The organism is Draconibacterium halophilum (assembly GCF_010448835.1).
Taxonomy (GTDB): domain Bacteria; phylum Bacteroidota; class Bacteroidia; order Bacteroidales; family Prolixibacteraceae; genus Draconibacterium; species Draconibacterium halophilum.
Window position 1 is genome coordinate 1,153,429 of record NZ_CP048409.1, and the last position, 57,671, is coordinate 1,211,099.

General features: G+C 41.6%; 49 protein-coding genes and 1 pseudogene (2 of these 50 only partly in view). 22 read left to right on the forward strand and 28 right to left on the reverse strand.

Features of this window, described 5'->3' with window-relative positions:
- The 4 genes from G0Q07_RS04665 to G0Q07_RS04680 form a co-directional block, all read right to left on the reverse strand.
- Positions 1-544, reverse strand: the 5' portion of a protein-coding gene (locus G0Q07_RS04665) for a hypothetical protein (RefSeq protein WP_163344996.1). The gene continues 203 nt to the left of window position 1, outside the view; only the first 544 of its 747 coding nucleotides appear in the window; its start codon is at positions 542-544; the stop codon falls past the left edge of the window.
- Positions 541-1,050, reverse strand: coding sequence for an RNA polymerase sigma factor (locus G0Q07_RS04670; RefSeq protein WP_203532673.1), 510 nt, complete (start codon positions 1,048-1,050; stop codon positions 541-543). The genes G0Q07_RS04665 and G0Q07_RS04670 overlap by 4 nt, the downstream gene beginning before the upstream one ends.
- Positions 1,051-1,146: 96 nt before the next feature.
- A complete protein-coding gene (locus G0Q07_RS04675) occupies positions 1,147-1,746 on the reverse strand; it encodes an HVO_A0114 family putative DNA-binding protein (protein WP_163344997.1) in 600 nt (199 codons plus the stop codon).
- Between the two features lies 1 nt (position 1,747).
- Positions 1,748-2,569 carry a hypothetical protein gene (locus tag G0Q07_RS04680; protein WP_163344998.1) on the reverse strand — a complete coding sequence of 274 codons (822 nt, stop codon included), beginning with the start codon at positions 2,567-2,569 and terminating at the stop codon, positions 1,748-1,750.
- 205 nt (positions 2,570-2,774) lie between these two features.
- Between G0Q07_RS04680 and G0Q07_RS04685 the strand changes: the two genes are divergently transcribed.
- The 8 genes from G0Q07_RS04685 to G0Q07_RS04715 all read left to right on the forward strand — a co-directional run bounded on the left by G0Q07_RS04685 (position 2,775) and on the right by G0Q07_RS04715 (position 10,245).
- Positions 2,775-3,368: a bifunctional nuclease family protein gene (locus G0Q07_RS04685; RefSeq protein ID WP_163344999.1), complete on the forward strand. Its 594-nt coding sequence runs from the start codon at positions 2,775-2,777 to the stop codon at positions 3,366-3,368.
- 112 nt (positions 3,369-3,480) lie between these two features.
- Positions 3,481-4,932 (forward strand): NupC/NupG family nucleoside CNT transporter, encoded by a 1,452-nt coding sequence (locus G0Q07_RS04690; protein WP_246222982.1) that lies wholly within the window; start codon positions 3,481-3,483, stop codon positions 4,930-4,932.
- 292 nt (positions 4,933-5,224) lie between these two features.
- The gene (locus tag G0Q07_RS04695; RefSeq protein WP_246222983.1) at positions 5,225-5,893 is read left to right on the forward strand and encodes a class I tRNA ligase family protein; all 669 of its coding nucleotides are present in this window, start codon (positions 5,225-5,227) and stop codon (positions 5,891-5,893) included.
- 28 nt (positions 5,894-5,921) lie between these two features.
- Entirely contained in the window at positions 5,922-6,338 is a 417-nt protein-coding gene (locus G0Q07_RS04700) for an endonuclease domain-containing protein (RefSeq protein ID WP_246222984.1), read from the forward strand.
- On the forward strand, positions 6,314-6,949 hold the full coding sequence (locus G0Q07_RS21000; protein ID WP_262887991.1) for a class I tRNA ligase family protein: 636 nt from the start codon (positions 6,314-6,316) through the stop codon (positions 6,947-6,949). The genes G0Q07_RS04700 and G0Q07_RS21000 overlap by 25 nt, the downstream gene beginning before the upstream one ends.
- Complete coding sequence (locus tag G0Q07_RS20605) at positions 6,939-8,309, forward strand: class I tRNA ligase family protein (protein ID WP_262887992.1); 1,371 nt, start codon at positions 6,939-6,941, stop codon at positions 8,307-8,309. The genes G0Q07_RS21000 and G0Q07_RS20605 overlap by 11 nt, the downstream gene beginning before the upstream one ends.
- Positions 8,310-8,454: 145 nt before the next feature.
- Positions 8,455-9,204 carry a carboxypeptidase-like regulatory domain-containing protein gene (locus G0Q07_RS04710; protein WP_163345000.1) on the forward strand — a complete coding sequence of 250 codons (750 nt, stop codon included), beginning with the start codon at positions 8,455-8,457 and terminating at the stop codon, positions 9,202-9,204.
- 285 nt (positions 9,205-9,489) lie between these two features.
- The gene (locus G0Q07_RS04715) at positions 9,490-10,245 is read left to right on the forward strand and encodes a redoxin domain-containing protein (protein WP_163345001.1); all 756 of its coding nucleotides are present in this window, start codon (positions 9,490-9,492) and stop codon (positions 10,243-10,245) included.
- 290 nt (positions 10,246-10,535) lie between these two features.
- Here G0Q07_RS04715 and G0Q07_RS04720 read toward each other — a convergent pair whose 3' ends face one another.
- Positions 10,536-11,192, reverse strand: coding sequence for a hypothetical protein (locus G0Q07_RS04720; RefSeq protein WP_163345002.1), 657 nt, complete (start codon positions 11,190-11,192; stop codon positions 10,536-10,538).
- A 375-nt stretch (positions 11,193-11,567) separates the two neighbouring features.
- Here G0Q07_RS04720 and G0Q07_RS04725 point away from each other — a divergent pair, with 375 nt between their 5' ends.
- Entirely contained in the window at positions 11,568-12,689 is a 1,122-nt protein-coding gene (locus tag G0Q07_RS04725) for a carboxypeptidase-like regulatory domain-containing protein (protein WP_163345003.1), read from the forward strand.
- A gap of 74 nt (positions 12,690-12,763) precedes the next feature.
- On the opposite strand, the gene G0Q07_RS04730 is transcribed toward G0Q07_RS04725, so the two are convergent.
- Positions 12,764-14,077: an efflux RND transporter periplasmic adaptor subunit gene (locus G0Q07_RS04730; protein WP_163345004.1), complete on the reverse strand. Its 1,314-nt coding sequence runs from the start codon at positions 14,075-14,077 to the stop codon at positions 12,764-12,766.
- A 165-nt stretch (positions 14,078-14,242) separates the two neighbouring features.
- Complete coding sequence (locus tag G0Q07_RS04735) at positions 14,243-15,493, reverse strand: aspartate kinase (RefSeq protein ID WP_163345005.1); 1,251 nt, start codon at positions 15,491-15,493, stop codon at positions 14,243-14,245.
- Positions 15,494-15,654: 161 nt separating this feature from the next.
- On the opposite strand from G0Q07_RS04735, the gene G0Q07_RS04740 reads away from it, so the two are divergent.
- The 9 genes and pseudogenes from G0Q07_RS04740 (at position 15,655) to G0Q07_RS04775 (ending at position 25,382) form a co-directional block, all read left to right on the forward strand.
- Complete coding sequence (locus G0Q07_RS04740; RefSeq protein ID WP_163345006.1) at positions 15,655-18,036, forward strand: S9 family peptidase; 2,382 nt, start codon at positions 15,655-15,657, stop codon at positions 18,034-18,036.
- Positions 18,037-18,163: 127 nt separating this feature from the next.
- Complete coding sequence (locus G0Q07_RS04745) at positions 18,164-19,171, forward strand: fatty acid desaturase (protein WP_163345007.1); 1,008 nt, start codon at positions 18,164-18,166, stop codon at positions 19,169-19,171.
- A gap of 59 nt (positions 19,172-19,230) precedes the next feature.
- Positions 19,231-19,605: a hypothetical protein gene (locus G0Q07_RS04750; RefSeq protein ID WP_163345008.1), complete on the forward strand. Its 375-nt coding sequence runs from the start codon at positions 19,231-19,233 to the stop codon at positions 19,603-19,605.
- A 59-nt stretch (positions 19,606-19,664) separates the two neighbouring features.
- A pseudogene (locus G0Q07_RS20610) lies at positions 19,665-20,140 on the forward strand (TQO small subunit DoxD); the annotation flags it as partial.
- Between the two features lie 78 nt (positions 20,141-20,218).
- Positions 20,219-20,680 carry a TQO small subunit DoxA domain-containing protein gene (locus G0Q07_RS20615; protein ID WP_246223021.1) on the forward strand — a complete coding sequence of 154 codons (462 nt, stop codon included), beginning with the start codon at positions 20,219-20,221 and terminating at the stop codon, positions 20,678-20,680.
- A gap of 94 nt (positions 20,681-20,774) precedes the next feature.
- A complete protein-coding gene (locus G0Q07_RS04760; RefSeq protein ID WP_163345009.1) occupies positions 20,775-21,956 on the forward strand; it encodes an MFS transporter in 1,182 nt (393 codons plus the stop codon).
- Positions 21,957-22,816: 860 nt separating this feature from the next.
- On the forward strand, positions 22,817-23,275 hold the full coding sequence (locus G0Q07_RS04765) for a hypothetical protein (protein WP_163345010.1): 459 nt from the start codon (positions 22,817-22,819) through the stop codon (positions 23,273-23,275).
- A 68-nt stretch (positions 23,276-23,343) separates the two neighbouring features.
- Positions 23,344-24,360, forward strand: a complete 1,017-nt coding sequence (locus tag G0Q07_RS04770; RefSeq protein ID WP_163345011.1) for a metallophosphoesterase family protein — start codon at positions 23,344-23,346, stop codon at positions 24,358-24,360.
- 569 nt (positions 24,361-24,929) lie between these two features.
- Positions 24,930-25,382: a transposase gene (locus G0Q07_RS04775; RefSeq protein WP_163345012.1), complete on the forward strand. Its 453-nt coding sequence runs from the start codon at positions 24,930-24,932 to the stop codon at positions 25,380-25,382.
- Between the two features lie 273 nt (positions 25,383-25,655).
- Here G0Q07_RS04775 and G0Q07_RS04780 read toward each other — a convergent pair whose 3' ends face one another.
- From G0Q07_RS04780 to G0Q07_RS04820, 9 genes are all read right to left on the reverse strand, one after another.
- Entirely contained in the window at positions 25,656-26,360 is a 705-nt protein-coding gene (locus tag G0Q07_RS04780; protein ID WP_163345013.1) for a queuosine precursor transporter, read from the reverse strand.
- A gap of 566 nt (positions 26,361-26,926) precedes the next feature.
- Complete coding sequence (locus G0Q07_RS04785; RefSeq protein ID WP_163345014.1) at positions 26,927-28,000, reverse strand: family 10 glycosylhydrolase; 1,074 nt, start codon at positions 27,998-28,000, stop codon at positions 26,927-26,929.
- A gap of 11 nt (positions 28,001-28,011) precedes the next feature.
- Entirely contained in the window at positions 28,012-29,121 is a 1,110-nt protein-coding gene (locus G0Q07_RS04790; protein ID WP_163345015.1) for a carbohydrate-binding family 9-like protein, read from the reverse strand.
- Between the two features lie 95 nt (positions 29,122-29,216).
- A complete protein-coding gene (locus G0Q07_RS04795) occupies positions 29,217-29,690 on the reverse strand; it encodes a methylglyoxal synthase (RefSeq protein WP_163345016.1) in 474 nt (157 codons plus the stop codon).
- A gap of 321 nt (positions 29,691-30,011) precedes the next feature.
- On the reverse strand, positions 30,012-31,394 hold the full coding sequence (gene glmM / locus G0Q07_RS04800; protein ID WP_163345017.1) for a phosphoglucosamine mutase: 1,383 nt from the start codon (positions 31,392-31,394) through the stop codon (positions 30,012-30,014).
- 80 nt (positions 31,395-31,474) lie between these two features.
- Entirely contained in the window at positions 31,475-32,152 is a 678-nt protein-coding gene (locus G0Q07_RS04805; protein WP_163345018.1) for a hypothetical protein, read from the reverse strand.
- Between the two features lie 5 nt (positions 32,153-32,157).
- Positions 32,158-32,646, reverse strand: a complete 489-nt coding sequence (locus G0Q07_RS04810; protein ID WP_163345019.1) for an RNA polymerase sigma factor — start codon at positions 32,644-32,646, stop codon at positions 32,158-32,160.
- 98 nt (positions 32,647-32,744) lie between these two features.
- Positions 32,745-33,443, reverse strand: coding sequence for a pseudouridine synthase (locus G0Q07_RS04815; RefSeq protein ID WP_163345020.1), 699 nt, complete (start codon positions 33,441-33,443; stop codon positions 32,745-32,747).
- Between the two features lie 20 nt (positions 33,444-33,463).
- Positions 33,464-33,676, reverse strand: a complete 213-nt coding sequence (locus tag G0Q07_RS04820; RefSeq protein ID WP_163345021.1) for a hypothetical protein — start codon at positions 33,674-33,676, stop codon at positions 33,464-33,466.
- Positions 33,677-33,775: 99 nt separating this feature from the next.
- Between G0Q07_RS04820 and G0Q07_RS04825 the strand changes: the two genes are divergently transcribed.
- Positions 33,776-34,546 carry a TIGR00266 family protein gene (locus G0Q07_RS04825; RefSeq protein WP_163345022.1) on the forward strand — a complete coding sequence of 257 codons (771 nt, stop codon included), beginning with the start codon at positions 33,776-33,778 and terminating at the stop codon, positions 34,544-34,546.
- Between the two features lie 79 nt (positions 34,547-34,625).
- Here the strand turns inward: G0Q07_RS04825 and G0Q07_RS04830 are convergent, their stop codons facing one another.
- The 4 genes from G0Q07_RS04830 to G0Q07_RS04845 form a co-directional block, all read right to left on the reverse strand.
- Positions 34,626-35,948, reverse strand: a complete 1,323-nt coding sequence (locus G0Q07_RS04830; RefSeq protein ID WP_163345023.1) for a deoxyguanosinetriphosphate triphosphohydrolase — start codon at positions 35,946-35,948, stop codon at positions 34,626-34,628.
- Positions 35,949-35,996: 48 nt separating this feature from the next.
- Complete coding sequence (locus G0Q07_RS04835) at positions 35,997-37,292, reverse strand: TrkH family potassium uptake protein (RefSeq protein WP_317165140.1); 1,296 nt, start codon at positions 37,290-37,292, stop codon at positions 35,997-35,999.
- A gap of 343 nt (positions 37,293-37,635) precedes the next feature.
- Complete coding sequence (locus G0Q07_RS04840) at positions 37,636-38,001, reverse strand: hypothetical protein (RefSeq protein WP_163345025.1); 366 nt, start codon at positions 37,999-38,001, stop codon at positions 37,636-37,638.
- Positions 38,002-38,122: 121 nt separating this feature from the next.
- A complete protein-coding gene (locus G0Q07_RS04845) occupies positions 38,123-38,821 on the reverse strand; it encodes a M48 family metallopeptidase (RefSeq protein ID WP_163345026.1) in 699 nt (232 codons plus the stop codon).
- Between the two features lie 37 nt (positions 38,822-38,858).
- Between G0Q07_RS04845 and G0Q07_RS04850 the strand changes: the two genes are divergently transcribed.
- Together G0Q07_RS04850 and G0Q07_RS04855 are read left to right on the forward strand one after the other, a co-directional pair.
- Positions 38,859-39,560: a hypothetical protein gene (locus G0Q07_RS04850; RefSeq protein WP_163345027.1), complete on the forward strand. Its 702-nt coding sequence runs from the start codon at positions 38,859-38,861 to the stop codon at positions 39,558-39,560.
- 127 nt (positions 39,561-39,687) lie between these two features.
- On the forward strand, positions 39,688-40,866 hold the full coding sequence (locus G0Q07_RS04855; protein WP_163345028.1) for an efflux RND transporter periplasmic adaptor subunit: 1,179 nt from the start codon (positions 39,688-39,690) through the stop codon (positions 40,864-40,866).
- 53 nt (positions 40,867-40,919) lie between these two features.
- Here the strand turns inward: G0Q07_RS04855 and G0Q07_RS04860 are convergent, their stop codons facing one another.
- The 8 genes from G0Q07_RS04860 to G0Q07_RS04895 form a co-directional block, all read right to left on the reverse strand.
- A complete protein-coding gene (locus G0Q07_RS04860; protein ID WP_163345029.1) occupies positions 40,920-42,533 on the reverse strand; it encodes a sulfatase family protein in 1,614 nt (537 codons plus the stop codon).
- 18 nt (positions 42,534-42,551) lie between these two features.
- Positions 42,552-44,837: a beta-glucosidase BglX gene (gene bglX, locus G0Q07_RS04865; RefSeq protein WP_163345030.1), complete on the reverse strand. Its 2,286-nt coding sequence runs from the start codon at positions 44,835-44,837 to the stop codon at positions 42,552-42,554.
- Positions 44,838-44,858: 21 nt separating this feature from the next.
- Entirely contained in the window at positions 44,859-46,670 is a 1,812-nt protein-coding gene (locus tag G0Q07_RS04870; RefSeq protein ID WP_163345031.1) for a family 43 glycosylhydrolase, read from the reverse strand.
- Positions 46,671-46,697: 27 nt separating this feature from the next.
- Complete coding sequence (locus G0Q07_RS04875; protein ID WP_163345032.1) at positions 46,698-48,056, reverse strand: glucoamylase family protein; 1,359 nt, start codon at positions 48,054-48,056, stop codon at positions 46,698-46,700.
- Between the two features lie 3 nt (positions 48,057-48,059).
- Positions 48,060-50,015 carry a glucoamylase family protein gene (locus G0Q07_RS04880; protein WP_246222985.1) on the reverse strand — a complete coding sequence of 652 codons (1,956 nt, stop codon included), beginning with the start codon at positions 50,013-50,015 and terminating at the stop codon, positions 48,060-48,062.
- Between the two features lie 131 nt (positions 50,016-50,146).
- Positions 50,147-51,889, reverse strand: a complete 1,743-nt coding sequence (locus G0Q07_RS04885; RefSeq protein ID WP_163345033.1) for a LamG domain-containing protein — start codon at positions 51,887-51,889, stop codon at positions 50,147-50,149.
- A gap of 12 nt (positions 51,890-51,901) precedes the next feature.
- Positions 51,902-53,431 carry a RagB/SusD family nutrient uptake outer membrane protein gene (locus tag G0Q07_RS04890; RefSeq protein ID WP_163345034.1) on the reverse strand — a complete coding sequence of 510 codons (1,530 nt, stop codon included), beginning with the start codon at positions 53,429-53,431 and terminating at the stop codon, positions 51,902-51,904.
- A 12-nt stretch (positions 53,432-53,443) separates the two neighbouring features.
- On the reverse strand, positions 53,444-56,476 hold the full coding sequence (locus G0Q07_RS04895; protein ID WP_163345035.1) for a SusC/RagA family TonB-linked outer membrane protein: 3,033 nt from the start codon (positions 56,474-56,476) through the stop codon (positions 53,444-53,446).
- Positions 56,477-56,783: 307 nt separating this feature from the next.
- Here G0Q07_RS04895 and G0Q07_RS04900 point away from each other — a divergent pair, with 307 nt between their 5' ends.
- Positions 56,784-57,671, forward strand: the 5' portion of a protein-coding gene (locus G0Q07_RS04900) for a helix-turn-helix and ligand-binding sensor domain-containing protein (RefSeq protein ID WP_163345036.1). The gene runs 1,947 nt beyond the window's last position; 888 of the gene's 2,835 nt are visible here — the first part of the coding sequence; it begins with the start codon at positions 56,784-56,786; its stop codon lies beyond the right edge, outside the window.

The window sequence follows — 57,671 nt, forward strand, 5'->3', positions numbered from 1 at the left end:
GGTTAACAAAGAAGTTAAGAGCAATACCTATAAGGATAAAAGTTAGAAATACCACAAAATCTACACCGTTGAGCGGTCGCACATAACCGTAGGCAGTGTAAAAATAAACCAACGATCCGGCGATAAAGCCAAAGAGGTAAGTGCCCGATACGGAAAGTAGAGTAGTAAAGAACTTTGTTTTTAGGTAAGTGAGCATGTAAGCCAGCTTGTCGCGAGTGTTTTGTCCGTTGTCAGCAGCCTCGGAAAAGCGGTTCAACATTTTGTATTGCATGAAAATTAAAGGAATAAGTAATACCATTCCTGCAACCGTAACTGACATTACGTTGGTAGTACCAAAATAAAGAACAAAGTCTATGGCCAGCACGCATAGTGCGAGTGCTTTCAAAACCAGATCTAAAATAATTATATTCTTTATTTTTTGTGTCGTATCGTTCGAGCGTCCCGAAATAAATTGTTCGATGGACGAGCTTTTGTAATCCGAAGCTTCCATCAGGGTTTCTGCTTTGTTCCACATAGCTTTTAATTTTTCGTCGTTTTTGTTCATGACTCTTGCTTTTCTGTTTCTGAAACCAGTTCTTCCAGCTTCCGCTTTATGCGCACCAGTTTCACGCTTACATTGCCTTTAGTTGTCCCCATAATCGCTGCTATCTCGTCGTAACTTTTTTCTTCGAGCCAAAGCAGAATTAGCGCTTTGTCAATCCGGTTGAGTTTTGAAATAGCCCGGTAAAGTAGTTTCATTTGTTCCTTCTCGTCAGAAGGTTCCGTTTCCATACGATCGTTGTCGCGCAGCTGTTCAAAATGAAGATCCTTATTCTTTTTCCGCACATCGCTGATTGCTGTATTCAGCGCTACCCGGTACATCCAGGTACTGAATTTTGCTTCTTCCCTGAAATTTGGATACGATCTCCATAGCTGCAGGCAGATTTCCTGAAAAAGGTCTTCGCGGTCGGCCGGCCCATTGGTATAAACCATTGTGACTTTATGAATGATCGCCTGGTATTTTTCGATCAATTCACTGAATTCCTTTTTCTTTGATCTCAGCACTTTCATTTTTTTTGTTTCACTTTGTTGGTCGCAACGAAACGAGAAAAACTACATTTTTTTTAGAAAAAGTTTTGGACGCCGGGAATTTCTTCAACTACTTCCTCAGCCAATAACTTCAATAACTTTGTATTGAATGAGATCTTCAACCAGATCTTTGATTTCGGGCATATGCTCCGGTTCAACACCGGCTTTTACCCGAATCTCTTCAAGAGACAGATGTTCACCATCGGGGAATGGTAAATTATAGAGGAACTTCCCCTGTGCGGTAGTAAGATTGATTTTCTTTTCAGACCGTTCGCGCCCTTTGCCAACCCAAATAGCAAGATTGCTAAAGTACTGCCCATTACGGGCGAGCGAGAAACGTACACCGGCATTTCTTTTTTCGCGAATTTTTGATTGCTCCAAACTTCTGTCGCCGAAATTTCTCAACTCTTCCAGTAAATCAATTTCAAAGGCAATTTTTTGTTTCTCCAATGTGTAGCGGAAATAAGGGCGTTTGCGTTCAATGGTTTCTTTTTTTGAGACGATTCCCAAACTGGCCATGGCTTCCAGGAAATCCTGAACGGTTTGTATGTGCATGCCCAGTCGCGATGCAGCTTCCGACGCCGAAATGTCGCGGTAATTGTTCAAAAGCCTGAAAATATCTTTCGAATAATTTTTTGATATGTATGTGCCAAATCTGGCAGCGTCTTCAAAGTTCATGTTATGAAAATATTCCAAGTTTAACCGAATTCAACCGGTCTAAAATTCTCACTTTATCGCCCCGCATATAAAAATCGGCAAAGGTGATAAACAACTTTCCCATCGATTCGCAAAGGTGATCGAATGCGAGATCTTCTTTGTAATCGAGGTAATCTTTTCGCGAAATATGCACCGATACCTGTCCGTCGAAATTGAAAGCGATCCAGGTTTTTTCGAGGTAATTAAAATTAGGGTTGTACAAAGCAGCCCACTCATGTCCGTACTTTATGGGAACAATCAACACCCTGTTTTCTTCCTGGTAGGTCATTCCAACCATAATGCGTTTCAGGTAATTGGTGAAATCAATAATATCGTATTTTGAGTATTCGACTACTCCTGCAGGTCGTGGCCGCTCTGTATATGATTCAGGGCCTTCGTCTACATCCCATGCTGCCAATTCCAGCACTTCACGCCCCCGGTAATTAAATCGTTTGGTAATCATTCCATAGATTAACCAAAACAACAAAAGATAAAAAAACACCAGGACCGCTTTGAATTCATTGGGGAGTTGGGGGACCGGTGCATTTAGACTTTCAGGTACTTTCATCAATAACATTACCCCACCTAACGATAGCAGGTAAAAAGCGCTCACCAGCATATAATAATTGCCTGTTTTATAAAACGACCAGAATCCGAATGCCAGTGAATAACATAGAATCAGGATCCCCAGCGCTGTAAAAGCTACTCTGAGATCGAAAAAAATGAAACATAAGAAGAAGATTACAAGTGAGATGATGGCCGGAACCAATCCTTGTATACCTCTGTCTGCTTTTAACTTTTTCATGGCCTGAATACTTTAGTTAATAAATACTACAAAAAATATGAACTATACAAAGTTAATACCTTTTCAGCCTGTTTGTCAAGACCTACGATGATGTTGTTCAGCATAGATTAGTCTTGCAATAAATCATTTTTAATAATTACCAACATAACCAAAATGATTGTTATATTTGTTTGCATCGAAAAAAAGATACAGGGCAAACGTTAGTATGCAAAAAAAAATACGCTTAAACATTTTAGGATTATCGGTAAGCCAAACCCAATCAGGGGCTTACGCGTTGGTGTTGGCAGAAGAAGAAGGTGAACGTAGAATCCCTATTATTATCGGACCGGTTGAAGCACAGGCGATTGCCATTCAGCTAGAAGGATTAAAACCTCCGCGCCCACTTACCCACGATTTAATAAAAAATATGGCTCTGGCTTTTGATATTGCCCTGCTGGAAGTAACCATATACAAGTTGGAAGAAGGCATATTTTATTCGGAGCTATTGTGTGAGATGAACGGCAAAGAGGTTCGGATAGATTCGCGAACATCAGATGCAGTAGCTTTGGCGCTGCGTTTCAGGTGTCCGATTTATACTGCGGAAGAAATTCTGCAGAAAGCCGGAATTGTATTGGAGACCGATGATGAAAACTCTCCGGTGCGCAGTATGATGGATGAAGATGAAACAGAAATAGTAGGCTCTTCTTATGCGCAGTACTCAACCAGCGATCTACAGGAGCTGCTGAATGAGGCCATTGCGGAAGAGGATTATGAAAAGGCATCGATAATACGCGATGAATTAAATAAACGAGAGAAATAAATCGATTATGGAGTTCAAAAATCACCCCTGTCGCCCGTTGGGCTCCTGTCCCCTTGGGGGACAATCGCTGCGAAGAAGGGATAGGGGTGAAAAAAAAGAGAAATATATTAATATGAAACGCATAATGTTGTTGCTGGTAGTAATTACCGGCATTTTCTTTTTGCAACCGTTAGCGGCACATGCCGGAGATACAGTACTTGCGGCAGCCGACGCGGCATCACAACAAACCGATACTTCAAATATTCTTTTGGCAAAGGAACGACAAACGCCTTTCTCAATTATGACCCTTTTTCGGGGATTGTTAGGAATGGTTGTATTGGTTTTTGTCGGTTTTCTTTTTAGCTCTGATCGCCGCAATATTCCCTGGCGAACAGTTGGAATTGGTCTGTTAATGCAGATTTTATTGGCATTGGGAGTTTTGTATGTGCCTATTGTGGAGGCTGGTTTTGCATTTTTTGGAAAGATATTCGTTAAGGTCCTCGACTTTACCAAAGAGGGGAGTATTTTTCTTTTGGGCGATCTGATGGATGCCGATACCTATGGTTATATTTTTCTTTTCCAGGTGTTACCAACCATTATCTTCTTTTCAGCCTTAACCAGTTTGTTGTTTTACTGGGGAATAATCCAAAAGATTGTGTACGGACTCGCGTGGGTGTTTACCAAAGTTCTTCGGATTTCAGGTGCAGAAGCTCTTTCGGTAGCCGGGAATATTTTTCTTGGGCAAACCGAATCGCCGCTGATGATTAAAGCCTATCTTGATAAAATGAGCAAATCGGAGATTCTGCTGGTTATGACCGGTGGAATGGCAACACTTGCCGGAGGAGTTTTGGCGGCTTATATTGCACTCCTTGGCGGCGATGATCCTCAGCTTAGGCTCGAGTTTGCCAAGCACCTGCTTACGGCATCAGTAATGGCTGCACCTGCGGCAATTGTATTTTCAAAAATGCTGGTACCGCCCACCGAAGCGATTAACAAAACCATTGAAGTAAACCGCGATAAAATTGGAAGTAATGTGCTTGATGCGATTACAAATGGAACTACCGAAGGTGTAAAATTAGCCGTGAACGTTGCAGCAATGCTTTTGGCTTTTATTGCTTTTATTGCCATGTTCAATTTTATTTTTACTAAGGTAGGAGCGTGGACACACCTCAACGATTTAATTGCCAACGTTACCAATGGTAAATATGAAGAGCTTTCGCTGCAATTTATTTTGGGTTATACGTTTTCGCCAATTATGTGGTTAATTGGAGTGTGTCCTGAAGATATTGCAGTAGTTGGTCGTTTATTGGGTGAGAAACTGATTCTAACCGAATTTATTGGTTATGTATCTTTGGCAGATTTAAAAGCTGCCGGTGCATTTACCGAGAGCAAGTCGATTATTATGGCGACATATATATTATGTGGTTTTGCTAATTTTTCATCAATCGGAATTCAAATTGGTGGAATTGGAGCCCTGGCACCAAAACGCCGGGTGTTGTTGTCGCAATACGGAATGCGTGCATTGCTGGCCGGAACACTGGCTTCGTTGATGTCGGCAACTATTATTGGTATGATTCTCGGGTAATATAAAAACATGTTAATTAATACTTTGGAAAAGTAAACCAACTGCGAATAAAGCAATCACAGTGCTATGTTTTGTTTTTAAAAGCAAATAATCCACTGTTTTTTTACTGGTTCAGCATGGTGGAAGTGAACTGAACAACAGCGATTTTCAGTTTATCGGAATAAAAGATTGTTACTTTTTATCCTTATTCTGGTGCAGCACGCCAAACTCTGATCTCTGAACATTGAACTCTAAACTTTTAATGTTACTTTTGCACCTCAAATTTTTAGCTAGATATTTCAAAATGAGTCAAATGGAAATTCCGAGCAAGTACAACCCCGCCGAGGTTGAAGATAAATGGTACAAATACTGGATGGATAACAACTATTTCCATTCAACACCCGACGAGCGTGAACCTTATACAATTGTAATTCCACCACCAAACGTAACCGGTGTGTTACACATGGGGCACATGCTTAACAATACCATTCAGGATATTCTGGTCCGCCGTGCGCGCATGACCGGTAAAAATGCCTGCTGGGTGCCGGGAACCGACCATGCATCGATTGCTACCGAAGCCAAAGTGGTAAATAAACTAAATACTGAAGGAATTGATAAATATGATCTTTCGCGCGATGAATTCTTGAAACATGCCTGGGAATGGACCGATAAACACGGTGGCATTATCCTCGAGCAGCTTAAAAAACTGGGTGCCTCGTGCGACTGGGATCGTACAGCTTTTACCATGGACGAAGCCCGCAGCGAATCGGTAATCAAAGTTTTTGTCGACCTGTTCAACAAAGGAATGATTTACCGCGGTGTACGCATGGTAAACTGGGACCCGGCAGCTAAAACTGCACTTTCTGATGAGGAAGTGATCTACAAAGAAATGCAGGGAAAACTGTATTACCTGAATTATAAAATTGAAGAAGACGAAGCCCCTCTGACTCCCCGAGGGGGAGGACAAACAGCCGCTATATAAAACTGCACGCAAAGCAGATTATGAACTGTTGAAGAAAAATGCGAAAGAACTTCGTAAGTTCTCTACAGAAGCAGAAAGTGCTTTGTGGAAAATGGTTCGTGCAAAGAAATTAGGCGACAAGTTTAGAAGACAACATATAATCAATGATATTATTGTGGATTTTGTTTGTCTGGATAAAAAGCTGGTAATTGAAGTTGATGGAGGATATCACAATAAACCTGAAATCCAGGAATTAGATCAGCTTAAAACTGATATTCTAAATGAGTTAGGATATAAAGTTATTCGGTTTACAAATGAAGAAGTACTTGTAAATATAGATGCTGTAATGGACTCTATCCAGAGAGCACTTCTTAGCTCTCCCCCCACGGGGGAGTCGGAGGGGCCTTCGTTACAATCGCAACTACTCGTCCTGAAACGATTTTGGGCGATACGGCCGTATGTGTAAATCCAAACGATGAGCGTTTTGCCCACCTGAAAGGAAAACGTGTTTTGGTGCCGCTGATCAACCGTTCAATCCCGATTATTGAGGACGAATATGTTGACATGGAGTTTGGTACCGGATGTTTGAAAATTACACCTGCCCACGATATAAATGACTATGAAATTGGCCTGAAATATAACCTGCCATCCATCGATATTTTTAACGACAACGGAACGCTGAATGAAAAGGCGGAGATGTTTGTTGGTGAAGATCGTTTTGATGTTCGCGATAAAATTGTTTCAGAATTGGAGAAGGCAGGAAATCTGGCTAAAATAGAAGACTATACCAATAAAGTTGGTTTCTCGGAGCGTACCGATGTAATTATTGAGCCAAAACTATCGGCGCAGTGGTTCCTGAAAATGGAAGAACTGGTAAAACCGGCGTTGGAGAATGTGATGAACGACACCATTGCGTTTCATCCTCCGAAATTTAAAAATACCTATAAGCACTGGATGGGCAACATCAAAGACTGGTGTATTAGCCGCCAGTTGTGGTGGGGCCACCAAATTCCGGTGTATTATATAGAAGCCCCCAAAGTCCCCCGAAGGAGGGAATTGGGGCTACGTGGTAGCTGAAACGGAGGAGGAGGCCCGGAAACTTGCAGTAGCTAAACACCCCTCCCTTGGAGGGGAAGGGGGAGGCTTCTCTTTGAAACAAGACGAAGATGCATTGGATACTTGGTTCTCGAGTTGGTTGTGGCCAATAGCGGTTTTCGATGGCATTCGCGAACCGGAAAACGAAGAGGTAAACTATTATTATCCAAGTTCCGATTTGGTAACTGCTCCCGATATTATTTTCTTCTGGGTAGCACGTATGATTATTGCCGGTTACGAGTACCGCGACGATTTCCCGTTCAAAAACGTATATTTTACCGGAATGGTGCGTGATGCACAACGCCGTAAAATGTCGAAATCGCTGGGTAACTCGCCCGATCCGCTGGACTTAATCGCCAAATACGGTGCCGACGGTGTTCGTGTGGGAATGTTGCTTTGTTCTCCTGCAGGTGGCGATTTATTGTTCGACGAAGGACTGCCGCAACAGGGAGCAGGTTTCTCAACAAAAATATGGAATGCTTTCCGCCTGGTGAAAAACTGGGAAGTATCTTTTGATATCGAACAACCGGAACATTCGAAACTGGCCATCGAGTGGTTTAAAAATAAACTGGCTCAGGTGGTGGAAACTTTAAATACACAGTTTGATGGTTTCCGAATCTCGGAAGCTTTGATGACGGTTTACACAACTGTTCGCGACGAATTCTCGGGGTGGTTGCTTGAAATGGTAAAACCTGCCTATCAACAACCGATTGATGAGAAAACCTACGCCGAAGTTGTGGAGCTGTTCGACCAGATGTTGCGACTAATGCACCCGTTTATGCCGTTTATTACTGAAGAAATCTGGCAGTTGCTTACCGAGCGAAAAGAAGATGAAAGTATCATGATCAGTCAGTTGCCTGCAGATACAAACTACGATGCGGCATTGCTTGCAGCTTTTGAAGATGTAAAAGAAGCGGTATCGGGAATTCGTAAAATTCGTAAAGACAAAAATATTGCCTTTAAAGATGCGATTGATCTTTCAGTGCAAAAAGGCGATAAAGGTTTTGATGCTAAATTCAATAGTATTCTTATTAAGTTGGGTAATCTAACTGATTTGACAGCTGTTGAAGAGGAAGTTAAAGGTGCAGCCTCGTTCCGGGTAAAATCAACTAACTTTTACATTCCGCTTGAAGGATTTATTGATGTGGAAGAAGAGTTGGAAAAATTGGAGGAGGAATTGAAATACGCCAAAGGATTCCTGAATTCAGTAATGAAAAAACTGAGCAACGAACGTTTTGTAAATAATGCGCCCGAAGCGGTAGTTGCCAAAGAAAAAGCAAAACAGGCCGATGCTGAAGCCAATATTAAAGTATTGGAAGAACGCATCGCTTCAATGAAATAAATTAATTTAGTCATAGTATGACTCTAAGTCATGCTATGACTATTTCTATACCTCCTTAACATCTGTTAAAAACCAGTTAAATAGTGTTATCTTCAATAGTGTTAAATTCTTTTGCATAGATTTGTGGAACGAATAGAACTACGCAATGATGTATAAATATTTACTACTGCTGTTAATTGTTTTTACCTGTTTTTCTGGTTGGGCGCAGGACGAGGAATATCCGGTAGATCCGATGTTAATAGAGCTGAAGGCAAAAATATTGAGTTCTTCCGATAGTTCAGCAGTTCCTTATGCCAACATAATTAATCATCGCACACACAGCGGAACAATCACCAATGGCGAGGGTATTTTTACACTTGAAATGCTTAACATCGATTCGCTTGAAATTACTTCGGTGGGGTTTAAAACCTTTATTCTGAAAGTGCCATCCTATTACACTGGCTACGAAATGCTTACTTTTTACATCGATCCTGTACTTTATAACGTTGGAGAAGTTACAGTTGAAGGTAAGGCGCAGCAGCTGGAATATTTTGATCATGGAAATCCAACAGATCTTGACCCAACCCTGAGAGGAGATGCATTTAATGAAAAACCACCTGTTCTCGCCGCACTTTTAAGTCCCTTATCATTTGCACAATATTACGGTAAGCGCGAAAAACGCAAACGAAAGGTGCGAGAAGACATGGCGATGATGAAAAACTGGGAAATGCACTCGGAAAACTACAATAAGGAAATGGTAATGAAACTTACCGGATTGAATGAAGTATACGCCGATACCTTTATGATGTGGTTTAACGGACAAAATGTGCTCCCTTATACCGCCACCGAATATCAGGTTAGGGAGTCGATTGTGCAGTATTACGAATTGTTTAAGCTGGATTATGATTTAGAATAATTGAACGAAAAATTCGACAAATGATCAATGACTTGTTAATAAAGAACAATTAAGTATTTTTCTTTTTTTTCTTTCATCTTTTATATTAAATATAAAAAGGCATTAATATCTTTAAAATGAAACCAAATATTTGTATTTACTTCCAAATTGATTATTAAGAGTGTTTAGTGTTGACGAAGCATCAAACGCAATGTTTCGAATCACATTCAAAACATGTTATTCAGCATGACCTTATGGATTTGAATGGTTGTAAATTCGTGTTGCAATCATTTAATATTCAAAGTTATGAAACGATTAATGTTTATTTTAGTGGTCATTGTTCTGGCCATGGGAGTCGCTGTAGCAGGCGATTACAAAATTCCCTTAATAGGATCAAAAGCTCCTAAATTTAGTGCAAACACAACAAACGGGAAGATTACTTTTCCAAATGATTTTGGGGATAATTGGAAGATTCTCTTTAGTCATCCGGCCGATTTCACTCCGGTATGTTCGTCCGAATTACTCGAATTGGCACACTTACAAAAAGAGTTCAAAAAACTTGGCGTTAAGGTAGCAGTAATATCTACAGATAATGTAGAGTTACATACCATGTGGAAAGCACATCTTGAAGACCTTGACTACAAACAAAGAGGAACAATAGATATTGAGTTCCCGCTTATTGAAGATCCTGATGGTATAACTTCGCGACTTTATGGTATGTTGCATGATCCAACAAGTACCAATCGCGATATCAGAGGAGTTTTTATTATCGATGATAAAAACATCGTTCGTTCGGTAAATTTCTATCCGGTAGAAGTTGGAAGAAACATGAATGAGTATGTTCGAATAGTAGAAGCATTACAACTTACAAAATCGAAATTTGTTTATACTCCTGCTAACTGGCAAAACGGGGACGATGTTATTGTTCCTTACCACCCTTATACAACCGCAGAATTGGAAGCCAATCCTGAATTATCGGATAGGTATTATATGGTGGGCGACCGAATGTGGTTCGAAAACGTAAAAGGTGCAACTGTTAAGGTTGAAAGTGAGAAAGACTAGGAAACGCAATTTTTTCATAGAAGAATGTTAAAGTCCGAACACTAAAAAAGGTATTTGCGTTTGCAGGTACCTTTTTTCTCCCCCAGAAATTTTTATTAAAAAAGAAAGCCCGGTGGTGACCAGGCTTCCCAATGAAAGAGTTAACCTTTCATTATTTTTGCAATCAAATAATAAACACAGTTAGAACTGGTTCACTATTGTAATTTTCCTTAACAAGCAAATGCTTATTTTGTTTGTTAAAAATTAGCTTAATTATTTGTAAGTGTTTCAGAAAAGAAGGCAAAAAGGAATTAGTTACCAATCTGATCTTTCAGCAATTTAACCTGATTAGACAGTTTGGTAATTTGTTCGTCTTTTTCTTTTAACTGATTTTGTAACTGCTGCGTTTCCGAACGTACATTTTCAAGTTGTCCCTGCAAGTTTTCAAGGTCTTTCTCTCCGGCTTTTATTTTGCCTTCCAGGACCTTGGCTTCTTCGTTTAGCCTGTTTATCTGAAAGTTCTTTTGGTCGATCGCAGAGTTCTTTTCAGAAACTTCGCTTTCCAGTGTGCTTACTTCGTTTTGCAACGATTGAACTGACGCTTCTTTACTTTCTAAGGCGTTGGTTAAGCGTTGTTTTTCAAAATCGAGGTTAAAACTGGTTTCCTGCAACGATTCCTGTTTGCTGTTTAATTCTTCATTCAGCACAGCCATTTCTTTTTTCAAGTTAGCAATGTCCTGTTCTTTCATGGCATTACTTTCCATCAATTCGTTTTTCATCGCTTCAAAATCGGCAATCAAAACTTTAATACGTTCGGCCTTGGCATTGTTTTCGGCATCAAGTTTTCGCGAAAGTTCTTCGGCTTGTAATCTGCCGGCTTCCATTTCAAGGTATTTCTTTTTTGAAACACACGATGTTAGTCCAATTAATACAACACTGATAACAAGAACGATATATTTCCTACTCATAATACTCTTTTTATGTTCAAAACAAATATACACAATAATAATTGGGTATAAAGCCTGAGTTCGATATTAAAATAGTTCACAGCTTTAGCTATTTATAGTTAGAAACTTTCACCGGTTTTCGAAGTACTATCGGGATAATGCAAGAAAATCGGGGGAAGTTTATGGCAAAAAGAGCAAAGCCAAAAGTCCTTCTTCCGCCATCTTTGCATTTAAAATTCTTTGAAATAACCCGTTAGTACTGCAGGATTTTAAATACAAATCTGACGCAATTATGACTTTCTGTGAAAACATTTTAATGCCGAATTCAGGTTAACAACGTTTAACTAGGTAGGAATGGTATTTATTTCTTACTTTTATTTTTTAAAATTGATGGTCATGAAGAAAACAATTATATTCATTTTTACAGTTTGTTTAGCCCTTACAACGCTGGGGCAGAATGGTTCAAAGGTGGCACACACCATTAAAGGAAAGGTGGTTGATGCCAATACAAATCGTCCGGTTTCGTACACAAATATTGGTTTGGAAGGTACTTTTTTTGGCACTGCCAGTGATAGCGAGGGAAATTTTGAATTAAAGATTCCTGAAGATATGGTGGAGAAAGATATATACTTTTCGGCGGTGGGATTTACCAACAAACAGTTTCCGGTAAAAGATCTTTTTGCGAAAGAGTTTGCAGTGGTAAAACTTGAATCGCAGTCGTACGGTGTTGATGAGGTTGATGTTGCCGCACAAAATAAAGTACTGATCCGTATTTTACGTATGGCTTCCGAAAATATTAAATACAACTACGGCTCCGGGCCTTTTAACATGCACTTTGCCTATTCGAACGAAACAGCGGTTAACGGACAGGTGAAAGCACCGCAAATTGCAAAGGTAATGCTCTACGATAAAACCGGATATACACATCCTTCGAAAGCTGATGCTTTTAAAGCACGAAATTACTTGGTGAACAAAGAGCAGAGCGACGATGATTACCGTTTTTCAAGCGCACAAATAAACCTCGATGATTTGCTTGGATTTGACTGGGTGCGTTCGGCATCGGGTATTTTGAGCCCGGCCTTGTTAGGCAATTATCAGTTAACATTGGAAAGCCAGCCGGTTATCAACGGAAAAGAATACTGGCTTATTTCTTTTAGCCCACGAGTTCCGTCATTGACAACTACCGGCGACTATTACGCCGGCACTTTTAAAGGGAAGATCACTATTAAAAAGGAAGACTATTCTATATTGAAAATTGTAGGTCAGGCAGTAGCTCCAAAAAACAATCGACAAAGCCGTGCGTTGGCCATAGGAGAAAGCAATAATGATTTTTATACCGATGTACTTTATACTTTTGAAGTGGATTACGACAATTTATTGCTAAAACGTGTGGCGCTGGATAAAACTTATTCGTACAAAGGCGAAAAGTTCTCCCAACAATCGGTATTGGAAATGAAGCGTGCACACACCAATAATCTTACTGTTATTGATTCACGCGACTATTTCCCGGGTGAGTAAATTAATATTGGCAAAAATAAAAACAGGGTTACGATTTAATTCGCAACCCTGTTTTTGTTTATATGGAGATGTCTTTAGTCCTCAGATGTAAACAAATCGTCTGCGTTTACTTGTTTAACCAGCATACTGTCTTTCAGCGTACGGTTAATAATAGTATAAGGAGCAGTAACTACTTCGTCGCCCTCCTTAATTCCTTTCAGAATTTCAATGCTGTTGTTATCCTGAATTCCGGTTTCCACTTCAGTTTTCATCACACGGCCATCGGTATATACAAAAACCACTTCTTGTTTTTCATCGCGCTGGACAGTGTTTTCTTCGTCCGAAGAATTTTCCGAATCGGCGTCGACTTCCTTAGTGCCTCCATCTGCTTTTTTAATACGGGTGGTCACTGCTGAAATAGGCACAGAGATCACATTCTCACGTGTCTCGGTAAGAATATCAACAGTGGCCGACATTCCCGGACGGAAAGGATAGCGGTTACCGTTCTCCGAATCGATCAGATCTTCGTAAGAATCTTTTAGCAGAAGTACTTTTACATCGAAGTTGGTTACCTGGTCGGAACTGGTACCCGTAACACTTGCCGAGTTGGCAATTTCGGTAACAATACCTTTAAATTTGCGGTTCAGGTAAGCGTCCACTTCTACCAGGGCAGTGTCGCCTTTCATTACCTTTACAATATCGTTTTCGTTAACTTCAACCTGTACTTCCATTTTGTTCAGGTCGGCAACGGTCATCATTTCTGTTCCCACCATCATGCTGGTTCCTACCACGCGTTCGCCTTTTTCCACATTCAGTGCCGAGATGGTTCCGGTAATGGGTGCGTAAATTTTTGTTTTTATCAGCTGTTCTTCTGCTTCATCAAGCGATGCCTGTGCACTCAATACTGAATATTGCGCAGCACGAGCTTCGGCCTGGGCAACTTTATATGCTGCTTCTGCCGATTCGAATTGCGAAACCGGAATGGTACCTTTTTCATACAATTGTTTGGAGCGTTTGTACGAAAGTTCGTTTTCAATTAGTTGTGCCTCGGCCTGTGCCTGTCTGGCTTTCGACGAGTTTACCGCTGCCTCGGATCGGTTTACTGCCGAAACATACATTTCGGGTTTTATCACGCAAAGGAGTTTTCCGCGCTCAACGGCATCGCCATCTTCAACATGTAATTCAACGATTTCACCGGCCACATCAGGGCTGATTTTTACCTCGGTTTCAGGTTGAATTTTCCCGTTGGCTGTTATAAACTCGGTAATGGTTTTACTTTCCACTGTTTCGGTTGACACTTTTACGCTAACATCGCTGCCCAGCCATCCTTGCTTTTTGCCCACAATGAGCACAATCATAATTACAACAGCAATTCCAATTATATAAGGTAATGTCTTTTTTTGCTTCATTTTAGTCAGCTATTTTTGTTTATAGGTAATAAATTGGCTTCTAAAATTACAAGAAAAATCGATTCCTTTACATTTAAAGTCCATTCGCTTCCAAAAGCAATTCCTGAAGTTACGCAAAACCGAAACATATCGGTTGCCGGGAATTTTGGATGTAGTATGAATTATTTATTCTTTAATCAGCATCCGCGCCGTTAAACGACTGTGCTGTTCCAGGTAAATATCCTTTTCTTTTACCATCCAATCGAGCACTTCTTCGGTGTAATGCCGGATGGTTACCAGCGTAAGATCGGTGTTGTATCTAATATTGTAATCTGTTGAAAGTTCGCTGAAGATCTCCACCAGGTTTTCGTCCGATGCATCGGCAACAATGTTTAGGTCGATGGCCGATTGTTGCATTAGCGTAACCTTGATCAGTTTTTCCATCAGAAATTTTACCACCCGCTCAATATCGCTGATTGAGATGATCGAGAAATCCAATGCTGAAAGTGTAATCAGCACCTGGTTTTCTTTTAGGATAAAAATAGGAGGCAGCTCAATTTTATGATCGATCTTATGAATAACAGTGCCCGGATTTTGAGGCTCAACAAACGATTTTACCAGCAGCGGAATCCCCTCGTTGTGTAGTGGCTGCATGGTTTTTGGGTGAATTACCTTTGCTCCCGAGTGCGTCATCTCCACGGCCTCTTTATACGACAGTTCGTTAATCATTACCGTGTCGCTCATTTTTTTAGGATCGGCACTTAAAACTCCCGGTACGTCTTTCCATATCGACACGCTCTCAACCTTTAACGAGCTACCGATAATGGCAGCCGTAAAATCCGATCCCTCGCGCCCTAAAGTAGTTGTGAGGTTGGTGGTTGTGGAGCCGATAAACCCCTGGGTGATGTATAACTCGGTGTCGGAGAAGTTGAATTCATCGCGGATCAGTTCACCGGTCCATTCCCAATCAACACGGGCATCGCGGAAAGTGTCGTCGGTTTTCAGGCAGGTGCGAATATCGATCCATGTATTTTTTTGTCCGGTAGCGGTAATGTAATCGCTAACAATTCGGGTAGAAATAAGCTCCCCAAAGCAGATGATCTGGTCGTATTCAAAATTAAAATCGTACGACGGCCGCGAATTTAATTTGTGTTCCAACTCGGTAAACAGTTCGTAAACACCTTGTGGCATCCCTTTTTCTCCAAACAGATCGCTAATAATTTCAAGGTGGTAATTTTTAAATTTATTGAAGATATTCCATCTTTCGTCGTCGTTGTTGAAGTATGTTTTTATCAATGTTTCCAACAGGTCGGTACTTTTTCCCATGGCCGAAATAACAACGGCAAGGTTTCCACTTTCACTTTTAATAATCTCAAAAACATTTTTCACGGCGGCCGCATCTTTTACCGATGCACCTCCAAATTTAAATACCTTCATAAAAATTGACTTTAAGCTTTGAGCTCTGCGCTTCGAGCTGTTTAACCATGCAAAACTATATTTTTTGAATTAACAATATACAAGTTCTTATAGGAAATCATTTTACTAAAAATGTTAATTTAGATGCCTTCGAAAAAAACACTAAAAAGAAACTGCACATCATGAGACATTTTATTCTGTCATTTTTTATTCTGTTCACTTTTTCAGCATTTAGTCAGGTTAGTCAACTTAATAAAAGTCCGCTTTCCATTGAAACTATAATGCAGGATCCGGCCAAATGGATCGGCACTTCGCCTAGCGATATCAGCTGGAGCGAAGATGGCGCAAAAATCTACTTTCAGTGGAATCCGGAGCAAGACACACTCGAATCGTTGTATGCATACGAATTATCAAGCGAAGAAATAGAGAAAGTGAGTTTGGATGAGAAAAAAACACTGCCCGGCCGTCGCGGCGATTACAACAGTGATAAGTCAAAAAAAGTATTCACCCGAAACGGCAATCTCTTTCTGCTGGATATTAAAAGCGGAAAAGAAAAGCAGCTAACGGCGTGGTTTGATCGCGCTTCGTCGCCCGAGTTTGTTTTAGGTGATTCGAAAATAGCTTTCACTTTAGACAATAACCTGTTCACCATCGATCCGGAAACAGGGCTGATCACACAGCTCACCAATTTTGTTTCGGGGAATGAGAAAAAGGACAAATCATCGACAGGGCAGGCAAAATGGCTGGAAGACCAGCAAAAAGAATTGTTTGTGGTTTTGCAGGAACGGGAAGCTAAAAGCAAGGCGCGCGAAAATCGTCAGGAGATGGAGAAAGTAGACGAGCCTTTGAAGGTCTACACCGGGAAAAAGCGGGTGATGGATATTTCGTTGAGCCCAACAGGCGATTACATTAGTTATAGTTTGTATGAACGAGCTGCCGATGCAAAAGCAACTTCGGTAACACATCATGTTACTGAATCGGGATATACCGAAGAACGAAATGCCCGCGCAAAAGTGGGAAGTCCGCAGGCATCGGTTGAAATGGGCATTTTTGATGTGAAGAACAACAAACTGATATCGATCGATAAAACACAAATTCCCGGTCTGAAAGATTTACCTGATTACCTGAGTGATTACCCAGAAAGTATGCCAAAAGAAGACGAAGAAATAGAAGATCGTGATGTGAATTTGTTGGGGCCACTCTGGAATGAAACAGAAGATATGGCCGTGGTTGTAGCTTTATCGCAAGACAATAAAGACCGCTGGATAATGCTGCTCAACCCTGAAACAGGCGATTTGGAATTACTCGATCGTCAGCGCGATGAGGCATGGATAGGTGGACCCGGAATTGGCGGCTGGGGCATGTCAACCGGAAGTATTGGCTGGATGCCTGATGGTGAGTCGGTTTGGTTTCATTCTGAGGAGTCGGGATACTCGCATTTGTACGCTGTAAATTGCAAAACCAAAAAGAAAACAACGCTTACCAAAGGCGAGTTTGAAGTTTCGGAGGCATCTATTTCGAACGATAAAAAAAGCTTTTACTTCATTGCCAACAAACAACATCCGGGAGTGAAACACTTGTACAAAATGCCGGTATGGGGAGGAAAACTCACGCAGATAACTTCAATGGAGGGCGGAAACGAAGTAACACTTTCGCCCGACGAAAAATATTTGGCTATTCGTCATTCCGAGGCCAATAAACCCTGGGAACTCTATTTGCAGGAGAACAAAGCGGGTGCAGAAGCCATTCAATTAACGCATTCAACCACCGATGCGTTTAATGAATACGACTGGCGTACGCCCGAGTACATTACTTTTAATGCTGCCGATGGTTCCGAAGTTCATGCCCGTTTATATCGTCCTGAGTCGCCCGAGCAAAACGGGCCCGCAGTAATTTTTGTACATGGCGCGGGATACTTACAAAATGCACATAAATGGTGGAGCAGCTATTTCCGCGAGTACCAATTCCATAATATTTTGGTGGATAACGGTTATACGGTACTGGATATTGATTACCGTGGAAGTGCCGGTTATGGCCGCGACTGGCGAACAGGAATTTACCGCTGGATGGGTGGACTCGATCTGTCGGATCAGGTAGACGGTGCAAAAATGCTTGTAGATAAATATAATGTTTCGGCAGATAAAATTGGTATTTACGGTGGCTCGTATGGTGGTTTTATTACACTAATGGCCATGTTTAACGAGCCGGAAACTTTTTCAGCCGGTGCAGCTTTACGTTCGGTAACCGACTGGGCACATTACAACCACGGTTATACTGCCAATATTCTGAATACGCCAGTGCAGGACAGTATTGCTTACGTAAAAAGTTCGCCTATAAATTTTGCCGATGGACTGCAAGGCAACTTGCTCATGTGCCACGGAATGGTTGACGATAATGTACAATTTCAGGATATTGTTCGCCTGACGCAACGGCTGATTGAGTTGGGTAAAGAAAACTGGGAGCTGGCCGTTTTTCCGGTAGAAGCTCACGGTTTTGTTGAACCCAGCAGCTGGACAGACGAATACCGACGAATCTTTAAATTGTTTGAAGAGACTTTGAAATAATAGACTTGTAAAGAAAGCCTGACCTCAAGTCAGGCTTTCTCTTTTGGTTTTGTAGAAAATATGCTGAACTTCTCGGGTAGAATATTCGTTTAAGTGGATAGAACATAAACAATGGGAGAGTACATCAATGAATACCGGGCAGAAAGAAACAACCCAAACTAATCCGTGGCAAAGTTTTATAAAAAATTCGGCGTCCTATCAAAAACCTGATTCCTTAAAAAGTGTATGGCAAATTATTAACACCTTTATTCCGTACGTTGGCGTGTGGATATTGCTGGTTTATAGTTTGTCGGTTTCGTTGTGGCTTACCGTACCTCTGTTAATTATTGCAGCCGGGTTACTGGTTCGTCTGTTTATTATTTTTCACGATTGCGGGCACGGCTCGTTTTTTAAATCACAAAAGGCCAACCGATATGTAGGAATGCTGTTTGGTATTTTGGCATTTACGCCCTACGATAAATGGCACAGCATGCACATGAAACACCATGCCACTGTTGGAAATCTTGATAAACGTGGTGTTGGCGATGTATGGACTATGACAAAAGAGGAGTACCTGGCCAGTTCGAAAAAGAGGCGGCTGTATTACCGCTTGTACAGGCATCCGATTACGATGTTTGGCATTGGCTCGCTTTATGTATTTCTTATTCAAAACCGATTTACAAAAGACTGGATGACACAAAAACAGAAAAACAATGTTTATCTCACCAATATTGTGTTGGTACTCCTGATTGTTGCGATGAGTTTTGCAATCGGTTTTTTCACCTATCTCATCCTGCAGTTCATTATAATCTACATGGCTGGCATGGCCGGATTGTGGTTGTTTTATCTGCAACACCAGTACGAGGATGTAACGTGGGTGAGGAGCAACGATTGGAACTACACAAAACTGGCGCTCGAAGGTAGTTCGTTTGTGAAATTTCCCAAGCTGCTTCAATGGTTTTCGGGGAATATAGGCTTTCATCATATCCATCATATTAATGCCCGCATACCCAACTACAATTTGCCAAAAGTTTATGCCGAGAATAAAATTTTCAGAGCGGTAAAACCGGTTACTTTTCGCGCAAGTCTGCGCACCATGCGCTTACGTTTATGGGACGAGAAACTACAGAAACTAGTGGGATTTGAGGAAATCTAAATTCGTCGGGACAAATCAGGCAGCAAACAATTTATACCTTCCGTTGTTTTTCGATATTAATGGTACGCATTCAACAATACATTCACTGGTTAAAACATGCATTACTCGTAGTAGTTGCCTTGTTTTCGCTGGCATCGTGTTCGGTAAAAGAACCGGTGTTCAGAGCTATTGGAGCCGATTACCAACGTCCGTTAAATAAAACCAGAACAACCCCGAACTTTGAAAATCATTGCAAAACATCGCCGGACAGATATCAGATCAACAGTAATTTTTACAATTCAGATCATAAAGTTTTACGAACTAGCAATGAATGGGCTGAGTTCGTTTGGCAACAAGCTATCGATACTGAAAAATCGCTGCCAGAGTCTGAAATTGTTTCCGAAAACATCCGGCTCTACATCCTTTTTAAACGGTTAAAATTTGATATGGCGTAAAAGTCATTGCCCCAACGCATTTCGCAAATCATTTTTAATAACCGTAAAATCATTTTACAATGAATATTCATTCGAATAAGTCGGCAAATACTGCCGGACTTTTCACGTTAGCAATCCGTCTGGTAGTTGGCTGGACTTACTTTTCTGCCTTTTGGCGCCGTGTGGTACTTGTCGATAAACTTGACCCGGAAGGGGCTGCCTACATCGGCGAAAAATTCAATCACTTTCTGCCCAACGCTTTGGGAATAAAACCCATAATCGAACACCTGGTCACCCATCCCGAGCAGTTGTGGGGGCGATGGTGGTTTTCACAATTATAGAGGCCATTGTCGGGCTGTTTATAATGCTGGGATTTTTTACCCGATTAATGAGTGTTGGCGTTTTTGGCCTGGCTGCTGGAATTCTGCTGGGCTCAGGTTGGATTGGAACCACCTGCCTCGATGAATGGCAAATCGGGGTACTGGGAATTGCTGCCGGTTTTACCTTGTTTTTTAGTGGCAGCGGTGCCTATTCGCTCGATCAGTTGGTGTTGAAAAAGAAACTCAAATTCACACAAAGCCGGTGGTTTGTTTGGCTGGGTTCGGGCGAACTTCCGATAAAGAATATAAAACCCATGGTGCTTGTTGGCTCGCTGGGAATTTTGTTTCTAACGCTGTTTACCAACCAGGTTTTTCATGGTGGATTGTACGGGAAATTGCACAACAAATCAGTAAAACCTAAAATTGAAATCAGCGATGCCAATATTGAAAATAACATCCTTCAGTTTGAAATTTACCGAACCGAAGGCGTGGATGTGTATGGTTCGTTCTTGATCGGGATTCAGCTAAGCGATGAGAATGGAAATATAGTGTTGGAAAAAACAGGCGAAGAATTAGCCACGTTTCCGGCCGACCAGATTCTTAACCACTACGTAACCAAAGTAAAACCGGGGAAACACAGTTTGATTGTTCCGCTGGGAGCAAAAGCCGATTTGGCTTTAAACGTGAGTAACATCAACATACATGCGGGAAACGCATACACATTGAAACTTATCGACATTAGTGGCCTGGAGTGGGAGAGCAAAGTGCAGCTCTAAAATTATAGCTTAAGTGATAGTATGACTCTAAGTCATGCTATCACTGTTTAGCCATGCATTTTTACTACTTTTAGCATCAAGCAATCGAGTTACTATGACTGAAAAATCTGTCTTTCACAATAAAAACATCTATTTCATTTTTGGCGTAACCCTTATTGCCATGATGGGTGTGGCAAGTATTACTCCCGCTTTCCCCGATATTATCCGCTATTTCGATATCAGTCCGCAACAAGTAGGTTGGCTGATAGTTGCCTTTACGTTGCCCGGTATTTTTCTAACGCCTTTTACCGGAATTTTAGCCGATCGTTATGGCCGAAAAGTGGTGTTGGTGCCCTCCTTGTTTATTTTCGGATTTGCAGGATTTGCCTGTATGTTTGCACCTGGATTCTACTCGTTGCTGGCACTTCGGTTTTTGCAGGGAGTTGGTGCCAGTTCCTTATCAAGTATGAATATTACGCTGGTTGGCGATCTTTTCGATGGTAAGAAACGTACCGCAGTAATGGGCTATAATGCCAGTGTGCTGAGTATTGCTACTGCATCGTACCCGGCGCTTGGCGGGGTTATTGCCATTTTTGGGTGGCAGTATATTTTTGCTTTGCCTATTCTGGCCATTCCGCTGGGCATTTGGGTAATGAAAGGGCTGAATAATCCGGAGCCCAAAAATAAAGCAAAACTACGTTCCTATTTTGGACGCGTATGGCTTACGATTAATCAGCGAACGGTTTGGGGACTTTTCGCCGTAAACTTTATTTTATTTCTGATTTTATACGGTACCTTCCTTACGTATTTCCCACTGCTGATGGAAAAACGCCTGGGCGCCGATTCTTCACGTATCGGGCTGATGATGTCGCTGATGTCGATTACAACGGCTATTATGAGTTCGCAACTGGCACGCCTTAACCGATTGCTGGGGCAAAAACGGCAACTGATAATTGGCAGTGCGTTTTATATGGTGGCTTCGTTGTTAATGATTAATGCCAACAGCTATATGATGTTGAGTGTGGCTGTTATCGTTTTTGGTTTTGGGCACGGCATTACCATTCCGTCCATTCAAAATATGCTGGTTGGCTATGCGGCTATTAACGAGCGGGCGGCATTTATGTCGCTAAACTCGATGGTGCTGCGTGGCGGACAAACTTTTGGGCCGCTAATGGTGGGGGTCTTTTATGCGATTGGCGGTTTGCAGGCCAGTTTCCTGTCGGGGGCAATTATGGCTTTGCTCATGATGATCATCATTTTTGCCACCGTACATACGAAAAAAACAACAAGCGAATAATAACCAATTCCTGGTTCTATTTTGCCGGCAGCCGGGCTTTCCGCTAAAGTTGCCACCGTGTTTGGCAGTTCCACCAACGGCAGTGGGGTAGCTCCCTGTGGTCGCTCCCAACTGCCAGGTGTCACAAGCCAAACACTGCGGCAAGCTACCGCTGCAATCCCTGCCGGGGGCCGGTGGCGCTGCTTGGCGGGCATTTGTTACTGCACCGCGGCTTCGCTGCCGCGCGAATCCTTTCGCGTGGTTTAAGCGGATGGCCCTCTAAAACGAAAAATTTTATAGGCCCACGTGGCAGATGCCCGGTCAAAATGCGTTTTGTACCACCAACTATGCACTGTGCACAAGAAAAAACACATTTGAAACCAACTTCTGTCACCTGGGGGCGTAAAAAAATGCGTTTGAAACTAACTTCTGTTACCTGAGGATGAAAAAAAACGCGTTTGAAACCGACTTCTGTCACCTGTGGGAGGCTTAAAATCAGACAGTTAGAATAGTTAGTGAGTGTGGGCTGTTCGGAAAGCCGCCCGAACCAAACCATAAGGGCTAAAGCCCGGTGCTGAGGGGCTATGCTTAACCCCGGTATTAATGCCGGGGTTAGTGATCCTGCTGCCAAAGTTGGGCTTTAGCCCCCGCTGCCGCTGCCGCGCGATTCTAGGAGGGATTCGCGCGGTAGCGGAAACTTATCTGTATTGTTTTATTTTTTTATTATGCTAACTTTAGGCTTCAATAAAAACCAGAACCGTTGAATGCTCACTCTGCAATAACATTTATACAAAAAGTTGGCTTATACATACGTTATTGGGCATATTGAAAAACTCTATCGATAATGGCCTTTATTAATTCGCAAACTGAAAAAACAATTTATGAAACTATGCCTATACTCAAATACAATAGAAAAAAGGGTTCCGGGAAATGCTGACTTATATATTGAATCTTTTATGAAAAAGATTCAGTGGAAACTAAAGGAACTCGGAGCCAGGTCAGAAGTAAAAATTAACACAATTGAATTTGAAAGAACCGTTAGAAATACGACACATTCAGGAGAGAATAAAATAGAGGCTCTAAAAATTTTAAGAGAAGGATTTGTTCGAATTGAAAAGAATGGTTCAAATAGAATTCAAATATTTTGGGAAGTTAAGCTTGACATTTTACTGTTCCTTTCAATTATGGTAGGATTAATTATTGGACTAATAGTTGGATTTATCGATTCTGGAATTGTGCTATCAATTATTACAGGACTGCTGTTTTCAATAATGGTATACTTCATTGGATACTCGGTAATAAAAATAAAGATTGACAGAATTGTTGAAACATCTGTGTGATTTTGATAAAATTTTTTAGATGAACATTCTCAATACAAAATCATTACATTTGATATATACATGATACTATGAAAAACAAGCACATTCTTTATTCCCTAATAGTAGCTATTATTAGCTTACAACTTTCCGCATTTAATCTTTTCGCACAGAATAATTTGTTAAGCTTCAATAATAATAATCAGTTTAAAATTGTGCAGTTTACTGATTGTCATTTCTACAATGGTGGGGAAAAGTCGCCAGAAGTACTTGAAAATATCAAAGCCATTATGGAAGCAGAAAAACCTGATTTAGTTATTCTAACAGGTGATATTGTAACAGGGAGTGGAGATAATTGGCCAACATTAGCAAGTTGGGAATTACTAACAGAAGTGTTAATTCAATACAAAACTCCATATGCTGTCACTTTTGGAAATCATGATGATGAAGCACAAATCTCAAGGAAGGAATTATTAAAATACCTTTCTAAACGTCCGTATTGTGTTATTTCTGATGAAGGAGGTGATGAAGTTAAAGGAATAGGGAACTATGTATTACCCATTTATAACCAAAACGAAATTGTTGAAAAACTTATCTACTGCCTTGATTCCAGAAGCTATTCTTTAGCCCAAAATAAAGGGGTGGATGGCTATGCATGGTTTGATCAATCTCAGATTAGGTGGTTTGCACGAACGAATCAATCGTGGTTAACGAAAAATCAAAACGCTCAATCTTTACTATTCTTTCATATTCCACTTCCCGAATATAAACAAGCGTTTGATAATGGGGGATTTAGAAATGGAGTACGAATGGAAGATGAATGTTCGCCAAAAATTAACACAGGTATGTTTTCGGAAATGGTACTTCAGGGAAATGTTTTAGGTTCTTTTGTGGGGCATGACCATAATAATAACTACGTAGCGCAATTATTTCAAATTGCGTTGTGCTATGGATACTTTTCTGGTGGTAATTCTTATTGTGATCTTCCGCTTAATGGAGCCCGGATCATTCTTCTGGAAGAAAACAAAAGAACTTTTACTACCTGGCTGAGAAGAATAGATGGGAAGATACTATATGAAGTAGAATTACCTTACTCAGAAAAGAAATAATTAAGCTTTTCGATATTTCAAAGATAGTTATCAGTATCTGAACTGATTTAAAAAGGCTTAGAATAAAGTTTAAAGTTAATTGCAGGGATAGTGATAAAACAAAGGGTTTTAGTCCGCACCAACTACCTCTCGTTTGTTCCTCGCTGGTGCCGATTTGTAACCGGTACTTTTTTGTGGATACATTGGGGTTAAGAGACATTATTTTTCTCTAGTGCTTAGTTCTTTCAAAGGAATCACTTTGCGGGAAATGACAGCCAAATCAAACTATTAGTACCTAATGGCTCGTGACTACAGCTCTTTCAGAGCGATGATTGAATTCATGGAAATACACAGGGCGTTACCCTGTGTTATTGCTTAAGCACCTTTGGTGCTACTTATCTGACAGTTGGATTTTAAAATCCCTCACAGTTGCCAATTTGAAGTAGACATATTTTATGATACATAAAATGCAAAGATTTATTGCTAAATTGAGGCTATCGGAGTTAAAATAGCCCAACGCCCTATGAAATAAAAGTAGAATCGAACATCGCCCTGAAAGGGCATAAGAATAAACACATAAAAACACAATTATGCCTCAATCACTATCAAAAGTTTACACCCACATTACATTCAGCACCAAAAACAGACAAAACTTAATCGACACCGAAATTGAACAACGTCTTTTTAATTATCTGGGTGGTATTTGCAAAGGTCTCGATTGTTTTCCGGTTCAAATAGGAGGATTTAAAAATCATATACATATACTATGTACGTTGGCTCGGGGTACAACACAGTCAATTCTGCTCGAAAAGCTAAAAAAGGAATCATCGAAATGGATAAAAACCGTTGATACAAAATACCATAATTTTTATTGGCAACACGGTTATGGTATTTTTTCTGTTAACCCATCAGAAATTAATATTGTTGAAGAATATATACTAAAACAAGCCGAACACCACAAAACCAAAACCTTTGAAGAAGAATTTCGCGCCTTTCTAAAGAAGTATAAGGTAGTGTATGATGAAAGATATGTTTGGGATTGACTACAGCTCTTTCAGAGCGATGATTGAATGAATGTATATACACAGGGTGTTACCCTGTGTTATTGCTTAAGCACCGTCGGTGCTACTTATCTGACAGTTGGATTTTAAAATCCCTCGCAGTTGCCGATTTATAATTGCTACTTTTTTAGGTAAACAAACAGCAAAACATAAAGCTTTACTTTTTCCAGCCCCTAACTGTGTCAGGCAAAAAAGAGCGGGGCTGTATATTCTTTATTTATACAGCCCCGTTTTCTATTTTGCTTTTATAGTTATTTATTCCATCCAAAACCGGTTGCGTTTGTAGATCTTCTTCCCCCAGTAAACAAAAGGCGTATCGGCGGCAGCTACAATCCATTTCAGGAAATAGGTGGTTAGCAGAATTTCAAGCAACACCGGCCATTCGTAAACGCCCCAAAAGGCAATGGCAACAAAAACAACACTGTCTATTAGTTGCGAAACCATAGTACTGAGGTTATTACGCAGCCAGATCTGGTTGTCTTTCGAAAAACGTTTTTTCCAGAAATGGTAGGCCCACACATCGTGACGCTGCGATAACAGGTAGGCAGCCAGACTGGCAACAGCAATACGCGGCATCAGGCTGAAGATGGTACTTGTAGCTTCATGAGTTATACCGGCAAATTCGTCGCCTTCCAATGGCAGAAACTCCAGTGCCAGGTTCATCAGCAGGGTCATGGAAATAAGGCTAAAGAACCCGATCCATACAGCCTTTTTGGCTTCCTCCTTTCCGTAGTTCTCCGATAAAATATCGGTAACCAAAAACGAGGTAGCATAAACAATATTTCCGAGTGTGGCCACCAGCCCAAACAGCTCAACGGTTTGTATTACCTGAATGTTGGCAACAATTACCGAGATGGGAATCCACATTACCAATCCCCATTTACCGAATAAACGGTAAGCTAAAATAATTAGCAGAAAATTTGCCAGCAGCATGGCCAGCCATAACAATTCGTTTTGCATTTTTTTAATTCTTTTATGTGCAGGGTGATGCCACCTGCGCAGTTCGTACTCTTAATTTTGGCCTGCAAATGTAATGGAAAAAGCTGAATATCAAAAAATAAGAGTCCTACTTAAAAGTTTCTTTACGTCATTCTGAACTTGTTTCAGAATCTAAATAATTTTGCTTTTCTAAATCATTAGTCCTGCAAAACTTAAAGATTGCTTCTCCTCCAATTAGCGGATCGCAATGACGCATAATTCAATGGATTTACAGGGAGTGACTCCCACACACTATCGTCATTGCGAGAGTCCGCCAAAATTTTGTTTTTGCCATAATGAGGTAATGACAGATTATGCAGGGGTGTCATTTCGAATGAGGGAAACGAATGAGAATTGAAAATCAGCGGAGCTAAATCTGTTCCTTTTGTGAAAGATTTCTCCTCATTCTTCGTCGAAATGACAATAATGCATAAAGTGGTATTTTGCTCATATTTAACGACTTATTAAAATCTGTCATTGGCAACGTAGTGAAGCAATCTGTTTATCTTCGATTACTTAATCCGAACAACAGTGTTTGAAAAAGCTCCTTACTTTGAAACACTTTTCAAAATACTTAAAGTCTTTTCATTCACCTTTCCAAACAACGAAACTCCTGAGGCTCCGTTTTTAAGGGCAACACGAATTCCTTCTTCCAGCTCTTCATCCGATTTAAAATCGGGTAAATACAGACCGGCATAAATTGGGAATTTACCGCAAAGGAAATGCATTCCTTCTTCAACAGCGTCGCCAATCCAGCTTACTGTTTCACGGTAAAAACCGTGGTAGATCATCGGGCAAACGGCATCGAGGTTCCAGTTGGTCCAGTCCTGGCGTACAATACGGCGTGCTATTTCCGGTGTTGGGAAAACCGCTGCGGTAATTGGCTTGTTGTGCGCGTGTGCAATTTCTGCCAGATGGTTCACAATGTTGTTTACCTGCTCGTAACGGTATTTCCGCCATGCCGGGCTCTGATCCGGATGTTCCATCTCTAGCGGATCTTTACCGGTTTTCTTTTTAAAATTCTCGCGGCAGGTATCGCAGTAGCAAAAATCGTATTCGGGCAATTCCTGGCTTTGATCGATACCGTAATTGTCCCACAGGTTTACCGGCAGAATGACATCGCAGTAGCGCACATAATCAAGGTGAAGGCCATCTATATAGTCTTTTTTCAGAATCTCGGTTGACAGTTGTGCCAGGTATTCTTTTACTTCCGGTTTCGAAGGACACAGCCAGCGGTAATAACCCACATACGGAGGATTGGTGGCACATGATTTTCCATCGCGACTAACGGCATACCATTCCGGGTGACTTTCCAGCAGCTCTTTTTCGCCACGGTTCATGGTCCACATCCAGCGGTGTGTTTCCAGTCCGGCCTTTTTAGCGATACGGAAATGGCGTTCGCTGTCGTGCTCGAAAAACATGCCGCGCACACCGGCTTCGTAATAACTGCTGTATTTCTTTTGCAGATCTTCGTCTGTTTCCTCATGATTTGGATTTTCCCAAACCCAGTGTTTCAAACCTTGTTCAGCTGCAGCTGGTTTTGCTTCGCCGGCACAGGCGCCTGCCACTGTAAGGCCCATCCCGGCCAGCATTGTGGTTTTAATAAAATCTCTTTTATTCATCGCTAAATTGTTTAGTTGTCAGTATGTTTTTGTATTAAGCCATCCGGATTAATCGAGATCATCAGGCCGTTGTTGGTTTTTAAAGTTGCGATATATGTTTTTCCCGAGGCGTTCATTTCCAGCGAGAAATTGGTGTTGTTCTCTTTTCCGTTTGCTTGAATTCCAAGTGTGGCAAGGTTGTTACAAAATGTCTTATGCTCACGCCGATAATCGCGTTGTGCATAAAACACATGCCACAGATGTTGGGCCAGCAACTCCTCCTCGGGCAGTTGAAATGCTGCAACTTTTGATTTTGGCAATTCTGATGAAAACCTGATAAGTCCCCAGCGTTCAGGGTAATGCATATTAATTACGCCCTGCGGACTCCACACCCAGTTATTTTCAGGTATTAATTTACCATCGTCGTTGGTTTTTCGCGTGTATTTCCCATCAATAATTTCTGTTTGCCACTGTACCCGCGAAAAGTTGATTTTCCAAATGTCGCCTGCTCTCGGCTGAATAAAAGTTCCATCGGTGGTAAGCGATGCAAAAGGAATGGCCATTTCAACACACCATTTTTTATCGGTGTCGGTCGGGTCATTTAGCGTGCCATCCAAATAAATGGCGCTTTTAAAACCTTTGGCGTTCCATTCAATGTCAGCCTTTCCACCATTACGGTAAGGTTTATCCAGAAAGAGGTCGAATAAAGTGTTTTGGGCGTTCACCTCAAATTCGTAATAATTATGCGTGTCGCCATCGGGATCGATAAACACCTCAAAATCATTTTCGTGGTAAACGATCATGTCCTGTTTATCGTAGTAAGCCCAAATATGTTCTTCCTCCAATTCAGCAAAAATATACAGGTTGTCAGCGTCCCATAACATTTTTATATGTGTGCGATAAGTTGGATGAGGCATGTTCTCTCCTTGAATATCTATGAATTCGGAAGTCCACGCAGCATTCTTCCATACCGGTTCGTTGGCTTGCCCGTCAATTTTTATTGTATCCCGGCTTTGCCCTGCTGTATAGGTGTTTGGAGGTGTGAACAAGTGGGTATGCTTTCCCCATTGTGCTTGTGCTGACAAGCTCAAGTTGCTGATTATGAAAAGTGTAAGGAAGACTGCATCCCTGATAATACGCATAGATTTAATCACTATTAATGTCGGACAATAACGACAAAAATATCGAAAATATTATCAAGAGAGGCAGGTCTTTTTAAAAAAATTAAGAATAAGGCTTATTTTATTTCTACTTCGCGCGTAATGTATTCGGCGTAATCTTTGATTATTGGATCGTATTGTTCGTGGAATAATTCTGATGTAACCATAAAATCGGCCGTAGAACGGTTTGATGCTGTTGGAATGTTGTATAAAACCGTAATACGCAGCAATGCTTTTACGTCAACATCGTGTGGTTGTGGTTGCATAGGATCCCAAAAGAAGATGAGCATATCAATATTTCCTTCGCAGATGAGGGCGCCTAGCTGTTGGTCGCCACCCAGAGGACCCGATTTCAGCCGTGTTATAGTTGGCGGTACGGTGCCATGCTGGTGGCAGCTTGCAGCAAGTGCCTCTTCAACCATTTTGCCGGTTGTACCTGTGCAGATCAAGTCGTGTTGAACCAGTTCTTTCCAGTTGAAAGAAACCCATTCCATTATATCTTTTTTGCGGTTATCGTGTGCTACGATCGCTATATTCTTTTTCCTTTTCATTGTTTTCATGTTTTTGCATTCAGTAAACTAATATTGAATGTTATTTTCGCTTCAAATGTAGACTGTTTTTAAATAGGAAATGCGGAAAAACATGTTTTGTAACATTAATATGGCTCAAATTTAATTTCTACATGCAAAATCAACATCCTGCTTAACGTTTGCGTAATACCGATGTGAAATCAGGATGAGTCTTATCTCATCCAATTTCCGTTTTCAATCGGCATTAACTCCCGAAGAAATTCGGGACAGGCTATTGTAATTCCAGTATTTCGCTTAAGGCTCACACTGAAAAACAATTGGTATAACCTTCTGAATTATTGGTTATAAAAGGCTTTTCATTTCTTCTATCATTTTCTGAGCCAGTTTATCTGCTTCTGCACTTGATTTTGCTTCCGCATAAATCCGAATGATCGGTTCGGTATTCGATTTTCGCAAGTGAATCCACGATTCGGCAAAATCAATTTTTACCCCGTCGGTGGCGGTTACTTCCTCGTGTGCATACTTCTCTTTCATTTGAATAAGAATGTTATCCACATCGATATCTGGTGTCATTTCAATTTTATTCTTCGAGATAAAATAGTCGGGATAGGTTTTCCGTAGCTCCGAACATTTAAGGCCTGATTTGGCCAGGTGAGTTAAGAAAAGTGCCGCTCCAACCAAGGCATCGCGACCACTGTGGCTGGCCGGATATATAATTCCGCCGTTGCCTTCGCCACCGATAACGGCATTCGTTTCGCGCATTTTGGCCACAACATTCACTTCTCCAACCATGCCGGCCGAGTAACTCTGACCGTGTTTTTCTGTAACATCGCGTAGTGCCCGACTTGATGATAAATTAGAAACCGTATTTCCCGGAGTTTGGCTTAATACAAAATCGGCAACAGCTACCAGTGTATATTCTTCGTTGAACATACTGCCGTCTTCGTTAATAATTACCAAACGATCAACATCAGGATCGACAACAAAACCTACATCCACTTTATTCTTACTAATAATTTCGGCTGTTTCTACCAGATTTTCAGGGATTGGCTCTGGTGTATGCGCAAAATGCCCTGTCGGTTCGCAGTTAATTTCAACAATGTTTTTTATGCCGAGTGCTTTAAAAAGTGCGGGCATGGCAACTCCTCCAACCGAGTTCACGGCATCAACTGCTACGGAGAAGTTGGCTTTTTTAATGGCTTCTACGTCAACCAAATCGAGATCTAAAACGTGTTGTACGTGTATATCTGTATAGTCTTTTTCTACCACTGTTCCCAGATCGTCTACTTCTGCAAAACTAAAATCTTCAGCATCGGCCAATGCCAGTACTTTTGCTCCTTCTGCGGCATCGAGAAATTCGCCGGCAGCGTTCAGTAGTTTTAATGCATTCCATTGTTTCGGATTATGACTTGCCGTGAGGATAATTCCGCCATCGGCTTTTTCTTCAGTAACGGCAATTTCGGTAGTTGGGGTGGTTGCCAGCCCGATATTTACCACGTTGCATCCCATTCCTGAGAGTGTTGAAACCACAATTGATGCTACCATTTCTCCCGAAATTCGTGCATCGCGGCCAACCACAACTGTAATTTTTTCTTTGTTTGCTTTTTCTTTAGCCCACGTAGTGTAGGCTGCAGTAAATTTAACTACGTCGAGCGGACTTAGCCCTTCGCCCGGTTTTCCTCCAATGGTGCCTCGTATTCCCGAGATCGATTTTATTAATGTCATAATCTAATGTTCAGTTTGAGCTGTAAAGATAGAAAGTCAATCTTGAATTTTTGGGAAAAACGACAAGATTGTAAACTGATTTAATCCAATTCTTCCAATTCGCGAAGTGTTGCTTTTAATTTTTTTGTGTAGTTGCCGTAGAGTTTTCGAAATCCCCAGCGAAGGAAAAAGAAAATGCCGCCACCGAATAGCACAACAATCAGAACCGATATTACGAATGCTAAAATGAGCTTACTTGTTTCAATGTCGGTGAACTGAAGGCCTTGTAGTTCAGCATTGTGATTTAATCCTTCGTACATTCCTGTGGTAAATGCCGATGCCATCGCAAGCAACATACTTGCCAGAGCAAGGTAGAAAAGGCGTTGGTAAAGAATCAGTGTCTCTATAATTTTTTTGAGAGTGCCCTTTAGATCGCAAGCAACATCACATTGTCGTTTAACCCGGTAATATTTGATAACAAAATAAAGGAAAGTGGTAACAATAAGAACGTTGCCAAAAACAGCCAGGAAGAGCACCCAGTTTGGAATAGGCATTTCGCTGTAGTATTTCTCAATGGTTTCGGGCGAAAAGATAAAATCATCGAAAGTAAAAAGCAGTATCAATCCCAATAAAACGACAAAACCTATTTTTATATTCCGGTCAATACGTTCAATCAGGCTTTTGGTACGTTTGCCGAGCATAGTGTGCAACTGAATTTCATCCAGTTCTTTGGAGGGGGTCATTTGGCTCCATGTTTTTTTCAGTTCTTTTAATTCCATAACTACTACTCTTCAGTTACCATCAGTTTCTTCAACTTTTTCTTTATCCGGTTCATTTTTACCCGCACATAGTTTTGAGTGATACCGGTAATTTCTGCTATTTCCTCGTATTTTTTACTTTCGAGGTACAACAGCACGATCGACTTTTCGATTCCGGTAAGCTGCTGAATGGCTTTGTGCAATACTTTTATATTCTCTTCGGTTTCGGTATCGTACTTTTCTTCTTCAATCTGAAAATTTTCGTACGTCAGGCTATTTTGGTCAGGTCTTCTTTTACTTTTTTTGAAAGATGTAATAGCAGTATTAAGCGCTACACGGTACATCCACGTTGAAACCTTTGATTCTCTTCTGAAATTGGGGTACGACTTCCAAAGCTGTACCACAATCTCCTGAAAAAGATCATTCCGGTCATCTTCCGTATCGCAATAAATATTGCATACTTTGTGGATGATGCCCTGGTTTTTCTGGATTATGTGTAAGAATTCCTTTTCCAAAATCGCTTTATTAGTAAGTGGTAGAGCGAATAATTACAATTTATGGTTAACAAACAGTTTTTGAGACGGTTAGATTATGAGATTTGATACTTTTGCATTTACATCATTTTCAGGAATTTAATTTCTTTCTCGGTGAGAATACGCCATTTCCCACGTGGCAGGTTCTTCTTTGTAAGACCGGCAAAAAGTACACGGTCCAGTTTTTTTACCCGGTAACCAAAGTGCTCGAAAATACGACGAACAATGCGGTTTTTTCCTGAATGAATTTCAATGCCTACCTCGGTTTTGTCTTCCGATGTGTAACTAATGGCATCGGCCGCAATTGGGCCATCTTCCAGCTCAATTCCTTCGGCAATCATATCCATATGTCCGCGTTCAACCGGCTTGTCGAGCGTGGCCTGATACACTTTCTTTTTGTTGTGTTTCGGGTGTGTCAGTTTTTTCGATAGGTCGCCGTCGTTGGTAAACAGCAACAATCCGGTGGTATTCCTATCGAGTCTTCCAACAGGGTAAACACGCTCATCACAAGCATCTTTTATCAGGTCCATTACAATTTTATCTGCATGAGGATCGTCGGTAGTGGTAACGTAATCTTTTGGTTTGTTTAGCAAAATGTAAACTTTGCGCTCGGCTTCCAGTTTCCTCCCATCGAAACGAACTTCGTCGCCCGGCAGTACGCGTGTTCCCATTTCGGTGATAATTTTACCGTTAATGGTTACGGCTCCGGCAGCAATAAAAGTATCGGCTTCGCGTCGCGAGCAAACACCTGCATTGGCGATAAAGCGGTTTAAGCGCATTCCTTCGGCCGAAAGTGTTTTTAGTTTTGGGCTGGATTCTGCCGACTCTTTTTCTTGTTGGTCGGTTTGCCAAATTTTTTCCGTGGTTTGAATTCTTTTTTAGGCTCCGATTTTTCTACCAGTCGTGATTTGCCAACTCGTTTGCCCGAAGGTGTTTTACCCGACCGTTTAGAAGTATTGCCGGATGATTTTCCTTGTGAACTGCCCCGGCTGCTGTTGTTATTCTTGCGCATTGCTAAATTATTTTGTGCAAAGATCGCTAATTTTTTCGATCTGGGATTTTATTTCAACGAATTCACTTAAATTCGGAGTTGAAACATAAAAATTGAGTAATGAATTCGCATGAAATTGATTTTAAGATCATCGGGCACGATGTTCAGTTGGTTGAAGTTGAGTTAGATCCGGAAGAAATTGTGATTGCCGAAGCCGGTGCTATGTTGTATATGGAAGATGGTATTGAATTTCAGGCTCGCATGGGAGATGGTTCAAATCCGCGAGCTGGTTTTTTCGATAAATTATTATCGGCTGGATCGCGCCTTATAACAGGAGAATCGTTGTTTCTAACACATTTCTCCAACCGGGGATGGGGGAAAAAGATCGTGGCATTTTCAGCTCCTTATCCGGGGACGATAATCCCCTTGAATTTACCTGATTATGGTGGACGGATCATCGTTCAGAAAGATGCTTTTTTGTGCGCCGCATATGGTACAAAAATATCGATAACATTTAACAGAAAGCTCGGATCCGGCTTTTTTGGCGGCGAAGGGTTTATTCTTCAACAGCTGGATGGAGATGGAAAGGCCTTTATCCACGCGGGAGGAACAGTGATTGAAAAGCAGCTGAATAACGAAACCTTGCGGGTAGATACCGGTTGTATTGTAGGTTTTGAAACGTCAATAGATTATAGTGTTGAACAGGCGGGTGGTTTGCGCTCGATGGTTTTTGGCGGTGAGGGAATCTTTTTAGCCACCTTGCGTGGAACCGGGAAAGTATGGCTGCAAAGTATGCCAATCAGAAAATTAATTGCAGAATTGTCGCCGGGCGGTGGTAACACGCGCAAAGAAGCTCGTGGTGGACTGTTGGATAATTTACTGGAAGGATAGATCAAGTCCGCAGTATTCAGTTTAAAGTCTCAGTTTTCAGTTAAAGATCAGGCAACTGTTTACTGAGACTGAAAACTTCCTATACGACACCAGGCAAACTTATTCCTTTAAGTTTTCGGTACAGATCGAGTGCAAAAATATCGGTCATTCCCGAAACAAAATCAACTACCGATTGAATTTTCAGGTACACCGAATCGTCCGCGGGTTTATATTGTGCGGGCAGCAGCGACAATATCTTTTGGCTATATCGATCTTTTTTATCGCTATTCATTATGGCATAAACAAACTCTTCCAAAAGGGTACCGATAATTTTGTAACCTGCAATTTCAATTTCAACAACCGAGCGGTGTGCATAAATTTCGCTAAATGAAATGCGCTGAACCTCTTTCATCGCTATGGCCTGCTTTTCCGGAAGCTCATCGATTAGACTACCTGAAAAGGTGCCGTCCATAATCGTTTTGTAATTGGATTTAAAAATATCAATACAGCGGTAAATCAATTCGCCGATAACATTGGCGCGCAGGTAGCTTATTTGTTCGTTTACATCGCTTACCTGGGTAAAGGTTTTCTCGAAACGTTCAATGCGTTCTTCTGCAAAGAAATTCTGAAATAGTATACGAATTCTGTCGTAGCTTAAAATACCCAGTTTAAATGCATCTTCCAAATCCATAATCTGGTAGCAAATATCGTCTGCAGCTTCTACCAAATAAACCAGCGGGTGCCGCGCAAAACTTTGGTCTCCGCGTTGAGCAATTCCCAGTTCATTAGCAATGCGGTTGTAACTTTCTTTGTCCGACTGGAAAAAGCCAAACTTTGGTTTAGTAGCTTTTACCGACTCGAACGGATATTTTACAATGCTGGCCAGCGTTGCATACGTTAATGCAAAACCACCTTCGCGTTTGCCGTTAAACTGGTGGGTAAGTGTGCGAAAAGCGTTGGCATTTCCATCAAAACAGGTGAAATCTTTCCATTCGCCTTCTGAAAGTTGGTCTCTGAATTTTTGTCCGCTTGCTTTATTAAAATAGTTCGAAATGGCTGCTTCGCCTGAATGCCCAAATGGTGGATTTCCCAAATCGTGCGCCAGACAAGCAGTTGAAACAATCGTTCCAATTTCGTGAATCAGCGGATTATCCTGATGAATTTCCAGGAGATACTCCGACAATAAATTCCCCAGCGAACGGCCAACACTAGCCACCTCCAGGCTGTGGGTGAGGCGGTTGTGCACAAAAATATGTTCGGGCAGCGGAAAAACCTGTGTTTTATTCTGCATCCGGCGAAATGGCGACGAGAAAATAATCCGGTCGTAATCGCGCTGAAACTGCGTGCGGTCTTCGTTTGTTACCGGGCCTAAAGTGCCTTTACTGCCTAGTCGTTTTGGCGAAAGAAGTGTGTTCCATTCCATAGTCTCAAAAATTCTTGCACGAATGTATAAGAAATTCTTGAACTCTCCTTAATCCAACCAGAACGACGGAGTGAAAAGTACCAGTACCGAATAGATTTCCAAACGGCCGATTACCATTAGCGCTGTTAAGAAATATTTGGCTCCGGCCGGTAAATGCAGGAAGTTGCTCACCGGACCAACACTTCCAAATCCCGGACCAATACCAGCCATGCTTGTTGCCACTGCACCAAACGAGGTTTTCAGGTCGTTGGTCCAAAGCATCATTATCATCGTCCCGACAATAAGTATGAGGTAATAAAAAACCACAAAAGTAAATACCCGATTGATAAGCTCGGGGCGCACCACATTTTTGTTATAGTGAACCACACGCACCACCGTGCTTGACGAAAAATACTCTTTGTAAAGGGTTCGTATTCGTTTAAAAACAACGAGATGGCGGATTACTTTTACACCGCCGCCGGTTGATCCGGAGGATGCCCCGATCAACATTAGCATAGCAATAATTCCTATCGATTGTAAAGGCCATTGTAAATAATCGGAAGTGGCAAAACCGGTTGCAGTTAAAATGGAAACCACCTGGAAAAATGCATGACGGAAGGCCGGCTCAAAACCCATTTCGTGGTGCTGAAAGAACAGCGAAAAGGTGATGATCGATCCGGCGGCCAAAATTATTTTTAAATACAACCGGAGTTCCTCATTTTTAAAAGCGGTTTTAAAATCGCCACGCAACCAAAAAACATGCACAATAAAATTGATCCCTGAAAGCAGCATAAAAAAGGTAACCGTGTATTGTATAAACGGCGAGAAACCGGCCAGACTATCGTTTTTTGTAGAGAATCCGCCGGTGGCTATGGTAGCAAACGAGTGACAAATGGCATCGAACAACGACATGCCGCCAATCCACAAAATAATAGTTTCGGCAAAGGTTAGCCCCATGTAAATTAACCATAATTGTCGGGCCACTTTGCGTATTCGTGTCGATACCTTTTCGGTGGCTACGCTCGATACCTCGGAGTAAAACAGGTAAATTCCATTGATTTTCAGAAAGGGCATAATAGCCACTACCAGAACAATAATTCCCATTCCTCCAATCCAATGGGTTTCGGCACGCCAGAATAACACGCTTTTTGGCAGCGCTTCAATGTCGGCCAAAATAGATGATCCGGTTGTGGTAAATCCGGAGATGGATTCGAAAAATGCATTGGTAAAGTTGGGAATACTACCGGTTAGTAAATAGGGAAGTGTGCCCACCAAAGCCATTACAACCCAGGCCAGCGTAACAATGATAAAACTTTCGCGCAACGAAGGTTCTACCTGCCGTTGTTTTTTTGTGAGCAGGTTTATAACAACCCCAAAATAAAGGTAATCAGAAAAGTGTGCGAAAGATCAGTGAATACGCTCTCTTTGTATATAAATGAAACAATAAGCGCAAAGAACATAAATAGGCTTTCGAACGTAATTACAATCGAAATGATATGTAAAATTAAAGCGGTGTTTATTTTAAGTTGCTTCATTTATTCCTAAAAGTTGTTAAAACTAATGGCAGGTAATCCTTGCTTTGTCGCACAGCATTTTTAGAGTTTTCTATTCTCAATGCTTTTAAATCTGAAATTGATAGATGGGTAGTTGCTGTATAAAATTACTAAATGGAATAGTTTTTATACAAAAGTGCTAACGACTTCGTTTTTCAGAAAATCTCAGAAAAACAGCAATTGTGGGGGAATAAATCTGGTGGTGGCAGGTTGGTATAAAAGATTAAAATATTCTTAAAAACATGGCTTGTCTCACCCTTATTCGGACGGTTTATGTTTTTCGGGAGATTACCTAAGGTTGTGGTTTTTATTGAAAAAGCCTGGATTTTGTTGTCCTGATCTTCGAGGTTTTCGAGAAACGATTCGAATAAACCAATTTCGGGCGACACAATACATTCAATTTCTGTTGCGTCAGTTTCCGAAGAGAATCCAATATCTTTTTTTGCAAAAGGACTGTCCTCGGTAATCTGTAGTATACCTGTCAGAAAATAAATTAAAAGCAGCGTGAATAATGCTCTCAAACCTTAGCTTTTAAAATTATACGACAAAGTTAGATTCTCTTTTGTAGTTGTGTGTTTATACTGTTAACCCCGACCCGAAATTTGAGGTTTATTTAACTCCGTGTTTGTATATAGCCGTAGTTTAAAGGGTGTAAGTAGAGTATTTTTTTATTTCGCGTGCTAGTTCTCGCGCCTTTCCATCCGTTATCTGGTTTAATCGTTCCCAGAATTTCGGGCCATGATTTTTAATTTCGGTATGCACTAATTCGTGCAGCAGAATATAGTCAATCAGTTTTACCGGCAGTTTCATCATTTGCAAATTCAGGCTGATATTGTTTTTTGATGAACAGCTTCCCCAGTTTCGGCGGTTATTCCTTATGGTTACTTTGTTGTAGTTAAAACCGTACTTTTTGGCCAGATCAGAAATGCGAACAGGAAGTAGTCGTTTAGCTTCGTAACGATAAATAGTGGTTAAAATATTTTCGATAAAGGCTATCGATTCTTCATCTTCAAAGTCCGGGACAGAGATCGTAATGGTGTTACCTTTTCTTTTCGTTTCTTTTTTTTCGCCCTGAACAATTTGAATTTTATGCAATTTTGTTTCAATCTCAGTGTCTGGTTTTAAGGTGGTTAAGCGGGCCTGCATTTTGCTCTGTTGCTTTAAAACCCATTGCTCATTTTTTGTGACAAAAGCCAGTGCTTCCTTTGGTGTTACAAAAAAAGGAAAAGAAACCAGCACAGATTTGTCGGGTTTTACGCTAAGTTTAATATTTTTAGATCGTTGGTTTTGAGAAAAAGTAACCTTGCCGATATGTTTTAATTGAACTACTTGGCTTGCCATACGTTATTGTTAAAAATAAAAATCAAAGATATCAATCATGGGAAATAAAAAAATGGAGGTATTCGTAAACCTCACCAAAAAAGATATGGTTGTTACGGTTGAGGAAAAAATTCTTCCCGGAAGCCTGGTGTTCGAATCATTAAATCCGTTTCCCGGCTATTATCATAATTTGCCAACTGATCCCGGGTCATTGTACATTTATCTGGTGTTGGAGAAACAATATCCGCTTGAAGAGGTTTTGAGGGCAACACAAGCCATCGAAAAAAAATACGATTGGAATTTTGACGCCGGAAAAGCTTATATGCTAATCGGTTCAACCTTTCTTAATGCTATCCGAATTAAACATCTGCCTTCGCTTGATTTATTAGTGAAAATACAAGAAGCGTATATCGCTCAAGGTATTCATTTCCTGATGAAAAAGAAATTGAAAGGAAAGCTTGAAGCTAACGTTAAGATTGTAAAATTCCTTGAGTTGGAGAAACTTGCCGAAGGTATTTATCTGAATGTTCAGGATCCTACCTTTGCTTATGTTGAAGTACCAAAATATTTAGATTCGGAAGAATTTACAAAAGTATCGATGGATGTGAAATACAACTGGGAAGGACATGAATTTGATGCTGCCAGTGCTTCATTCTATATTGATGGACTGTTGTATGAGGCAGTGCGTGTTTTTTCGGATAAAATGGACATTAAATATCTCAGCGACATAAAAAAATTATATTCTGAGAAGATCGATTAATAAAATGTTTCAATTGATAGAAAAGGCAGCAGTTTTTTGCTGCCTTTTTTTGTGCCTGCGTTTCAACTATATGTCAACCTACTTTTTTTAGTACATTTGGTTAACTTTGTATAAAACTGGAATCATTATGGATAACAGATCCCGATTATTTGTTTATAGCCTTCTGGCAATTTTGGCGAGCATGCTGTTTGCCTGTAAAGGAAATTCGGATAAATCAGCTATTAAAACCGAAGTTGTAAATCGTGGCCCGGTGGTGGCTTCGTTTAAATGCCCGGGAAGCGTTGGCGCGGGCAATGTTGTGTCGGTGCTAAATCCTCTGCGAAACTCGGTGGTTGCTGTTTATAAAATGCCCGGCGAGCAGGTTAAAAAAGGGGAACTTATTATGCAGCTCGACAAAACACAAATTCAAGATGAAATTTCCAGTCTGAATAACCAGTTATTGCAGAAGCAAAATGCCCTTGAAAAAAACCGGTTAAATGCACGAAGTATTCAGCTCGATCTTAATCAAAGTGAACAAGCGAAAAAGGCTCGTGTCGAGAATATGAAACATTCGCTTGAGCAGCAGGAAAAACTGCTGGAAGCCGGCGGAACATCGCAGGCAAGAGTAGACCAGATAAAACAAAACCTGGCTTTGGCAGAGAGCGATTTAAACAACCAGGCCGAAAAGAATTCAATACGTTTACAGCAGCTTGAGATGGATGAGCGCAACCTGGAACTACAAATTGCTTCGTTTAAAAAGAGCCTGAGTACACAAAGAGCTATTCTCCAAAAGACAGATGTTAAAGCACCGGTTTCAGGAATTCTGCTGGAGCTTGCCGGGAATGTGGGGGATTATGTTTCGCTCGATGGGGCGCTGGTAACAATTGCCGATGAAAATACTTCTAAAATTGTTGGAACCGCCGGTAAAAATAAGCTCGGTTTAATTCACGCCGGAGGAGAGGTGGAAGTGTTAGTGAACGGTGAAAAGTTTATGGGAACTATCGGTCAGGTTTACGACGATGAGAATTCGGAGTCGGTCTCGTTTGATGTTTTTATTGCCGAAAATGATCAGCAAAAACTGAATGACGTTGAAAATGTTGAGTTGCTGGTAAAAGCTAACGACAAGGAAAATGTGCTCCGAATTCGAAAATTGCCGGGAATGACATTATCGCAACATTTCGATGTTTTGCTTCAGAAAGATGATGAAGTTATTCGAACCGAAATTGTTTTGGGAACTATTGGTAAAGATTACTGTGAAATCATTTCAGGCGTGAATGAAGGCGATGTTATTTTGGTTAAAGATCCTTCTACCGCTCTGGTGCAATAAAATCTTTCCACTTTTTATAGTTAATTACCTCGCAGAAAAAGCGATATAAGGTCTTATTTTATCAGTCCCCTGTCTTTATACTTTTGAATAAATGCCTGATCCAATTCTTTTGAGTCTTTGTATTGTACTCTAATATCCTTTAATTGTTTTGTTATTGCGGTAACTACATCAGCGTAATCCGGATCGTCATATACATTATTCAGCTCCAGCGGATCTTTTTTGCGGTCGTACAATTCCCACTCGTCAATATCGTAGTAAAAATGGGCAAGTTTAAATTCGGTAGTAACAATTCCGTAATGGCGTTTTACCATGTGAAAACCCGGATATTCGTAATAATGGTAATAAACCGCATCGCGGGTCCAGGCTGCAGTGTCGCCAACTAACAGCGGCATCAGGCTTTCGCCTTGCATATCTTGCGGTACTTCAATACCGGCAGCTTCCAGAAAAGTTTGTGCAAAATCGAGGTTCTGTACCATTTTATTCGAAATCGATCCGGGAGTAATTTTGCCGGGCCATTTTACTAAAAGTGGTGTTTTGAACGATTCGTTATAAATAAAACGCTTGTCGAACCAGCCGTGCTCGCCAAGGTAAAATCCCTGGTCGGAAGTATAAACAATGATAGTATTCTCATCCAAGCTCTGTTCTTTCAAATGATCGAGCAAGCGGCCAACATTTTCATCAACCGATGCAATACATCCCAGGTAATCCTGCATGTAACGTTGGTATTTCCAACGCATAAAAGCCGAATCGTTCATTGTTGGGTACATTTGAGCAAACTCCTTGTTTATCGGGCCGTAAACGGCATCCCACTTTGCTTTTTGTTCGTCGGTAAAACGAGCATATTTACTTTTAAAAACGTTAAATCCCCATTCCGACATTTCCTCAACACCCAGCTCTTTTGCCAGCTCCGGATAAATTTTGTTATCAGCCGAAACTGTCATGTGTTTTAACAGGTTCATTTCGGCTTCTTTTGCTGCTGTTCCTCTACCTTTGTAATCATCGAACAAAGTTTCCGGTTCCGGGAAGGTCTTTTTGGTAAATTCCTTATAATGACGTTCAGCAGGATACCATTCGCGATGCGGAGCCTTGTGTAAATACATCATCAAAAAAGGTTTGTTTTCCTTTCTTCGGTTATCCATCCAATCGATGGCGAGGTTGGTAATCACATCGGTAACATAACCCTGAATGGTTGTATCTCCATTATTGGTTATAAAATCAGGATTATAATAATCACCCTGACCGGGAAGGATTTTAAACTCATCAAACCCTTTGGGATTGTTCCCGAAATGCAGCTTACCAAACATGGCTGTTTGATAACCGGCATTGTGAAATAGCTGCGGGAAAGTAACATTCGTTGTATCAAATGGAAAGTTATTATCGATCTTTCCATGAATGTGCGTGTGTTTACCGGTTAAAATTGTTGCCCGCGACGGAGCACAAATCGAGTTGGAAACACAGGCATTGGTAAACAGCATTCCTTCGTCGGCAATCCTATTGATATTTGGCGTTTGGATCAATTTATCGTCGTAAGCACTAATGGCCTGGTAGGCATGGTCGTCACTCATTATAAAAATAATATTTGGCCGTTGCGGTTCACTTTGCTTTTGCGAGCATGCCCCCATTAGTAGAACAGATGCAAAAAGAGCTAAGACGAAGAAAGTTCTCATTTAAGTTGTTTTAGTTTTTTATTTCAAGGTAAATTTTGATGCCAGCGAGGCGTTTGAATCACCTCCAACATAAATTTCAAATTCTCCGGGTTCTGCATAAAACGAAAGGTCGGCATGATAAAATGCCAGATCTTCGTTGGTAATGGTAAATTCCACCGTTTTGGTTTCGCCTTTTGAAATAGAAACTTTTTCAAATCCTTTCAGCAAACGTAGCGGAGGAGTAATACTGGCTACCATATCGCGGATATACAGCTGAACCACTTCTTCACCATCAAAATTGCCGGTGTTGGTCACTTCAACTGATACTTTTAATTCGTCATTATTGGTGATTGTTGCTTTGTCAATACTTAAGTTTTTAAACTCAAAGGATGTGTAGCTCAACCCATATCCAAACGGGAAAAGGGGAGAGTTGGGCGCATCCAGATAATTCGATTTAAATTTCTGAAAGGTATCGCCATCCTGCGGACGACCTGTGTTTCGAATACTGTAATAAATAGGTACCTGACCAACATTTACCGGGAAAGTTGCGGTTAGTTTACCCGAAGGATTATAATCACCAAACAGAACGTCGGGCAAGGCATTTCCGCCTTCAACACCGGCATGCCACATTTGGACAAAGGCATCTGCCATTTCCACTTCTTCGACAATTTCCATCGGACGGCCACTCATGTTTACTATAACCAACGGCTTCCCGGTTTTTGCCAGTTCTTTTAGTAATTTCTTTTGACTTGGTGGCATGGTAATATCTGTGCGGCTCGATGATTCACCTGTCATTTCAGTGGCTTCGCCAACAACTGCAATAATCACATCTGCTTTATTCGATACCGAAACAGCTTCCCGCAACATTGTTTCAGGCGAACGCTCATCGATAAAAATCTTTGGACCAAAAACGTTGATCTTTTTGGCAAACTCTGGATCATCCGAAATATTGGCGCCCTTTGCATGAACGATATTCACATCGTCGCCAACAACATTCTTAAACCCTTCCAAAACGGTAACTGCGAGATTGAAATCGCCTGTTGGAGCCCAGGTTCCGAGCATATTGCTGCGACTGTCAACCAGCGGACCAACCAATGCCGCAGTCCCGGATTTTTCGAGTGGAAGCAATTGATTCTCGTTTTTTAACAGTACCATTGAGCTAGCTGCAGCTTGTCGTGCCACCTGGCGATGTTCGGCGGTTAAAATATCGTTTTCAGGACGGGCATTGTCGAAATAAAGATACGGATCTTCAAAAAGCCCGAGTTTGTATTTTGCTTCCAGAATCCGGCGGCAAGCGATATTAATGTCTTCTTCTGTCACTTTTCCTTCTTCAAGCGATTTTTCAAGTGTGGTCAGAAATCCTTCTCCTACCATATCCATATCCAATCCGGCTTTTAATGCCAGGGCCGAAACGGCTTGTAAATCGCCCAATCCATGTGCAATCATTTCGTTTACCGAAGTATAATCAGAAACCACAAATCCGTCGAAGCCCCATCTGTCGCGCAATACATCGGTTAGTAACCATTTATTTCCCGATGCAGGAACACCGTCAACATCATTAAACGACGACATGACACAACCAACTCCGGCGTCGATTGCCGCTTTGTAAGGAGGAAAATATTCGTTAAACATTCTCAAATGACTCATATCAACCGAGTTGTAATCGCGGCCGGCTTCTGCAGCCCCATACAAGGCAAAATGTTTTACGGTTGCCATCATTGTTGTAGTTGCGGTCAGGTTGCCTTGCTGGTAGCCGTTTACCATTGCTTTTGCAATTTCAGAACCCAAATACGGATCTTCACCGGCACCTTCGGAAATACGTCCCCAACGTGGATCGCGCGATACGTCAACCATTGGTGAGAAATTCCAGAATATACCATCGGCAGTTGCTTCTTTGGCCGCAATTTGCGCAGTTTTTTCAATCAGTTCCATATCCCAGGTGCTGGCTAATCCAAGCGGCAGCGGAAATGTAGTTTTATAGCCATGTATAACATCGGAACCAAAGATCATCGGAATACCCAGGCGGCTTTCTTCCACAGCCAGTTGTTGTGCCTGACGGTTTTTCTCCGGTCCGTAAACACCAAAAATACCACCTACTTTTCCGGTTTTTATCTTCTCCTCAACACCGGTACTAACTACCGATCCGGTGGGAATTCCACCTCCCGGCGTGATCAGGTTCAGCTGACCAATTTTTTCCTGTATGGTCATTTTTTTCATCAAATCGGAAACAAAAACATCCATTTCAGAATCACCTGAGTTGCTCGTCGGTGTTCCACATCCGGTAAATAAAAATAGTACTGCAACAAATAATAAAAAGCGTGACATATCTAACCAATTTTATAGTTTCTAATCAATTTTAACGGGTTCCGTTTGTTCCGAAATTCCATTTTCGTTGAATGCTTCAATCGAAAAATAGTAGGGCGTATCGCGATCGAGACAGCGCATAAAATGCTCGTTAGTGTCGTAAAGCTGCCACGACTGGTAGAGTTTATCGGGAGCAATTCCCCAGCGAATATTGTATCCCTGCGCGCCTTTTACAGGTTTCCATGCGAAGGAAATATCCCGGCGGTCATCTTGGCGTGTTATCTCAAAATCTTTTACTGCGGCAGGTTTCTTGCCCAGTCCCAAGCCGAATACCCGAATCTCACTCATGGCAAAGTTGTTTCCCGGAACTTCGATATTTTTATAACGAACAAATTTTGCTTCCACCGGCTGATTCAACACAATGTATGCGTTTGGTGAATCTTTGTAACTGTTGCTGCGGTCAACCAAAGTTTCCCAGTTTTCTGCGTCTGCCGAAGCTTCGATGACAAAACAGTGCCGCAAACCCTCAGTACGGGTATAAATACCCGATTCATAATCATGGAAATTCAATTGAAAAGCATAAATACTTCCGGGATTCAGCATTTCAATAGTTATCCATTGTTTATCGTCGTTAGCTTCTGCTACCCAAAAAGTTTTAGGATTTTCATCGGTCAGCACATTGGCAATAATTTCACCATTATTATTTTTTTCAAGGGGTAATTCGTGTACCTCAACCTCATCGTTATTAGAGGTAAATTTCATGATCTGTTTTAACGATGATGAAACGGTAGCTTTTCCTTTATATGACAGTAACATCCAGCCGCAGTGCTCGCCAGCTTTTGTAGGATGATCGGGGCCAAAACGCGGATAATCGCCATAAGCCGTGTTCGAATGCATCAAACCTTCGTCATCAAAATAAGTTGGGAACATACACAAGCGGCGCTCCCATTGGGCGTTCGACGCCAGCGCCATGGTGGCAAAATGCCAGTATTGCCCGTTGGTTTGTTTTACTGTAATTCCGTGCCCCGCGCCGTTGGTAAAACCTCCCGGTTTAAAACTCATCGGGTTGTTTTTCATATAAGCAAAAGGTCCCAGCGGCGAGTCGCCAATATAAACGCCATCAGCATAAACATTAAACTGCGTTCCCGGCGCGGCATACTGCAAATAATATTTACCGTCGTGTTTGGTCATCGAGGCACCTTCCATGTAACCTTCTTTTAAAGTTGGGTGAAGGTTGTTTTCACCAAAACGCTCCCAGCCGTGTTCTTCTTCCACAAGATTGATGAGGTCTTTTTTTACTCCTGTTTCCAGGAAACGATCATCTTTATTCAGCATTTTAACCCGTATTGGATGCACATTTGACGAGCCCCAGTACAAATAGGTTTTTCCATCATCATCAATAAAAAGTTCCGAATCCTGAATGTTATTCGAAATTGATGGGGTTGGTGTCCATTTGCCACTTTTCGGATCGTCGGTATAAAGAATGCTTCCGTAACCCGCCGGATCACCGGCAAAATACACCATCGAATCTTTGTAGTTAAAAGCAGTAGGTGCGTTACATCCTTCGAAAAACCATTGCTGAGGTTTGATAAAATCCCAGTTCACCAGATCATTTGAGTGCCAGTAGCCAAACGAGCGGGTAACAAACATATAATACTCTCCACGGAACTCGATAACTGCCGGATCGGCACCCGATCGATACGAAATATTTCGGGCTGAATTATAAACCATGTAAGTATAATCGATATCCAGTGGATTACAATACGTTTGCGGAACAATAGTTTGTGCCTGGGTTGTGCTTATCAGAAACAGCACAACAAAAGTTGTTTGTATAAGTTTTCCTATGGTTTGCATGGTTTAAATTTATTCTTATTTCATCCCTTACGGTGTCTCAAATCCCAGCTTTTCCAGTCCTGCCAGTACATCTTCATTCTTCATAAACAAATTCCATAAAAGTCCGGTTCGGTAATTTTCAATCATCACTGGAATTGGTCCCTGATCAATGGCCAAATAGCGTGGCAAATACCAGTTGTCTGTTTGACTATAGGCATCATACGGCCCGTATTTTCCCACCAGCGAGTCAGCTTCCAAATACAGGTATTTCAAAAAGTTCATTGACTCTTCCGGAGTATATGGAAACGACGAAAGTGCTGCTGTTGGCGAGATCACGCCCAAATCCATTTTCCCCGGTCGATGACCGGCATATCCACGCATGGAATAACTTGAAGTAAATCCCCACTGATTTTCGCCATAACCTTTATAATTTTTAGGATTATCAAGCGCATAACGATAATGAATTGTGGCATGATTTACATTTAGTTTCCAGTAATCGGCATACTTATCTTTCAGTCCTTTCGGATTTAGCCCGAGGTACGAATAATGCGCCCAAAACAGCGGCCCAATAGGATCGTCGTTGTATTCGTAAAAGTTAAGTACGGTACTCAGTCCGTAATAAACCGTGTCTTTTGCAATGGCTCCGTTAAGTGCCCAGCCTTTATCGTAAACGTCAGCATCAATAGGATGTGTTGGCGAGGAAGCTGCCAGAACGTACATAATCAGACACTCGTTGTAGCCACCCACCGGGAAATTCATATCCCAGCCATAATTGGGCGACCAGTGCCAGTATAGCACATCTTTTCCCTGTGTGTACCAGTCCCATTCTACTTCTTCCCACAATTGTTGAATATCAGCTACCAACTGCTGTTCCGTCTCATTTCCACCTTTATAATATTCGGCAACGGCCAATAGTCCCTGGATCATAAAAGCTGTTTCCACCAAATCGCCACCATCATCTTTTTTACTGAAAGGTTTTACTTTTCCGGTTGGCCCGTCAAGCCAGTGTGGCCACGCTCCGTGAAAACGATCAGCTTTACCGAGATAAGCAACAATTCGTTGAAAACGTTCCAGTGCCTGTTTGCGAGTGATAAATCCGCGCTCAACACCAACCAAAATGGCCATAACGCCAAATCCTGAGCCTCCAAGTGTGACCACATTCTGGTCGTTTTGCGGATAAATATTATCCATGTGAATGCGTTCGCGTGCCATCCCTGAAACCGGTTCGGCACCGTCCCAGAAATACTGAAAGGTTTGGTATTGCACCAAATCCATTAACGAATCTTCAAGCGATATCTCGGCTTCCTGCATCTTCTCAACTGATTTTTTGCTTCCGGTTGAACAGCCGGAAAAGACAATTGTAGATACCAGTGCTATCAATACTATTGGAAATGTAATTTTCTTCATCTGTTAATACGTAAAATCAAGTTTTGTCAATCCGGATTGTACTTCTGGACACGACATAAACAAGTCCCAAAGCAAGTTGGTCCGGTAATTTTCAATCATCACTACAATCGGCCCCTGATCGATAGCCAGGTAAGAATCAGCCACCCAGCCGTTGGTAAAATCAAAAGCATCGTAGAATCCATAATCTCCCCACAATTTATCTCCTAAAGTGTAGTAGAAATAGTGCAAAGCTTTCATCGATTCCTCAGGTGTATAAGGCATCGATGACAGTGCAGCTGTAGGTGTAAGAACGCCCCGGTCGTTGTTTGGCGAGTGTGCCGAATAGCCAGAGTAGCCGTCGCTGGCAGTAAGTCCCCAGCAATCATTGGAATACGCCACATAGTTCTGTGGATTATCAGCGCAGTAAGCCTGATTTATTTTTGTGTGCGTTACATTTTGTTCCCAATAGTTGGCATACTGATCGGAAAGATTTCGCGGATCGAGCCCGAGGAATGAATAATGTGAAAAGAACAACGGTCCGCCCATATCATTACGTAATGGCAAGGTGTAGCCGTAAAACGAATTATTATCGGTGTTCATCATGTTACCATCACGCGCCCAGCCTTTGGTGTACACATCTTTACCGATGGTGTGTGTTGGCGATGAAGCCGCCAGCACATAAATTATCAGTGCTTCATTCCAGCCTCTTATCTTCATATTCATTGCCCAGTCGTTATTGGGCGACCAGTGCCAGTACAACACATCTTGTCCACCTTGCGTGTACCAGTCCCATTCAATGGTTTCCCAAATGGTGTTGATCTTGTTGATCAGAGATGATTCCTGTGAATTGCCGGAATTCAGATACTGCCTTACGGTCAATAATCCCTGCATCATAAAAGCCGTTTCAACCAAATCACCGCCATCGTCGTTCGAGCTGAACGGAATGGTTTTTCCGGTTTCGCCGTTTAACCAGTGTGGCCATACGCCATGAAAACGGTCGGCATCAGTTAAAAATTCGACAATAGTTTCCAATCTGTCGATTCCTTGCTGGCGGGTAATAAATCCACGTTCGATACCTACCAGTATCGACATCACTCCAAAACCGGAACCACCTGTGGTAACCGTATTTCCCGAAGTATTTCGTTCGCGTGCCAATCCGCTTACCGGATGCGCGAAATCCCAGAAATAGTTGAAAGTTTGCCGTTGAACCAGCGTTAATAATTCCTCGTCTGAAATTACAGGGAATTTTGGAGTGGTATCGGCTTGCGTGTAAAAGTTCAGTTCCAGCCCTTCGAATGGCCGGTCAATACGATTTTCAATGTTTGATGAAATGGCAAAAACGGTTTTACTAAAACCTTCCATTTCCTGCGAAATCTCAACAGAAATTGTTTGTTCATCTAACTGGTTAAATGTTGAAGCCACCGACGTTCCATTGCTGGAATATGATGAGTAAAGGGAAATGTCGTCTTTCGAAACGGCTGAATTAAATTGCAGCCGGATGACAGGTTTGCGGTTAATATCTAAAATTCGTGACAACGGATTGTAAGTCACTTCATCAATTTGCACACTTTCCAAAACCAATGGTGATGTGAGCGTTGAAAATGTATACGTTTGTCCTTTAAAAGGCTCTTCGTTTGCCCCTTTTAAACCGGATGAGATTGTTAAGGTGTAAGTTGCATTTTCATCCAGGTCCTGATGATCGATCTTAACCAACTGGTTATTGTTGAAATAGGAAAAAGTTAATGCCAGGGGATTATTAGCTGCATCGAATAGATTGATACTTGCCTCGGCAGATACCATATTCACCGCAGCGTTGAAACGGATCTCAATCGTTTCGTCGATGGTAATGTTTGTGTTTTGTCCACTTGCGGTAAGTGCTGTTTCGCCAATGTAGGCGTAAGTAATTGCCAGATCTTCACCTGGTTTTTCTGCCTCGGAATCAACTTTGCTGCAGGAAACGATCGTTACTGTAAGCAACAAGAGGAATAATAATTTATGGAAAATTCGCATCAATATATGCAGATAAGCGTGTTGTTAAAATTCAAAAAAAAGTTTGAATTGACCCACTGCAAATCACAGTGGGCCAATTCTGTAAACTACCTTATATTACTCTATAAACCGTCTTGCATCATTAAAGTCACTTCTTCAGCAGAAAGTGCTTTTTTGAATAAGTACAGTTCGTCCATTAAACTTTCGTCCGACTTGTGATCCCATCCGTTAAAACGTGGCGATCCCGACATGATAGAAAGCAAGTCGCAGCCGGTCCAGTCAATTCCGGAGAAATCACCTTGTTTTACCTCAACACCATCAATGTAAACGCGTGCTTCAGTACCCGAAATAGCAAATGCCATGTGTACCCAGTTGCCTGTGGTTGGATCAACATCGGCAGCCGCGCCACCATCGAACCACGAGTCTGCAGTTCCGTTACCGGCATTTAGTTTAAAACGTTGCATGCCACTGGCATTTTCACGGAAGAAGCGGAAACCACTTGCTCTGTCATTTTGCGCATCAGGATTGGCGGTATCTTCCGGTCCCATTACCAAAATACCTGCGCGGTCAGGAGTTGCATTTATATTCATCCAGAAACTGGCACTGAATTCTTCACCCTGAACATCAACATCGGCAGTTGAAAAAGTAAGGTAAGCATCAGCCGCTCCCTGGTAGGCATCACCATCAACACCACCGCTATAATCAAATGATGGATTACCCACAACTGTTGCATCTTCGCTGCTAATAGCTTCTTTAAAATCACCATTAAAATCCATGTAGAAAGAAGCTTGTTCCTTCAGCATTATAGTGTGAACTTCGTCCTGGGTAAGTGCGGTATTAAAAATACGCAGTTCATCCATTAAACTTCCGTCTGACAGGTGATCCCATCCGGTCCAGTTTGGAGCACCCGACATAATTGAGATTACATCGCAATCTGTCCAGTCAATTCCACTGAAGTCTCCTCCTTTTACCAATTCTCCATTGATGTAAACTTCTGCGCTCGTTTCTGAAATACTAAATGCAAAGTGTGTCCATTCGCCGGTATTTGGCTCAACATCGGCAGCTGCACCACCATCAAACCAGCTATCAGCAGTGCCGTTACCTACATTCAATTTAAAGCGTTGTTTACCGCTTGCATTTTCGCGGAAGAAACGGAACCCTTTTGAACGGTCGTTATTGTTATCGGCTGGAGGAGCTACTACAAGAATTCCTGCTCTGTCCATACTGTTATCAACTTTCAGCCAGAAACTTGCACTAACTTCAGTTGCTCCCTGCAGAATTGTTGTAGGGAATGTGAGGTACGAATCAGCAGCACCGCTGTAAGCAGTTCCTTTCTGAATACCGTCAGCAAATGTAGGATTTCCAACTTTTGTTGCCAGTTGAAGGCTGTTCATTTCGCGGAATTCGTTGTTAAACGGCATGTAGAAAATTTCGCCTTCGTATTGCGGTACGTATGGTGGCGATTTTGCAAAGTTTACAGTTGCCGTTGTCGTTTTTCCGTCGAGGTCGGTGGCAGTAACACTTAATACGTGCGAGCCTGTTGTAACATTATCGTATGTATAAGTTCGCATTGCCACGCGGTAATCCATAAACTCCGAATAGCTGGCAATTTCTGCGCCGTCGATATTCACCGAAATGGATCCGATTTCAATATCGTCACGCACTTCAAAATCAATATCAACTGAGGCAATAGCATCGTTGGTCTGAATTTCGTAACCTTCGGGCGGAAAGTTAATGGTTACCTGAGGAGCTGTTTCATCAGCTCCCGGATCTACAGCAGATATTCCATCGATGTAGTTTTGATCGCATGCATTGAAAGCAAAAAGGATCAATGCAAGTAAAAATATTTTATTATAAGTCTTCATGTTTTGTAGTTTTTATTGAATTCCTTCTTCCAGTTGTGGTAACTCAGCTACCTGATCGGCCGGGAATGGCAGATAGGCTTTGTCCATTGTAAAAGTTTTACCTTCATGCGAGAGCTCACTGGTGTTTTCAGTACGCACCATGTCGTAATAGCGAATGCCCCATTCCATTGCCAGTTCGGCAAATTTTTCGTCGAGTACATCTTGTGTGGTAACACCCGATAGGTTGGTTAATCCGGCGCGTGCACGAACCATGTTTACCGCATCGTCAGCGCTCATTGAGCCGGCGTTTGCTCCACGAGTGATGGCTTCGGCATACATCAGCAACATTTCTGAGTAACGGATAACAATAAAGTTTTTATTACTTCCATAGGATGTTCTTCCGGGAACCAATTCAGTGGAAGGTTGGCTGTGTTTTCCACTCACAAAATTCATGCGGGCGTTGTTATTAAAAATATCGCCTTCGCGGTTGGTATTGCTAATCCATTCCGGAATATCGCCATAATCATTTCTCAACTCGGTAATTCCATCGGGTGTGAAAATTACACTGGTTTCCAGTCGTACAACTTCACCTCTGTCGAGCATGAATTCGATGTACTTCATGGTAGGCTCATAGAATCCCCAGCCGGCGCCAGCACCTGTTACAACGGGTGTCCATCCGCCAATTCCAAACGGTGCAAATAAGAAACCGAAACGGTCGCCTTCTCCCTGGTTGAAATCAGAATATTGGAATTCCATAATGTTTTCATCGTCCAATTTACCGGCCTTTTTAAAGAGGTGGTAAAAATCGTCAGCCAATTGAAACTCGCCGGAGTTAATAATTTGCGAAGTTGCATTTACCACTCCCTGGTAATCTTCCATTTCCTGGTAAGCTAAAGCCTGAATTGCGTAGGCTGTATAGCTTGTCATTCCTCCCGGAATATCGGTACGTTTGTTTGGATGTACATCAGGAAGGTTTGGAATGGCGTCACTCATTTCATCCACAATGTATTGCATCACTTGTGCTTTATTGCTTAACGGAGTATTTTGAATATTATCCAAATCGTCGATTATAATACAACCACCAAAAGTTCGTGCAACGTTCAGGTATAAATAAGCACGCATAACACGACATTCGGCAATATACTGATCGGCCATTGCATCGTTACCTGATGCTTCGCGGTACTTATTAATCTCATCGATTGCAGTAAAAATATTTACAATATCGTTGTAGTGTTGCTGCCAAACCGAATTGGCATTCCAGTGGCTAGCCATATAAGTAAAATTATCCTGTTCGGTCATAGGAACCTGATCGCCGGCAGCGTTTACATCATCGCCACGAATTCCCAGTGTTAATGGTTCTTCCCATGCACGGGTATAAAAGCCATAATAAGCTCCCAGAAGTGGTAGGTCCATATCTTCGGCAATGGTGTAATCCACATCGCTCGTAAACGATTCGTTTTCAAATGGTTCATCCAATTTGTCGGTACATCCTATTCCCGATACCAATAGCAGCCCGCTTAAAAATACGGGTGCAAAATATTTTATTAATAGTTTCTTCTTCATGTCTTAAAGTGTTTAGAATTTTAGATTTACACCAATTGTATAGACGGCCGGAACCGGGTAAAACTGACGATCGATACCGTTTGATATTTCAGGATTAAATCCGTTATACTTAAATACCGTAAGCGGCTTTTCTGCAGTTACAAATACTCTGGCATCGGGCATTCCGGCGCCAAACAGCTTTTTGCCGTCAATGTTATAGGCCAACTGAATATTCTGGATGCGAAAGAAGTTTCCATCTTCCACCAGGTAATCGCTAAAGTTTTGATTCCATCCGCGGCGTAATGCCGAAGCTGATGGGTATTTATTCGATGTTCCTTCACCTGTCCATAAGCCGTTTGCCAAATCTGCGTCGATGTTGGTATCGTTTGTCCAGATGATCTCACCACGTTTACGGTTCAGAATTTTATTTCCGGTTTGCCCCATAATGTTCATCGAGAATTCGAAGTCTTTATAGTTCAGCCCAATAAATCCACCGTACGAGAAAGTTGGTATGTACGAACCAAGGAATACTTTGTCGTCGTCATTGATTACATCATCGTTGTTTTGGTCCACATATTTGAAATCGCCGGGAACCAGCGAGTTATCGACAGCAACAGGATCAGCACTAATTTCCGATTCGTTTTGGTAGATTCCGGCAACTTCGTAGCCATAGAACGAAAGCAGTGGCTCACCCACCTGCGACCGTTGTCTGAACTCAGCCTGACCTCCATTAATATAGGATTGTCCGTAAAGGTCGCGCACTTCGTTTTTAAGTGTCGAGAAATTACCTCCAACAGTATAGCTAAAGTCTTTGTTAATTTCGTTTCTCCAGGTAACTGCCAGTTCCAGTCCCGAGTTACGAATTGTTCCGACGTTACGCAAAACACTTCCCGACTGTAATTTTAGGCTTACCGGAATGGCAGCGTCTTCAGTGTCGCGAATAAAGTAATCGGCGTCTATACTCAGTCGGTTGTCAAACAATTCGGCATTTAAACCAACATTTGTACCGGTTACAGTTTCCCAACCTAAATAGCCAAATGTACTGGTTGTTGTTGTTCCGTCAACCTGCATATCGTCGATGGCCAAATAAACCGGATTGGTTGTATTTGCTCCATCCTGGCGGGCAATTTTATCGTTGCCCAGTTTTCCCCAGCCACCTCTTAGTTTTAGGTAGTTGAGAATACCGGTATTATCCATAAAGCTTTCTTCAGAAACCACCCAACCTAAACCAAAGGCCGGGAAAGTTCCCCATTTCTCCTGGTACTTTTGCGTTCCTTCCTGACGGATGGTAAAATAGGCAATGTATTTATTACTGTAGTTGTATGAAATACGTCCGAAATACGAGATTCCATAAAGACGCTCTCCATTGTCGCCTACTTGTTTTGAAGTCTCCGACTGCGACTGGTTAATGTACCAGGCATTTTCGTTTAGCGGAATATCTTCGGCAGAACCACCCAGATAGTCGTACCACTCATCGCGGAATGACATACCTGCCATAGCCGAAACATTGTGGTCGCCAAAACTATTTGTATAGGTTAATGTGTTATCAAAGAAATGATTCACATTGGTTGTTCTTGATGATGAAATGGTCGACAAACTTCGTCTTGTTGAATTGGTAATGTAATAAGGCAAGCCAACACTACGGGCTTTCAGAAACATCATCGACGAATTGTAGGTACTTTTAAATTTCAGCATATTTGGCAGTAGCTCAACTTCGGCATAAATACCGGCAAGCACTTTTCGGATATCCTGACGCGAATCATTATAAGCAAGACTTAAAAACGGGTTTTGCGAACCGCGGTAGTCCAACAGCTGGGCACTTGAATAATTACTTGGGTAATCAATTCCTTGCGCTACCAAATCTTCGTAATTCTGTTCGTCATAAACGGGCAATATCGGAACAGCATGATACGCACTGAACCAGGCAGAACTACTCGCTATGTAACGCGTTCCGTTACTAACATTGAAGTTAACGCCGGTCTTAAGCCAGTCATTTGCCTGGTGATCGATAGAAGCACGAATATTCATCCTTTTGTACGAATCTTCAGCTTCCAGCAAACCTTCCTGATCGTAGTAATTAATACCCATTGAGTAAGATGTTTTATCATTACCACCTAAAACAGAAACCGAGTGGTTTTGCTGGCGGGCATGCGATTTCATAATCTCGGCATACCAGTCGGTATTAACGTTTGGCACATTTGGATTTACCCGGCTACGGCCATAGCGCTGCATGGCATTTTCGACAAAACTAATATCGGCTGCCGAACCGGTTTGGTAAACGTAATCAACAAATTGTTCGGCATTGGCCATTTGCATAACGTTTTGCGGAACCTGGATACCATAGTATCCTTCGTAAGTAATACTTGTTTTCGTGTTTAACGCACCTTTTTTGGTGGAAATAAGTACCACTCCGTTGGCCGCCCTAACACCATAAATTGCCGATGCCGATGCATCTTTTAAAACCGATAAGGTTTCAATGTCTGATGGGTTAAGGAAATCGATGTTGTCGAAATACATTCCATCAACAACATAAAGAGGCGATGAGTTACTACTGCTTGGGAAAGACCCAACACCACGAATACGAACTGTAGGCTCGCCACCGGGTGCTCCGGAGTTTACGATTTGTACACCGGCAACCTTCCCCTGCAACGCCTGCATGGCTTGTCCGCTTGGTGTTTTTGCCAGTTCTTCCGATTTAACAGTTGAAATGGATGAGGTAAGGTCTTTTACCTTGATCTCACCATATCCAACTACTACAACTTCTTCAAGGCCAACTACATCCTCCTGTAGCTGAATGTTGATTGTGCCTGATTGTTGTGGTTTAATTTCCTGTGAAAGAAAACCAATGTAACTAAATACTACAGTGGCTCCCTCTTTAACCGACAATGTATAATTGCCGTCAATGTCTGTAACAACTCCGTTAGTTGTTCCTCTTTCCAAAACGGATACTCCCGGCAGAGTTATTCCGCTTGCATCAACCACTGTACCGGAGATAGAAATTCTATCCTGGGCAAATAGGGTTGAAAACGAAAAAAGGAGAAATACAATAAAGAATGTTTTTCGCATAACTTTAAAATTTGAATTAGTTTGATCTCAAAGTTACGCTGACATTGAGGAGGGAAACAATCAAATAGACACACTATTGATACTTTCGGCGAAAGTGAATCGCTTTAACAACCTCATCATTACCTCATCTTGTAAAAGAAACAATAATTGTAAGTAGTTGTAAAACAGGGTTTAAAATGGTGTTTTGTTTATGGATTCTTTTTATTTTTTTATACATTTAATTTTATTTATTTCACAAAAAATGGGGTTTGGAGTAGAACCCAGAAGAATTGTATCAATTTATCATCTGTTAAATCATTAACATTCGATGCTTGGAACCGGAACAAAATCGATCGTAGGCACCATCTTTTTGGTTATTTGGGCTATCACTTCTCTGGCTTTGGAAGAAGAAACGGGAGTGGTAAAATTCGACCAAACCATATATAAAGGAGCCCGGCAAAACTGGGGCGTTAGTATTGCCAACAACGGCATCATTTATTTTGCCAATCATTCGGGGCTTCTTTCGTTCGACGGAACCAACTGGACGATGAACAGGTTACCAAACAATACCATTGTACGATCGGTTAAAGCGGTTGCCGACTCGGTTGTTTACACTGGCGGATACAGGGAACTGGGCTTTTGGAAAACAACACCTACCGGAGAACTGGTCTACGAGTCGCTTAACCAGGAAGCCAAATCATTTCTTGAAGAAAACCCCAACCTGGAGATTTGGAACATCGCTGTAAAAGATGATTACGTTTACTTTCAATCCTTTAATAAAATTCTGGCTTATCATAATGATAGTGTTTTCTCGCTGCATCTTGATGGGGGTATCTCGGTAATGAATCAGGTTGAAGATCGTATTTTGGTTTCTGTCAGGGATAATGGCATATGGGAAGTTGAAAACGATAATGTAGAACGAATTATATTCGACGATGCGTTAATTGGTACAACGGTTAAATTTATTATTTCTGCCGACAACGAAAAGCTGCTGATTGGTACAGCCGACAGAGGAATTTTTCTTTGGGATGGAAATGTGCTGAAACAATGGAATGAAGAATGGACCTCGTATTTTATCGAGAACGAATTAAACAGGGCCTGTCGAACCAAAACCGGACAATATATTATTGGTTCGCTGGTTGACGGAATTGTGGCATTTGACGGTTTTGGAAAACTGATAACAAAAGTAAATTCGAGAAATGGTCTTCCGAATAAC

Excerpts from the sequence above, each read along its gene's own strand:
- G0Q07_RS04885 (WP_163345033.1), bottom strand. The coding sequence starts at position 51,889 with ATGAAGACTTATAATAAAATATTTTTACTTGCATTGATCCTTTTTGCT.
- G0Q07_RS04745 (WP_163345007.1), top strand. The coding sequence starts at position 18,164 with ATGAATACCGGGCAGAAAGAAACAACCCAAACTAATCCGTGGCAAAGT.
- G0Q07_RS04765 (WP_163345010.1), top strand. The coding sequence starts at position 22,817 with ATGAAACTATGCCTATACTCAAATACAATAGAAAAAAGGGTTCCGGGA.
- G0Q07_RS04795 (WP_163345016.1), bottom strand. The coding sequence starts at position 29,690 with ATGAAAAGGAAAAAGAATATAGCGATCGTAGCACACGATAACCGCAAA.
- G0Q07_RS04720 (WP_163345002.1), bottom strand. The coding sequence starts at position 11,192 with ATGAGTAGGAAATATATCGTTCTTGTTATCAGTGTTGTATTAATTGGA.
- G0Q07_RS04820 (WP_163345021.1), bottom strand. The coding sequence starts at position 33,676 with ATGCGCAAGAATAACAACAGCAGCCGGGGCAGTTCACAAGGAAAATCA.
- G0Q07_RS04890 (WP_163345034.1), bottom strand. The coding sequence starts at position 53,431 with ATGAAGAAGAAACTATTAATAAAATATTTTGCACCCGTATTTTTAAGC.
- G0Q07_RS04710 (WP_163345000.1), top strand. The coding sequence starts at position 8,455 with ATGATGTATAAATATTTACTACTGCTGTTAATTGTTTTTACCTGTTTT.
- G0Q07_RS20615 (WP_246223021.1), top strand. The coding sequence starts at position 20,219 with ATGGTGCTTGTTGGCTCGCTGGGAATTTTGTTTCTAACGCTGTTTACC.
- G0Q07_RS04855 (WP_163345028.1), top strand. The coding sequence starts at position 39,688 with ATGGATAACAGATCCCGATTATTTGTTTATAGCCTTCTGGCAATTTTG.
- G0Q07_RS04830 (WP_163345023.1), bottom strand. The coding sequence starts at position 35,948 with ATGGAATGGAACACACTTCTTTCGCCAAAACGACTAGGCAGTAAAGGC.
- G0Q07_RS04815 (WP_163345020.1), bottom strand. The coding sequence starts at position 33,443 with ATGCGCTTAAACCGCTTTATCGCCAATGCAGGTGTTTGCTCGCGACGC.
- G0Q07_RS04770 (WP_163345011.1), top strand. The coding sequence starts at position 23,344 with ATGAAAAACAAGCACATTCTTTATTCCCTAATAGTAGCTATTATTAGC.
- G0Q07_RS04685 (WP_163344999.1), top strand. The coding sequence starts at position 2,775 with ATGCAAAAAAAAATACGCTTAAACATTTTAGGATTATCGGTAAGCCAA.
- G0Q07_RS04715 (WP_163345001.1), top strand. The coding sequence starts at position 9,490 with ATGAAACGATTAATGTTTATTTTAGTGGTCATTGTTCTGGCCATGGGA.
- G0Q07_RS04860 (WP_163345029.1), bottom strand. The coding sequence starts at position 42,533 with ATGAGAACTTTCTTCGTCTTAGCTCTTTTTGCATCTGTTCTACTAATG.
- G0Q07_RS04735 (WP_163345005.1), bottom strand. The coding sequence starts at position 15,493 with ATGAAGGTATTTAAATTTGGAGGTGCATCGGTAAAAGATGCGGCCGCC.
- G0Q07_RS04775 (WP_163345012.1), top strand. The coding sequence starts at position 24,930 with ATGCCTCAATCACTATCAAAAGTTTACACCCACATTACATTCAGCACC.
- G0Q07_RS04825 (WP_163345022.1), top strand. The coding sequence starts at position 33,776 with ATGAATTCGCATGAAATTGATTTTAAGATCATCGGGCACGATGTTCAG.
- G0Q07_RS04725 (WP_163345003.1), top strand. The coding sequence starts at position 11,568 with ATGAAGAAAACAATTATATTCATTTTTACAGTTTGTTTAGCCCTTACA.
- G0Q07_RS04895 (WP_163345035.1), bottom strand. The coding sequence starts at position 56,476 with ATGCGAAAAACATTCTTTATTGTATTTCTCCTTTTTTCGTTTTCAACC.
- G0Q07_RS04805 (WP_163345018.1), bottom strand. The coding sequence starts at position 32,152 with ATGGAATTAAAAGAACTGAAAAAAACATGGAGCCAAATGACCCCCTCC.
- G0Q07_RS04690 (WP_246222982.1), top strand. The coding sequence starts at position 3,481 with ATGAAACGCATAATGTTGTTGCTGGTAGTAATTACCGGCATTTTCTTT.
- G0Q07_RS04870 (WP_163345031.1), bottom strand. The coding sequence starts at position 46,670 with ATGCAAACCATAGGAAAACTTATACAAACAACTTTTGTTGTGCTGTTT.
- glmM (WP_163345017.1), bottom strand. The coding sequence starts at position 31,394 with ATGACATTAATAAAATCGATCTCGGGAATACGAGGCACCATTGGAGGA.
- G0Q07_RS04780 (WP_163345013.1), bottom strand. The coding sequence starts at position 26,360 with ATGCAAAACGAATTGTTATGGCTGGCCATGCTGCTGGCAAATTTTCTG.
- G0Q07_RS04785 (WP_163345014.1), bottom strand. The coding sequence starts at position 28,000 with ATGAATAAAAGAGATTTTATTAAAACCACAATGCTGGCCGGGATGGGC.
- G0Q07_RS04740 (WP_163345006.1), top strand. The coding sequence starts at position 15,655 with ATGAGACATTTTATTCTGTCATTTTTTATTCTGTTCACTTTTTCAGCA.
- G0Q07_RS04790 (WP_163345015.1), bottom strand. The coding sequence starts at position 29,121 with ATGCGTATTATCAGGGATGCAGTCTTCCTTACACTTTTCATAATCAGC.
- bglX (WP_163345030.1), bottom strand. The coding sequence starts at position 44,837 with ATGTCACGCTTTTTATTATTTGTTGCAGTACTATTTTTATTTACCGGA.
- G0Q07_RS04680 (WP_163344998.1), bottom strand. The coding sequence starts at position 2,569 with ATGAAAAAGTTAAAAGCAGACAGAGGTATACAAGGATTGGTTCCGGCC.
- G0Q07_RS04730 (WP_163345004.1), bottom strand. The coding sequence starts at position 14,077 with ATGAAGCAAAAAAAGACATTACCTTATATAATTGGAATTGCTGTTGTA.
- G0Q07_RS04760 (WP_163345009.1), top strand. The coding sequence starts at position 20,775 with ATGACTGAAAAATCTGTCTTTCACAATAAAAACATCTATTTCATTTTT.
- G0Q07_RS04695 (WP_246222983.1), top strand. The coding sequence starts at position 5,225 with ATGGAAATTCCGAGCAAGTACAACCCCGCCGAGGTTGAAGATAAATGG.
- G0Q07_RS04670 (WP_203532673.1), bottom strand. The coding sequence starts at position 1,050 with ATGAAAGTGCTGAGATCAAAGAAAAAGGAATTCAGTGAATTGATCGAA.
- G0Q07_RS04750 (WP_163345008.1), top strand. The coding sequence starts at position 19,231 with ATGGTACGCATTCAACAATACATTCACTGGTTAAAACATGCATTACTC.
- G0Q07_RS04675 (WP_163344997.1), bottom strand. The coding sequence starts at position 1,746 with ATGAACTTTGAAGACGCTGCCAGATTTGGCACATACATATCAAAAAAT.
- G0Q07_RS04850 (WP_163345027.1), top strand. The coding sequence starts at position 38,859 with ATGGGAAATAAAAAAATGGAGGTATTCGTAAACCTCACCAAAAAAGAT.
- G0Q07_RS04845 (WP_163345026.1), bottom strand. The coding sequence starts at position 38,821 with ATGGCAAGCCAAGTAGTTCAATTAAAACATATCGGCAAGGTTACTTTT.
- G0Q07_RS04875 (WP_163345032.1), bottom strand. The coding sequence starts at position 48,056 with ATGAAGAAAATTACATTTCCAATAGTATTGATAGCACTGGTATCTACA.